This window comes from Amycolatopsis saalfeldensis, from assembly GCF_900110575.1.
Lineage (GTDB): Bacteria > Actinomycetota > Actinomycetes > Mycobacteriales > Pseudonocardiaceae > Amycolatopsis > Amycolatopsis saalfeldensis.
In genome coordinates, this window is the sequence record NZ_FOEF01000005.1 from 227,079 (window position 1) to 282,435 (window position 55,357).

Here is a 55,357-nt window from a genome sequence, read left to right on the forward strand (position 1 = left end):
ACTGCAGGGCTCGGCGGTCCGCCGCTAGGCGGGCCGGGAACTTCAGGAGCAGACCGTGGACGACGGGCGCTTGAGGGGCGATGGCCGGCTCGGTGACGACTTCACCGGCGGGTGGGGCGAGCGGGACGACGGGCGGGAGGACTGGAAGTCCTTCCGCGACCGGGTCGACCGCGAATGGCGCGCCCGCCGCGTCCAGGGGTCGGACTCGGATCCGGTGCGGGAGCCGCCGAACTGGCTGACCGACAGCAATGCCGGTCAGGGACCGGACGTCACGGGCGTGCCCGGCTACCGCGACCGCCTGCTCGGCGGGCCGGGGGCCGAGCTGTTCGGCGGGGCCAGCGGGCCGCTGTACGACTCCGCCGAGTTCGCGGCGTTCAGCGCGGAGCAGGACGGCTCGCCCGGACCGTCGTCGAACGAGCTGGCGGCGGCGCTGCCGATGCAGGCGTCGGCCGAGCCGCCGGTCACCGAGGTGGAGACCTCCGGTCTGGTCCGGCCCTACTTCCGCACCCGCGGCCGGACGAAGCCGACGTACGACCTCGCGATCGAGGCGCTGATCTCGACCAGCGAGCAGGGGCGCGTGCTCGACCGCGTGCGCGTGCCCGAGCACCGGTCGATCTGCGATCTGTGCCTGGACACCCGCTCCGTGGCCGAGGTGGCGGCGCTGCTGCGGCTGCCGCTCGGCGTAGTGCGAGTTCTGATTGGTGACGTGGCCGGCCTCGGCCTGGTGCTGGTGCACTCGACCAGCGACACGGCAGTGGGCGACCGCCCGAGTATCGAGTTCATGGAAAGGGTGCTCAGTGGGCTTCGGAGAATTTGACTCCGACGCGAACGCGCCGCAGGTGACCGGTCCGACCTCGTCGGCCAAGATCGTGGTCGCCGGCGGGTTCGGTTCGGGCAAGACGACGATGGTCGGGGCGATCTCGGAGATCGACCCGCTGACCACCGAGGCCATGATGACCGAGGCGAGTGTCGGCCACGACGACACCACCGCCACGCCGAACAAGACGACCACCACGGTCGCCATGGACTTCGGCCGGATCTCGCTCGACTCGGACCTCGTCCTGTACGTGTTCGGGACGCCGGGCCAGCACCGGTTCTGGTTCATGTGGGACGACCTCGCGGTCGGCGCGATCGGGGCGGTGGTCCTGGTGGACACGCGGCGGCTGGCCGACGCGTTCCCCTCGATCGACTTCTTCGAGAACCGGAAGCTGCCCTACGTCGTCGCGATCAACTGTTTCGACCGGTTGCTGCACCACCAGATCGAAGACGTGCGGCACGCGCTGACGATCTCGCCGTCGGTGCCGATCATGGCGTGCGACGCGCGGGAGCGGGATTCCGCCAAGCAGGTGCTGATCTCCGTCGTGCAGCACGCCATCGCGCACGACTCGGCTCTGCGGGCGGGTTAGGACCGAAATACCCCCGCCAGTCGGATGCGGCCGTTGGAGTGAACTCGACGGGCTTCACCCGCTTCGGGGAGTGGTGTATCCGGCCGGAGCCGGGTCGACTGGACCCGGCTCGCCACGGCCGGGGGCCGACCAAGCCGGACCGGCCGGTCGGCACGTCGATGACCTGCGCGGACACCCCTCCGCGACGGGTTGCCGATGCCACCACCGGGTGACCCACGAAGGCGTGGTCCGGATGGGGTCCGCGCGGTGCGCACTCGCCTGAGTACGTACGGTGCGCACCACTTCGACCAGTGGGACTCGACACCGTCGGCCAGGTGAATACGCTGGGAACGGCATCTTCACGGGGCGGCCGTGATCATGGCGAGCGGTGAGTTTCGGGATCGGCAGCTGCGGCAGCGAGGAGGGACAGTGACCGTGTCCGGCCAGGAAGAGGGCCAGCGCACGTTCGGTTGGCTGATCACGGACTTCGTGCGCCGGGTGCCCGGTGCCGCGCACGGGGTGCTGGTGTCGGCCGACGGTCTGCTGCTCGCGCCTTCCGAGGGGCTGCCGCAGGAACGGGCCGAGCAGCTCTCGGCGGTCGCCTCGGGCCTGATCAGCCTCACCCACGGAGCCGCCCGCTGTTTCGAGGCGGGCGGGGTGAACCAGACCGTGGTCGAGATGGAGCGCGGGTACCTGTTCCTCATGTCGGTCTCCGACGGCTCGTCGCTGGCGGTGCTGGCCGCGCCGACCTGCGACATCGGCACGGTCGCGTACGAGATGACGCTGCTCGTGGAGCGCGTCGGCCAGCAGCTCACGCCGGAACTGCGCGCCCAGCTCCAGGGCGGGGTGCGTGGTTAGTAGATGAAGATCTCCGGATTCGGCGAGAGCGACACAGGGGCCTGGGACGCGCTCCACCGCGGCACCGACCGGGAGTCGTTCGACTCGCCCAGCCACTACGAGCTGAGCACCTTGAAGACGATGCTGCCGCACCGCCGCCCGAGCACCCCGCCGCCGCCGGCCGCGCCTCAGGAAGCACCGGAATCCGACGAGTGGGCCGGCGCTTCGGACTACTACGACGACGAAGGCCGCACCTGGCAGGACGACGGGGAATCCGGCCACTGGGCCGAGGACGCCGGTCCGGCGGCGCAGGAAACCGGTTACTACGGCGCGGATTACTACGACGCCGAGCCTTCCGGTCAGGCCGCGCCCGCTGGTTACCGTTCGGCCGCTTACGACACCGGGTACGAGCGCTCCCCGTACGACTCGGGTCACCGGCAGACCGCGGCCGAGACGGACTACCACTCGGCCCCGCTCGACTCGGCGTACCGGCCCGCGCCGGCCTACGAGCCCTACACCGCGGAACCCGAGCCCGGCCGTTACGCCCAGCATCGCTTGGCGGAGCCCGAATACGCCGAGCCCGAATACGCCGAGCCCGGACGGTCCGAAGCCGCCGCGGCCCACGACTGGTCCGAGACCGAAGCCGCCGACTACGACTGGCAGCAGCCGGAGCCGGCCCGCCGGAGCACGCACGCGGCCGACGACCGGCAGTCCCGCGGCGGCCGGCATTCGTACGCCGCCGACGAGCCCGAGTGGCAGTCCGAACCGGACCCCGTGCAGCCGGAATACCTTGCCGCGCAACAGGATTGGGCACCGGAGCCGACCGGGCGCACCAGTCACGCCGCCGAACAGGATTGGGCCCGCGAGCCCGCGTACGCGCCGGCCGCGGAACCTCTTTTCGAACCCACCGTCGAACCCACCGTCGAACCGGCCGTCCAACCCGCCGTGGACGCACCGGCCAAGCCGGCCCGCTCCCGCGTCCGCCCGTACGCCCGCACCGGTGGCCGCACCCGGTCCGACCACAACCTGGCGCTCGAGGCGCTCGTCTCCACCAGCGACGACGGCCGCCGGTACCGGGGCGTCCGGTCGATCGAGCACCGCCGGATCTGCGACCTCTGCCTGGACACCCGTTCGGTCGCCGAGATCGCCGCGCACCTGCGCCTGCCGCTGGGCGTGGTGAAGGTGCTGGTCGGCGACATGGCCGACCTCGGCCTCGTGCTGATCCACCAGACGGAGCTGATCCTCGGCGACCGCTCGTCGCGCGAGTTCATGGAACGGGTGCTGCAGGGCCTGCGCGCCCTCTGAAAGAAAGCTCAGTCTTCGACGAGCGCGGCGGAAGTGATGCGGTGCAACGGATACCGCTCGTGGTCCGTGCCCTCCAGCACCCCGCCGCCGACGCGGACCGGGCGCACCACGCGCTGGCTCGCCGTGCCGCGCGAGTCGACGAAACCGATCCACACCTCACGGCGTTCCAGGGTCGCGAGCGAAAGCAGCTCCAGCGTCGCCGAAGTGTCCGCGCCACCACCGGTCGGCGCGCTCACCGAAGAGCCGCGTCGCCGGGCCGAAGCCGCGTCGCCCGCGCGCAGGTTCGAGACGATCCGCGAGGCTTGATCCTCCGACAGCACCGCCTGCTCGCCCGGACGGGCGCGGGCCGCCCGCGCTCGCGCGGGGAGACGGCGGCCGCTCGGGCGGATGTCGACCACCCGGCCGTCCGGGCCCTCCGCGGCCGGCGCGAAACCCGCTGACCGCAACCCTTCCATCACCTCGCCGAGCGGCGCGGAGCTGATCAGGACGGTCGAGGCGATCATCCGCAGGTCGTACTCCGCCGCGACCGGATTGGCGAGCACCTCGGCGAGCAGGGCTTCGTCGTCACAGCGCAGGAAGGAGCCCGCCGTGCCGCCGCGGAGCCGACCGTGGCGGCGGGCGACGTCGTCGATCAGGTAGGTCAGGCCCTGCGGCACGGGGGTCGCGGACTTCGCGCGGAACATCGCGTGCAGCTCGTCGGCCGTGCGGCCGGTGTCGAGCGCCCGGCGCACGGAGGTCTCGGTGACGCGGTAGACCGTGGCGTGCCCGGCCGACTCGACGTCCGCCACCGCCGCCATGTCCGCCGCCAGCTCGGGCTCCAGCGGGCCGGGCGCGACCACCGTCAGGTCCGCCTGCACCAGCACGTGGTCGACCGGCGCGGGCAGCGCGTCGTGCATCGCCTCGACGGCGCCCGGGCGATCGTCTTCCAGCAGCAGCCGGGCGGCCGAGGTCAGCCCGCCCAGCCCGACGAGGCCGAGCGCCGTCGCCTCGGCCATCGTCCAGCGCACGGTCTCGTCGCGCAGCCGTCCGCCCCTCCGCGGCGCGCGCCACGCGAGCACGGCCACCAGCTCGTCCACGCTCTTCACCCCGGCGCCGGACGGCAACTGCGCGAGCGCCGTCAGCACCCGTCGCCGGGCCACCGGCGCCAGCGGCCTTCGCGGCTCCTCGGACAGCGGCGCGATCGGCTTGTCCTTCGCGTCCCGGCCGCCGGCGAGCCCGGGCAGCCGCGGCAGTTCGAGCCAGGCCTGGGCCAGCGTCATCCAGCGTTGCACGGTCGGCGACGCGAGCCAGGAATCGGTGAGCGTGGTCGGCACCCACTCCGGCCCCGTCGTCTCGCTGTCGGCGACCAGCCCGGCGCCGACGGCCAGCTCGGCCACCAGCATCGCGCGCGCCTCGTCGACGTCCAGGTCCTTGGCCAGCTTCCGCAGCTCACGCACGCCGAGGCCGCCGGCCTTCAGCACCGGAGCGGGCACCGCCGACCACGAGCGCAGCAGCGCCTCGGTCTGGCGCAGGAACTCCATCGCCTCGCCGGCCGCGGTCTCGTCCACAGTGGCCGTCCGGTGTGGATGGACGGGCAGCTCGGGCTCGGTCAGCGTCGCGGGGTCGAACGCGACGCCGCCCCGCAGCCGCAGCCCCAGCTCGCGCGGCAGCTCCACCGTCTGGTCGTCGCGGCGCAGCAGGAGACCGCGGGCCAGCAGCTTCTGCACGGGGGTGGAGGCCTCGCCGAGGGAGACGTCGAAACTCGCGTCGCGGGTGCGGCCGATGGGCGGTCCCGCCGCCAGCTTGGCCAGCACGGCCCGCTCGTCGTCGCCGACCTCGGCCAGCCGCGCGGCGAGGTCCGTGGCGGCCAGCACGGGCGACGGCGCGCCCAGCCCGGCCGGGAACGGCCCCAGCGCGTCCCGCGCCGAGGGCGGCACGCGCAGCTCGTCGTCCCCGCCCCACACCAGCGCGCGGGCACGCAGCCGCGTCAGCTCGTCCGAGACGTCGGCGCCGACCAGCGCGCGCACCTCGGCCAGCGGCGCGGGCACCACGTCGGCCCCGGCCACCAGCAGCGCGTCGAGCACCGCGAGCGTGCGGGTGTCCAGGTCTTCGCAGGCACGCGCGACGGAACCCGGCGTGCCGGCGCGGGTGGCCAGCACGGTGCTGTCGGACGGCGGCGGGGTCGACAGGTCGCGACGGGTGCGCAGGAGCTCGGCCAGTGCGTCGTCGGATTCCGCACGCAGCCAGTCCGCCAATGAGGTCGCGGGCATAGACGTCCAGGGTACCGGGCGGGTGCGCGGGCCCCGGGGGTGTTCGGGCACACTGTGTGCGAATCGGTTGGACCGGCCAGTGGAGGGTGTTGTGGCGAAGGCCGAGAACGGCAAGAAGAAGGGTGTCGACCCCACCTGGCCCGCGGAGGACGGTGAGCACCCTGTGTCGGAGCTCGCGTCCGACCGCCAGGGCGCGCTGTCGCCGTTCGGCGACCTGACGTTCCCGCTCGACACCGTGCCGTACGTGCACCCGGAGACCGAAATCAACCGCTGACTCCCCCTCCGCGGGGAACTCCTGAAGTTACCGGTGGGTCACCCGACTGGGGTCGGGTGGCGACGGTCACGGGGCTAGGGTTCGGAACGTCCCAGTCACAGGTTTTCCAGCGGGGAGTTAGTGCCATGCCGGTTCCCGGTCCCGGGTATTCCATCACTGTCCGGGTCGAGGCCCCGGCTTCGTCCTCGGCCGCCGGTGACCTCACCACCGCGGTCGGCCGGGTGGGCGGGGTGCTCACGGCGTTCGACGTCGTCGAATCGCACCCCGAGTCCATCGTCGTCGACATCAGCGCGAACGCGTTGTCGGAGAACCACGCGCAGGACATCACCCAGACGCTGGACTCGCTGCCGGGGGTGAAGGTCCGCAAGGTCTCCGACCGGACGTTCCTGATCCACCTCGGCGGCAAGATCGAGGTCACCCCCAAGGTCGCGCTCCGCAACCGTGACGACCTCTCCCGCGCGTACACGCCGGGCGTGGCCCGCGTCTGCCAGGCGATCGCGGCGAACCCCGACGACGCGCGCCGGCTGACCATCAAGCGCAACACCGTCGCCGTGGTCACCGACGGCTCCGCCGTGCTGGGGCTGGGCAACATCGGCCCGGCCGCCGCGCTGCCCGTGATGGAGGGCAAGGCGGCGCTGTTCAAGAAGTTCGCCGGCGTCGACGCCTGGCCGGTGTGCCTGGACACCCAGGACACCGAGGAGATCATCAAGATCGTCAAGGCGATCGCGCCGGTGTACGCGGGCATCAACCTCGAGGACATCGCCGCGCCGCGCTGCTTCGAGATCGAGGCGCGGCTGCGCGAGCAGCTCGACATCCCGGTGTTCCACGACGACCAGCACGGCACGGCGATCGTGGTCGTCGCGGCGCTGCGCAACGCCCTGCGGGTGGTCGGCAAGAACATCGAGGACTGCAAGATCGTGGTCAGCGGCGTCGGCGCGGCCGGCTCGGCGATCATCCGGCTGCTGCTGCGCAAGAACCCGCGTGACATCGTGGCCGCCGACATCGACGGCATCGTCCACCCGGACCGCGGCAACCTCGACGACAACCTGGCCTGGATCGCGGGCCACACCAACCGCGAGAAGCAGGCGGGCACGCTGCACGAGGCGCTCGTGGGCGCGGACGTGTTCATCGGCGTCTCGGCCCCGAACCTGTTCGGCGCCGAGCAGGTCGCCACCATGGCGGACGACGCGGTGGTGTTCGCGCTGGCCAACCCGGACCCGGAGATCGACCCGCTGGAGGCGCAGCAGCACGCCGCCGTGGTCGCCACCGGCCGCAGCGACTTCCCGAACCAGATCAACAACGTGCTCGCGTTCCCCGGCGTCTTCCGCGGCCTGCTCGACGCCGCCGCGCGCAACATCGACGACAACATGCTGCTCGCCGCCGCCGACGCGATCGCGGACGTGGTGGACAACGGCAAGCTGAACGCCTCGTTCATCGTCCCGAGCGTGTTCGACACGGCGGTCGCCCCGGCGGTCGCGGAGGCCGTCCGCGCCACCGCCCGCGCCGAGGCCCGCTGAAGCGAAGCGGCGCAGTAGCCTCCTGAAGGTGAGTGAACTCAGCCACGTCGATTCCGCCGGCGCCGCGCGGATGGTCGACGTCTCCGCGAAGATGGCGACCGCCCGCACCGCGCTCGCCGGCGGGACCGTGCACACCACCGCGGAGGTCGTCGGCCTGCTTTCGGCCAACGGCCTGCCCAAGGGCGACGCGCTGGCGACCGCCCGGATCGCCGGGATCATGGGCGCCAAGCGGGTGCCGGAGCTGATCCCGTTGTGCCACCAGATCGCGCTGTCCGGCGTGAAGGTGGAGTTCGAGCTCGATGCAGCCGCCGTGCACATCAGCGCGACCGCCAAGACCACCGACGTCACGGGCGTCGAGATGGAGGCGCTCACGGCCGTCGCAGTCGCCGGGCTGACGCTGCACGACATGATCAAGGCCGTGGACCCCGCCGCGACCCTCGACAACGTCCGGCTCATCCGCAAGGACGGCGGCAAGACCGGCACCTGGGAGCGGCAGTCATGAAGAGGGCACGCGTGATCGTGGCGTCCAACCGCGCCGCGAAAGGCGTTTACGAGGACAAGACCGGGCCGGTGCTCGTCGCCTGGCTGGCCGAGCACGGCTACGACGTGCCCGCGCCGGTGGTCGTCGAGGACGGCGAGCCGGTCGGGAAAGCCTTGCGCACAGCCGTTTCCGACGGTGTCGCGGTGGTTTTGACCACCGGCGGCACGGGGATCTCGCCCACGGACCGTACCCCGGACGTGACCGGCGAGGTCCTCGACTACGAGCTGCCGGGCGTCGCGGACGCGATCCGCGCCGCGGGCCTGCCGAAGGTCCCGACGGCCGTGCTGTCCCGCGGGGTCGCGGGCGTCGCGGGGCGGACCCTGGTGGTGAACCTGCCCGGCTCGAGCGGCGGGGTGAAGGACGGCCTCGGGGTGCTCGGGCCGATCCTGGACCACGCCGTCGACCAGCTCGCCGGCGGTGACCACCCCCGCCCGGCCGCGCCCGCCGAGCCTGCGGCGACGGTCCGGGTCCTGCGGGCGGAAGTCAGTGAACAGCTGCTGTCCGTCGAAGAGCACGCGCGCCTGGTGGAGGACGACGCGGCGGGAGCTGTGGTGACGTTCGCCGGAGTGGTGCGGGACCACGACGGCGGCAAGGGCGTCCGCGATCTCACCTACGAGGGCCACCCGACCGCGAGCGACGTGCTCGCCCAGGTCGTGGCGGACCTTTCGGCGCGCTGGACGGGGGTGCGCGCCGTGGCGGTGAGCCACCGCGTGGGCGCGCTGACGATCGGTGACGTGGCGCTGGCCTGCGCGGTCGCCGCCGAACACCGTGGCCAGGCCTTCGCGGCCTGCGCCGAACTCGTCGACGAGGTGAAGGCCCGGCTCCCGATCTGGAAGCACCAGCACTTCACCGACGGCAGCGACGAATGGGTCAACTCGCCCTGACCGAGCCCGTTCCACCCGCCTGAGCGCGCCGCTGACGGCACCGGGGTGGTCCAGACCGCCCGGAACCCGTATGGGCGCCGCTCAGCGCGTTTGCGCCGGCCTGAGCCGGGTCGAACGGTCCAGTGACCACGAAGGGCCCCACCGCCGGGGGAAAGTCGCGGTGGGGCCCTGTCGGGTCACAGTCGAAGCTGCGCCAGGTGCCGCAGAGCCCTCAACGGGCCTGGATCACTTGGTGGCGAGCTTCTGGCCGACGACGATGAAGTCGGCGTTCGGCACGTACTGCTTGTTCAGGTCCTGCAGCTTCTGGAAGCCGCCCTGGACGTTGAACTGCTTGGCGATCTTGGACAGCGTGTCACCCGCGACGACGGTGTAGTCACCGTTCGGGTTGGAGCTCGCAACACTCGCCGCCGGGGCCGGGGTGGCCTTCTTCGGGGTGCTCTGCTTCGGGGTGACCTTCTTGCTGCTCTTGGCAGTCGACTGGTGCGACGACGACGCGGTCGAACCGCTGCCGCCCTTCTTGCCGCACACCGGCCAGGCGCCGATGCCCTGGCCCTGCATGACCCGCTCGGCCACCGCGATCTGCTGCTCACGCGACGCGCCCTGCGGGCTGCCGGTGCCGCCGTAGGCCTTCCAGGTGCTCTGGGTGAACTGCAGGCCGCCGTAGTAACCGTTGCCGGTCGACGTGCCCCAGTTGCCGCCGCTCTCGCACTGCGCGATGGCGTCCCAGTTGGTCGCCGACGCGGGGGTCGCGGCGATTGCGAGGGGCGCGCCGACCGCGATGCCAGCGACAGCGACGCGGGCGATCGTGCGGGTGGCAGCGGACATCTTGCGGTGCTTGCCTCGGTAAGACATTTGAATGCTTCTCGGCTTCCTGCGCCTACGAGCCCGAAGGCTGAGGGCCGGGTTGGGAGCCCGTCCGCCCGTTGCCGGGCGGCAGACGCGGATGACGCTCAGTGCGTCGTCTTCGTCCCCTCGTCCCTGTCCTGGAATGCTTTCGCTCGGGGTATGGGTCCGGGGATCCGGTGGACAGGGCTAGGCGCTACGGATTCCCGGTCTTGCTCGGTTGGTTCGGGGCCAACCGAAAAGCGACGGTACGTAACGACGGCCGTGATCGGAAATCAATCGGCATGTGACCTACGTCACAGTAACGGCAAACAACCTGTCGCGACAGGGATGTTTCAGCAGGTCAGAGCGCCGTTATCTGTCCGTTTTCTGGCCGAGATATTTCACGGATCGTGAGGCTTGGGTCACGTCTATAAGGCGTCAGCGGGCCTTTCGTACCGTCATTGAGGCGGCACCCTAAACCACCATCGGCAAAGTCCGCCAGTGCACTTGGAGTGGTTCTGTGTAGCCACTTGAATACGCCGTGAGCGAACCACTTCGGAGGGTGGTTATAAACAAAGAAAGCCACTCAAAGCGCAGGAGTGGCCGCTGAGCGTGGTATGGACTTACCGCCCGAAGGGGAGGTTTCCGGCGCCTGGCGGGCCGCTGAGCTGGGCAGACGTGCCCCGGGCGGTCGCGCGCCGAGCGGCGGGCTCACCGGCCGCATACACGGATCGGGCCGCTCCGCGCGGGGACGGCCCGGAATGGATCGGGGGACTTGATTCAGCCGCCGGCGAACGGCGGGAGCACGTCGAGTTGCGCGCCGTCACTCAGGGCGCGAGTCTGATCACGGACGGCAACCTCGTTCAGCAGGAAGCTCGCCGCGTCGAGGATGCGGGGCAGCTTTTCGGGATGCAGCTCGCGCAACACGCGGGCTGCGTCCGCGACAGTCGCACCCTCGGGCAGCTTCACCTTCTCCTCTTCTACGCCGGCCGCGGCGCGCGCGGCGGCGAAGTAGCGGACGAGCAGGGTCATCGGTTCCAGTGACTGGGGTGCCATCTCGTCATCCGCCGATCGCGCTCATGGGCCGGATCGGCTGCGCGAACCCGGCTTCGTTGATCTCGTGGCCCGCGAGCTTGCCCCACATGGTCGCCCGCCAGGCGTCCGCCACCTCTTCATCACGCGCGCCCGCGCGCACGAGGGCGCGCAGGTCCGTTTCGTCGTTGGAGAACAGGCAGGAGCGGACGGCGCCGTCGGCGGTCAGCCGGGTGCGCTCGCAGGAAGAGCAGAACGGCCGGGTCACCGACGCGATCACGCCGACGTCGCCGGGTCCGCCGTCGACCAGCCAGCGCTCCGCGGGCGCGCCGCCGCGGGCCACCGGGAACGGCGAAAGCTCGAACTCCTCGCCCAGCATGGTGAGGATCTCCGCCGCGGTGATCATGTCGCCGCGGTTCCAGCCGTGCTGCGCGTCCAGCGGCATCTGCTCGATGAACCGCAGGTGGTAGCCCTCGGCGAGGCAGAACCGCAGCAGCGGCAGGGCGTCGCGCTCGTTCAGCCCGCGCATCAGCACCGAGTTGATCTTCACCGGGTTCAGCCCGGCGTCGCGGGCGGCGGCGAGGCCGGCCAGCACGTGCGGCAGCCGGTCGCGCCGGGTGATCTCCTCGAACCGCGCGCGGTCGACGGTGTCGAGGGACACGTTGATCCGGTCCAGCCCGGCCGCGGCCAGCCCGGTCGCGCGCTTGGCGAGCCCGATCCCGTTGGTGGTCATGGAAATCCGCGGCCGCGGGGTGAGGGACTTGACCCGCCCGACGATGTCTTCGAGGCCGGCCCGCAGCAGCGGCTCGCCGCCGGTCAGCCGGATGTCGGTGACGCCGAGCAGCTCGACGGCGATGCGCATGAGCCGCACCAGCTCGTCGTCGGTCAGCACCTGCTCGCCCGGCAGCCAGTCGAGGCCTTCGGCCGGCATGCAGTAGGTGCACCGGAGGTTGCACCGGTCGGTCAGCGACACCCGCAGGTCGGTCGCGACGCGGCCGAAGGTGTCGATCAGCCCGGGGTGGTCCGGGCGGGGCGCCGAGGGCGTGCTTGACGAACCTCGTGTACCGGGGACGCGAGGAAACCCGAGATCTACTGCCTTCATTACCGTCAGGGTAACCCCGGGCGGGTCCGCGCCGTCGGTCGCGGAACCGAATAACGGGCTCGCTAAAGTCCTTGACGCAGCGAGCCGCTCAGCGGCCGAAAGATCTCGGCGACGTCCGTGGAGGCCCTCGTGAGTACCGCGGAGACGACCTACCCGCTGCCGGCCGAGGAGCTCGCGCGCTTCGCCCGGCTCGGCCGCGAGACGAGCACGATGACCGTGCTGCGGCACGCCAGGATCGCCGAGCGGATGGGCCTGTCCGGAAGCGATCACAAGGCCCTGGACCTGGTCGGACAATCCGGCGGACCCCTTACCGCAGGCCGGATCGCCGAGCTGACCGGACTGTCCACAGGAGCGGTGACGGGGGTCATAGACCGGCTCGAGAAGGCCGGTCTGGTGCGCCGCGTGCGTGATCTCGAGGACCGGCGCAAGGTGCTCGTGGAGGTCGTCCCCGGCGGCACGGACCGGTTCGCCGGGCTCTTCGAGTCGGCCTTCGACGGGATGAAGGGGATCCTGGAGCAGTTCTCGCCCACTGAGCGGAAAGTTCTCGAGCGTTATCAGAATGCAATACTCGGTGAGTTACGCGATGAGATCCTCGACAATTCCCGTTTGACATAGCTTTTCCTCAACTGCGGAGATAATCTTCCCGCCATGCCGCAATTTCGGTTGTCCGAGGCCGCTCGGCTCCTCGGCGTCAGTGACGACACCGTCCGGCGCTGGGTCCGGGCCGGTCAGCTGACCGCGACCGACGACGCCGCCGGCCGGAAGGTCGTGGACGGCGCCCAGCTCGCCGGGTTCGCCCGGGCGCAGGCCGTCGGCCTCGAGGACCCGTCGGCGGTCGGGCGCTCCGCCCGCAACCGGTTCGTGGGGCTCGTCACAGAGGTCATCGCCGACAAAGTGATGGCGCAGGTCGAGCTGCAGTGCGGGGCGCACCGAGTGGTGTCATTGATGAGTACGGAAGCCGTCCGCGAGCTCGGGTTGCGCCCGGGTGTCCTCGCGGTCGCCGTTGTGAAGGCGACCACCGTCGTGGTGGAGACCCCGGAAGGAAACAGATGAAGAAGCTCGCCATCGCCGTGGCGGCAGTCGCGTTGTTCGCCGGCGCGTGCAGCTCCAACGACCAGGCCAGCACCAACCCCAACGCGAGCAGCGCGCCCGCGCCGGCTCCCGGGGGCAGCGGCGGGGGCACCCTCACCGTGTACGCGGCGGCGTCGCTGACCGAATCGTTCAACGCGCTCGGCAAGCAGTTCGAAAGCGCGCACCCGGGCGTCACGGTGAAGTTCGACTACGAGGGCTCGTCCGCGCTCGTGCAGAAGCTCGACAACGGCGCGAAGGCGGACGTCTTCGCTTCGGCGGACCAGGCCAACATGGACAAGGCCGTGCAGGGCGGCGTGATCGACGGCCAGCCCACGGTCTTCGCCACGAACAAGCTGACCATCGCCGTCGCCAAGGGCAACCCCAAGGGCATCAAGTCGTTCTCCGACCTGACCAAGAGCGGGCTGACCGTGGTCGTCTGCGCGCAGCAGGTGCCGTGCGGCTCGGCGACGCAGAAGGTGGAGAAGAACACCGGCGTCACGCTCAAGCCGGCGAGCGAGGAGCAGGACGTCAAGCAGGTGCTCGCCAAGGTGCAGTCCGGTGACGCCGACGCCGGCCTGGTCTACGTGACCGACGCGACGTCGGCCGCGGGCAAGGTCGACAAGGTGGACTTCCCGGACGCCGCGGGCGCGATCAACAACTACCCGATCGCCGTCGTGAAGGACGCTCCGCAGGCCGCGCTGGCCAAGGAGTTCACCGACTTCGTGCTCGGCGCGCAGGGCAAGGCCGAGCTGACCCAGATCGGGTTTGGCCCAGCCCAGTAAGGGACGGCGACGTGCGGCGGCCGCCGATCAGCGGCCGCCGCACGCGCGTGTCCCCCTCGTGCTCTGGCTGCCGGCCATCGTCGCGCTGGCGCTGGTCGTGCTGCCCGTCATCGGGCTGCTGGTGCGCTCGGACGTCACCCGGTTCCCCTCGCTCCTGGTCACCTCGTCGTCGCTGAACGCGCTGAAGCTGTCGGTGGTGACGGCGGCGCTGTCCACAGTGGCCTGTGTGATCCTCGGCGTGCCGCTGGCCGTGGTGCTGGCGCGCTCGCGGGTGCCCGGCGTCCGCCTGCTGCGCTCGATCGTGCTGCTGCCACTGGTGCTGCCGCCGGTGGTCGGCGGTCTCGCGCTGCTGTACCTGTTGGGCCGCAAGGGTTTTCTCGGCATGCTGATCATGACGCTGACCGGGCAGCAGGTGCCGTTCACCACCGCGGCCGTGGTGATCGCGCAGACCTTCGTGGCCATGCCGTTCCTGGTGGTCAGCCTGGAGGGCGCGCTGCGCGGCTCCGGCGACCGTTACGAGCAGGTGGCCTCGACACTCGGCGCGCGCCCGTGGACGGTGTTCCGCCGCGTGACGCTGCCGCTGCTGCTGCCGTCGCTGGGCTCCGGCGTCGTGCTGAGTTTCGCCCGCGCGCTGGGGGAGTTCGGCGCGACGATCACCTTCGCCGGCAGCCTGGAGGGCGTCACCCGCACGCTGCCGCTGGAGGTCTACACCCAGGCCGAAGTGGACATCGACAGCGCCGTCGCGCTCGCGCTGCTGCTCATCGTGGTCGCGATCGTGGTGATCGCGGTGGCCCGGCCGCGGTCGTGGGAAGGCAGGCTCCGATGACGCTCTCGGTGCGGCTCTCGCTGTCCCGCGGCTCGTTCGACCTCGACGTGGACTTCACCGTGCCCGACGGCAGCGTGCTCGCCCTGCTCGGGCCGAACGGCTCGGGCAAGTCGACCGTGCTCGGCTGCCTGGCCGGGCTGGTGCAGGCGGGCACCGCCGACATCAGGCTCGACGGCCGGATGCTGGCTGGCGACGGCGTCGACCTGCCGCCGCACGCCCGGGGCATCGGCCTGCTCTCGCAGGACGCGCTGCTGTTCCCGCATCTGTCCGCTTTGGACAATGTCGCCTTCGCGCCGCGCTCAGCCGGATCCGGGCGCGCGCGGTCGCGAGAGGTGGCCACGCGGTGGCTGGCGGAGGTGGACGCGGCGGAGTTCGCCGGCCGCCGCCCCGGCCGGCTCTCCGGTGGCCAGCAGCAACGGGTGGCGATCGCGCGGGCGCTGGCCGCCTCGCCGTCGCTGCTGCTGCTGGACGAGCCGTTCGCCGCACTGGACGTGGACTCGGCCCCGGCCATCCGCGGCCTGCTGCGGCGGGTGCTGCGCACCGGCCCGACCACGGTGCTGGTCACCCACGACCCGCTGGACGCGCTCGCGCTGGCCGACCACGTCGCCGTGCTGGCCGAGGGCCGGATCGTCGAGCGCGGGCCGACCCGCGAGGTGCTGGCCGCGCCGCGGACGCCGTTCACCGCCCGGATCGCCGGGCTGAACCTGGTGGCCGGCACGGCGTCGGCGGACGGCATCCGGACCGCCGGCGGTGCCCTCGTCGCGGGCCTGCTCTCGCCGGACGCGGTGGTGGGCGAGCCGGCCGTGGCCGTGTTCGAACCCAGCTCGGTGGCCATCCTCCCGTCCGGCGACGAGCACCGGGGGAGCCCGCGCAACACCGCCGAAGCCGTGGTCGCCACCCTCGAACCGCACGGCCCGGTCATCCGGGTCCGGCTGGCCGGCGCGGGCTGGGCCGGCGGCCTCTCCGCCGACCTGACCCCCGCGGCGGTCGCGGAGCTGGCCCTGGAGCCGGAGACTCCGGTGACGCTGTCGGTGAAGGCCGCGGCGGTGGCCGTGCACCCCGCGGCGCCGGGCTGAAGCAGCGGTCGGCGCGGTTTTCGGTGATACGGTTCGGTTGCTCTGACCTGTGATCAAGAAACGAGGACGGGTGACGGTGACCGAAGGCCGCTGGACCTACCTGAGCGACATGGACGGCGTCCTGGTTCGCGAGGAGCACCTCGTGCCCAGGGCGGACGAGTTCCTCGCCGAGCTGCGGGACAACGGGATCAAGTTCCTGGTGCTGACCAACAATTCGATCTACACCCCGCGGGACCTGCGGGCGCGGCTCGAACGCACCGGGCTGGACATCCCCGAGGAGTCGATCTGGACCTCGGCGCTGGCCACCGCGAAGTTCCTGGACTCGCAGCGGCCGGGCGGCTCGGCGTTCGTGATCGGCGAGGCCGGCCTGACCACGGCGTTGCACGAGGTCGGTTACGTGCTGACCGACCGCGACCCGGACTACGTGGTGCTGGGCGAGACCCGCACGTACAGCTTCAGCGCGATCACCCGCGCCATCCGGCTGATCGAGGGCGGCGCGAAGTTCATCGCCACCAACCCGGACGCGACCGGCCCGAGCGTCGACGGCTCGATGCCCGCCACCGGCTCCGTCGCGGCGCTGATCGAGAAGGCCACCGGGCGTTCGCCGTACTACGTCGGCAAGCCGAACCCGTTGATGATGCGTTCGGCGCTGCGGCGCCTCGGCGCGCACTCGGAGTCGACGCTGATGATCGGCGACCGGATGGACACGGACGTCCACTCGGGCATCGAGGCGGGGCTGCAGACGATCCTGGTGCTCACCGGCATCTCCACTCCGGAGTCGGCCGAGCGCTATCCGTACCGGCCCACGATGGTGATCGACTCGGTGGCCGACCTGATCGGGCGAACCATGGACCCGTTCGGCGAAGGCTGACCGACACCGGCCCGGGAGCGGGGCATATCGTCGAACGATGAGCGTGTATGTGGTGGGCGACGTCCACGGGCACCGTGATGCCCTGGCCGACGCGCTCCGCGCCGAGGGCCTCGTCGACGACGAGGGCAACTGGGCCGGTGCGGAGGACCAGCTGTGGTTCCTGGGGGACTTCGTGGACCGCGGCCCCGACGGCGTCGGCGTGATCGACCTCGTCCGCGAGCTGCACGGGCAGGCGCCCGAGGCGGGCGGCTCGGTGCAGATGCTGCTGGGCAACCACGAAATCCTGCTGCTGGGCATGTACCACTTCGGCGACCGGCAGGTGCCGTCCGACTTCGGGCCGCGCAGTTTCGCGCGCAGCTGGGAGATCAACGGCGGCCTGCTGTCCGATCAGGACCGGCTGACCCCGGAGCACATCGAGTGGCTGAGCGAGCGCCCGCTCGTCGCGCTCGCCGACGAACACCTGCTGCTGCACTCGGACACCCTCGAATACCTCGACTGGGGCGAGGACATCGAGGCGATCAACACCTCCGCGCAGGAGATCCTGTCCGGCAGCGACATCGAGTCCTGGTGGGAGGTGTGGCGCCGGATGACCACGCGCTACGCCTTCCGCGGCCCGGCCGGCGAGGAGAACGCGCAGAAGCTGCTGGACGCACTGGGCGGCGAGCGGATCGTGCACGGGCACAGCGTGATCGCCGACCAGCTGGGCATCCACCCGGCGCAGATCGAGCGCCCGTACCTCTACGCCGGCGGCAAAGCGCTCGGCATCGACGGCGGCCTGTTCGTCGGCGGCCCGTGCCTGGTGGTGAAGCTGCCGTTCGAGCCGGAGGACTAGGGCAGGTCCACGATCTCCTTGCCCAGCGGCATGAGCGAGACCGGGACGAGCTTGAAGTTCGCCAGGCCCAGCGGGATGCCGATGATGGTGACGCACAGCGCCACCCCGGTCAGGATGTGCCCGATCGCGAGCCACAGCCCGGCGAAGATGAACCAGATGACGTTGCCGAGGGCTGAGCCGACCCCGGCGTCGCGCCGGTCGACCACCGTCCGCCCGAACGGCCACAGCGCGTAGTTCGCGATCCGGAACGACGCGAGGCCGAACGGGATCGTGATGATCAGAATGCAGCAGACGACGCCCGCGAGCAGATAGCCCAGCGCCATCCAGAAGCCGCAGAGCACGAGCCAGATGATGTTCAGCAGCAGACGCATCAGACGTGCAGCTCCCCGCTCACGATGGTGACGGCCTGACCGCGCAGGACCACGCGGTCGCCCTTCAGCTCGGTTCTGACGATCCCGCCCCGCGCCGAGGCCTGCTCGCCGATGAGTTCGGTACGTCCGGTCCGCCCGGCCCAGTACGGCGCGAGCGTGCAGTGCGCGGACCCGGTGACGGGATCCTCGTCCACCCCGACGCCGGGCCCGAAGAACCGGCTGACGAAGTCGGTGCGGTCGCCCTCGGCGGTGATCACGAGCCGGCCCTTCCAAAGGGCGCGCAGGGCGTTGAGGTCGGGTTCGGCGTTCCGCACGGCGTCGGCGTCTTCCAGCACGGCGAACAGGTTCTCGTGCCCGCGCCCGGTGAAGGTGATCTTGGTGCCGGGCAAGATGTTCTGGAGGTCGTCGCCGGTTTCCCGGGGCGGATCGGCGGGGAAGTCCAGCTCGACCCAGCCGTCCCGGCCCTCGCAGGTGAGGATGCCGCTGCGAGTGTCGAACCGTTGAACGCCGCCGAGCACATGGGTGGTGGCAACGGTGGCATGCCCACAGAGGTCGACCTCCGCCGTGGGCGTGAACCACCGGAGCGACTTGGGCTCACCCCGCCCCACCACGAACGCCGTTTCGGAATGCTTCATCTCAGCGGCCACGGCCTGCATCCACCGCGCATCGGCAGGCTCGTCGAGGACGACGACCCCAGCCGGATTCCCGGCGAAGGCCCGATCAGTGAAGGCGTCGACGAGATAGAAACGCATACCGCCAAGCATGCCGGACGAATGCCGGCCGCCACATCGGGGAAGGCCCCTGATGTTCGGGTCAGGGGTTGCTTGGTGTCGCCTTGTTGGGTTGCGGTTGCGCTGGTGCCGGGTGTGCTGCCTTGTCGGGTGCTGGGCTTGCGGTGGTGCTTCGCGGTGTCGGGTCGTTCAGTCTTGTCGGCTGCTGTGGTGGTGCTTCCGCCGTCGGGCCGCTGCCTTGTTCGGGTCGGACGTCCCCGGCGCTGGGTTGTCGGCTTGTCGACTTGTTGGGGCGGGGCTGGCGCGGTACTTCCCGGTGCAGGGCCGCGCCGCCTCGTCGATTGCTGAGGGCCGAGGGGCGCGGTGATGCTGCCTGGTTTTGCGCTTGTACTGCCCGTGTCGGCTGCTGGGGTCCGGGCCGCGGTGGTGTTTGAGGGTGTTGGGCCGTGCCGCGATGTCGGTTGCTCGGGCCGGGGCTGCGGTGGGTGCTTCACGGTGGCGGGCTGTGTTGCTCGGGTCGGTTGCTGGGGTCGCGGTGGTGCTTGACGGTGTCGGGCTGTGTTGCTCGTGTTGGTTGCTCGTGTCGGTTGCTGGGGTCGCGGTGGTGCTTAACGGTGTTGGGCCGTGCTGCCCGTGTTGGTTGCTCGGGTCGGGGCTGCGGTGGTGCTTGAGGATGTTGGGTTGTGCTGCCCGTGTCGGCTGCTGGGGTCGGGGCTGCGGTGGGTGCTTGACGGTGGCGGGCTGCGCTGCCGTGTCGGCCGCTGGGGTCAGACTGCTCCGGTACTTCCCGCTTTGCTGCCTGGTCCACCTGGGGCCTGGCGCCGGGCCGCGCCGCCTCGTTGATTGTCAGGGCCTGGCTGCCCTGTTGCCGGGCCGTGCGCCTGGCCTGGCAACAGGGCTGCCGTTGCGATTCCCGCGGCCTGGCCGTTCTGCTGTGTCGACCGATGTCTGCCAGCTGGCTTGGGTTCGCCGTCCCGCGAAGCTCCCCGAGCGCTGGCTCACCCACCAGCTGTCCCGGCCTCGGAACAGCTGGTGGCCCGTCTCTTCCGCGCTGTCAGCCGCCGATCACCGGTGGGGTGATCTTCTCGCCGTCTGGGCCGCGTTCGGGTCGGACTTCGAAGACCTCGTCGGGGTCGACCTGGGTCGGGATCTTGTTCTTGTGTTCCTTGTCCTCTTCCTTCTTCTTGCCGGCGGCGTTGCCCGCGGCTCCGCCCGCGCCCGCTTTGCCGGCCTTGCCCGCGTTCGCCGCCGCAGTGCCCCCGCGTTCGAGCCGCTCGGCGGCGCCCTTGCCCGCACCGGCGCCCTTGCCGGGCTCTTCGACTTCGCCGGGCTTGTAACCGCCGCCGGACACGCGGCTGCCCGCGAACCCGCCACCGGACCGCCCGGTCCCGATCCCCGGCCGGCTGCGGGTGATGTCCCCGCCTCCGCTGCCGCCGCCCCCGGTCGGACCGCCCATCGCCAACGCGTCGGGGGTGACCCGGCCGAAGCCGCCGCCACCGCCGGGGCCGCGGAACCCGCCGCCACCCCCGGGCGGGCCACCCACGTTGCCTGCCCCGGTACTGGCACCGGACCCAGGCGTGTACGACGACCCAGCTCCGGTACCCACTCCGGGCTGCCCGCCACCCGGCTGCCCGCCCGCCGGGTTGTAACTGCTGCCCCCGGGCGCCCCGACACCGGAGCCGTGCGTGCCGATCCCGCCGCCGGGCTGGGCACTGCTGATGTGCGTGCTGCTGTCCGGCGCCCCCGGCTGCGGGGGCGGCGCGTAGGTCGGCTGGGTGGTCGCGGTCCCGTGATAGGTGCTGTCCAGCCCCTGCATGACCTGCACGGCATGCTGATGCGCGGCGTCCGCCTGCTGCTGCTTGTCCGCGACGTTGTTCATGGTGAGCGCGCTGGCGACGGGATCGCCGTTGTTGAGCTGCGCGGTCGCTTTACTGATCTCGGCTTGCTGGTTGAAGCCAGTCGGCTCGGGCATGTTCTTCTGCGCGTAGTCCGCGGCCGCCGACTGCTGCGAGTACCGGTTCGACACGAGTTGCATCGCGTTGCCGGTCTGCTCGGTGTGGCTGGCGGTGCTCTGGAAGAACGAGTTGGCCTGCGAGGCCGCCCCTCCCTGCCAGGACGCGCCGGCCGTGTTCGCGGCGTCGCGGAAGGCGTTGGAGGCGTCGGCGAGCCAGTTGCCGTAAACGTTGGTGACCCGGCTGCGCTCGTTGATCTCTTGGAGGTTCAGGCCGTCGTGGACCATGTTGTAGAGATCCTCGTGCGGCTTGGCCGCGTAGTTCTCGTCCGGCGCGGGGGCGTCTCCGCGGGTGTTCTGACCCTGGAGCAGCTGGTTGCCCTGAGTGACCGAGTAGGCGGAAGCCTCTTTCTGGGTCTCGCCGGTGATGCCCTTTTCGGCACTGGGCCGATCCTCCGAGCCGAAGCGCGCGGCGTTCTGCTGCAACCGCTGCTGCGTCTGCGCGTAGTAGTCCCCGGCGGACTGCTGATGCTCTGCCCGGTGTGAGTCACTCATGGCGTGGACCCCCTCAGGTGTTCTTCGGAAGCAGCGGTTCGAGTTTTTCGGCCAGGCTTTCGGCCGTTTTGCAGGCCTTGTCGGTGTCTGAGTTGACACTGACCGAAATCAGCGCGCGTGAGTTCGGCTTCACCTCGATGGCGATCGAACACTGGCCCTTGGCGCCGACGGGTTCGCGCTCTTCGACGGCGGCGCGAGGCCCGACTGTGCCCGGGCTGGCTTGACTGGGATTGCTGATGTTGTCCTTGTAGCTTTGCCCGTCCTGCAGCGAGAGCCCGACGTCGAGGCTGTCCTCCGGTCCGGTCGGGGGCTTGGCGGAGTGGCAGCTTCGTTGTGGATCGGCGACAGTTGGAGCGGCCGGCTGCATCCCCTGACCGGCGAGCGCTTCATCGAGGGTCTTGCACGGATTCAGCGCGCCGAGGGGCGCGCCGGGATCGGCCGAGGATGCTGGTGTCAGCGGAGCGGAAGTGATGCTCGACGTCTGAGTCTGACCGCCGACACCGGTGTCGCATGCCGTCGGGAACGCTGCCGATCCCGTAACGGCGGCCATGATTCCGAGACGTCCGATGATCCTTGTCCGCCGATTGGATTGACGGAAGTAACTCGGTTCTCGCCCGTCGGGCCGTTGCTGCTCGAGCAGGCTGGAGGTAGGGCATTCGCTGGCGTCATTGCCTGGAGCTCTAGGTGTCGGCGGACCCAGAGTGACAGAGTGCGAGCCTGACACGATGCCCTCCTGTGCGGCCAATGACCACCCAACGTGGTCTCTTGGCACTGTACTAGTGACGATCGGTGCATGTCAGCGGTTCGCCTGGTCTCACCTATATGTCGAGCGGACGGCCGCGAGGCCCCACGTGGTACGGGTCACGGCCAAACCCTTCGGGGGAAGCTGATCTCGTCGGCCTTGTTGGTGTGGCTCAGCCGTTTGGGAGCAGGGGTCCGACCTTGTCGGCGTACTTCTCCGCGAGGTTGCACGCGTTTGCGGTGTCTGAGCCTGAGCCGACGATCAGCAGGGCTCGTGATGAGGGTTTCACTTCGATATGCACCTCGCACTGGCCATCTGACCCGAGCGGGGTCGGTACCTCTATCGCTGCGCGCTTCTGTACGTGGCCGGTCTTGGCTTGGGCGGGATTGTCGACGTTCTCGTCGTAGCGTTGCCCTGCTTGCAGCGACAAGGCCACGTCGACGGCTGTCGGGTTGCCGGGTATGACATTCTGCGAACGGCAGCTGTGCTGCGCGTCGGCTACTGTCGGGGTTGCGGCAGGAAACCCCTCTCCATTCAAAGTCTGGTCCAGAATGGTGCACGGATTCACGCCGTCGAAAGGATTTGCGGAGGACGAGCTCGGAGTCGTGGACGCCGCCGGGGGAGTACTGACGGGGCTCGCACCACCGTTGACTCCGGTATCGCAGGCTGCGGTCAGGATTCCCGCCATTGCCACAACGGCCAAGGCTGTCGACGTGCGATAATTCACGAGTTCTCGATTTTCCTGTTCATTTCAGCAAATGAGATACTGTGGCTGTCGTCGGCCTGCTTGTAGTTTTTCAAGGCGATGTCCAACGCTTCGCGTGCCTGCTCGATCCCTTTGCGCATAAGGTCGATGTTCGGAAGCATCGATTCGGGATCGCCGTTAGCCACCTTGACGTTGAACTCCGCGACGCTATGGGCATACGTGCTTGACCCCATGGCTGCTTTGGAGGCAAGAATTCGCAGATCATCCGCCATTCGGGTGTAGCCTTGGAGAAAGAAGTCGCAGGCCTTTGCATAAGCCTGGTGGCCCTCTTCGTTGATGGCGAACCCTTGTCCTTCCGCGAGGGCCTTCAGATGGGCACCCTCGGTCTGCACCTGCTTCGCGGCAGCTGAGTCTGTCGGGCCGGCGAGTACGCCTGACAGGAAGTCCGAACCTGCCTCTCCCGGCACGGTCGGCGGCGTCGCACTCGACGGCGGCGGACCGAACTCCGTATCAGCCAAAGTGCCCTCCCACGCGCACACGGCGACCACCGAGTGTGGCCACTTCGCACTGTACTAGTGACGCCCTGGGGGTGTCACCGGTTTGCCGCGGGCGCTCCAGCACAGCTACCTGTGGTCGTCGTGACCGACACGATCGGTGGCAAACTCGGCCGGTGTTGCTGGCGGCGAGAGTCGCAAAGCTGCAGGTCACAGCTCATGCGCGACGGTGAAGTGGATGCCCGTGCAGCAGAGCCTCACCGCCCGCCTTCCTCAATCGTCTCCAGTAGCCAGCGCCGCAGGTGAGACCCGTCAGACGGGGTGAACCGCAGTCGGACATCGCCGTCCGGCAGGGTGTTCATGAAGGTCAGATATCGCCCGCCGTCCGTGTCGACGAAAGTCGTCGTGCCGGCTGGGCGGAGGGTGCCTTGGCCGTGGCGCAGGGAGAGTTCCACGGTGCCGTGGCGGTGCAGGGGCCAGTTCGAGTACGGGGCCAGCGCGTCGCGGTCGCGGCGGCTGGGGCCGGGGGCGTCGGTCGTGAAGTCGCGGTCCGAGTTGTCGGAGTTGTCCGGGAGGTCCGATCGGCGACGGGTGGGGGCCTTGTGCTGCGTGATCGTCACCGGGGCGACCGGCAGGGGGACATACGGCGGGAACATGCTCAGCACCGTCTCCACCAGCCGTTCGGGGCGGAGTTGCAGGAAGCGGATGCCGTCGGGCAGGGCCTCCGAGAAGACGCCGAGGCCGTCGCCCGCGCAGGCGCGGTACAGCACCGTACCGCCGGCCAGCTCGGCGGCGCGGACGATGATCAGGACCTCCGGGCGCGTCCAGGCCCGCAGGGTGGCCGCGACCTCGTGGTCCAGCTTGTCCGCGTCGGCGAGGCCGCGGGCGCGCATGGCGTCCCAGGCGGCGTTCGACAGGCGCTCGTGCTCGTCGAGCGTGTAGCCCGCGCTGCGGATCTCGAAGGGGTGCCACGAAGCGGGCAGCCCCGTGCGCCGCACCGCGACGTCGACCTCGGTCCAGCCCAGGGAGAATTCCTCCGGCACGTCACTGATCCCCTCGTGAACGACGAACCCGGAACCGAGGGTAGCGGAACCGGCGCCCCCGCCCGCTGGTCGTGTGGCCCGCGGCTTCCTAGACTCGGCACGTCGACGAAGACCCGCCACCGGAGGCACCCATGCCCGACGCGCCCGCCCTGCCCAGCTACGCCTCCGGGACCTCCGAAGTCCCGCTCCTCGGCGACACCATCGGCGACAACTTCGACCGCACCGTCGCCGCCTTCGGTGACCGTGACGCGCTCGTGGACCGCGCGGCCGGCCTGCGCTGGACGTACCGCGAGCTGGCCGACGACGTCAACACGCTCGCCCACGGCCTGGTCGCCACCGGCATCGGCAAGGGCGACCGCGTCGGCATCTGGTCGCCGAACCGCGCGGAGTGGACGCTGCTGCAGTACGCGACCGCCAAGGTCGGCGCCGTCCTGGTCAACATCAACCCCGCCTACCGCTCGCACGAGCTGGCGTACGTGCTGAAGCAGGCGGGCGTCCGGATGCTGGTCGCCGCCGAGGCGTTCAAGACCTCCGACTACGCCGGCATGATCGAGCAGGTCCGCCCGGAGTGCCCGGGCCTGGAGCACGTCGTGCTGCTCGGCACGGACTCCTGGACCTCGCTGCTGGACGCCGGCCGCGGCGGCGACCCGGCCGTGCTGGCGAAGCTGCAGGCCGCGCAGTCGGCCGACGACCCGATCAACATCCAGTACACCTCCGGCACCACGGGCTTTCCCAAGGGCGCCACGCTGTCGCACCACAACATCCTCAACAACGGCTACTTCGTCGGCGAACTGGTCGGCTACACCGAGCAGGACAAGGTGTGCATCCCGGTGCCCTTCTACCACTGCTTCGGCATGGTGATGGGCAACCTCGCGTGCACCAGCCACGGCGCGTGCATGGTGATCCCGGCGCCGGCGTTCGAACCGAGGGCGACGCTCGAAGCGGTCGCCGCCGAGCAGTGCACCTCGCTCTACGGCGTGCCCACGATGTTCATCGCCGAGCTGAACGACCCGAGCTTCGCCGAGCACGACCTGTCCTCCCTGCGCACCGGCATCATGGCCGGCTCGCCCTGCCCGGTCGAGGTGATGAAGCAGGTCATCGACCGGATGGGCATGACCGAGGTGTCCATCTGCTACGGCATGACCGAGACGTCCCCGGTGTCCACGCAGACCCGGGTGGACGACTCGGTGGAGCGCCGCGTCTCCACCGTCGGCCGCGTCGGTCCGCACCTGGAGTCCAAAGTGGTCGATCCGGAAACCGGCCTGACGCTGCCCCGCGGCGAGCCCGGCGAACTCTGCACGCGCGGCTACTCGGTGATGCTCGGCTACTGGGAGCAGCCCGACAAGACGGCCGAGGCCATCGACGCCGCGCGCTGGATGCACACCGGCGACCTGGCCGTGATGGACGACGAGGGCTACCTCAACATCACCGGCCGCATCAAGGACATGGTCATCCGCGGCGGCGAAAACGTGTACCCGCGCGAGATCGAGGAGTTCCTCTACACCCACCCGGACGTCCTCGACGCGCAGGTGATCGGCGTCCCGGACGAGAAGTACGGCGAGGAGCTGATGGCCTGGATCCGCGTGCGCGAAGGCGCCGAGGCGCTCACTGCGGAGTCCGTGCGCGAGTTCTGCACCGGCAAGCTCGCGCGCTACAAGATCCCGCGTTACGTGCACATCGTCGACGAGTTCCCGATGACGGTGACGGGCAAGGTGCGCAAGGTCGAGATGCGCGAGCAGTCCGTCACCCTGCTCGGCCTGGAGGCGGCCGCGGCGCAGAAGCACGCCTGACGGCGCGGCCCGGCCCCCGCCCACTGTCCGCTCAGTGGACGGGGCCGTCCCTCCTCGTCAGGAAGCGGTGGCGGCCGCGGCGGCCTCGGCCAGCGCCTTCTCGTCTTCCTCGCCGAAGGTGTCCTCGAGGCGTTCCGGCGAGTAGTCCAGGTCGATCTGCTCGACGGGGGTGCCGCGGGCCGATTCGATGGCGCCCAGCCGGCGCTGCGCGCGGTCGGCGGCGTACGTGATCAGCTCCTGCGGGTCGTTGTCGAACGGCGTCTCGTCGAACTGGTCGGTGACCCACTGGATCATGTTGAGCGCGTGCGGCAGCAGCTCTCCCATGCGCTGCTGGACGGCGTCCCACAGCGAGTCGTCCGCGGCGACGTGGCGGCGGCAGGTGAAGGTGCCCCACGCCATGTGCCGCCGCTCGTCGTCGCCGATGCGGCGGACCAGCTCCTGCATGCCGGGCAGGATCTGGTGCTGCGTGCAGATCAGCTGCCACGAGTAGTAGCCCGTGAGCGCCAGGCTGCCCTCGATCACGTGGTTGTACGTGACACTCGCGCGGATCTGGTTGAGGGGACTGGGATCGTCCTCGAGCGCGCGCAGCGAATTCGGCAGCTCCTCGTAGAAGAGCTTGCGGTAGTGCGGGTTCTCCGCGACGTACGGGTGCAGGTCGGCGTCCAGGCCCACGGCGTCCATCCAGCGCCGGAACACCTCGACGTGCTTGGCCTCCTCGAAGCAGAACTGCGTGAGGTACATCTCGTCGCCGAACCGGCCGGTGGCCGACATCGCCCGCATGAACGGCTGGATGTCCTCGGTGACGGCCTCCTCGCCCGCGATGAACTGCGCCACCAGGTACGTGGTGGACCGGCGCTGCTCCTCGGTGAGGCTCTCCCAGCCTTCGCGCTCCCGGCTGAAGTCGAGGTCGGCCGGGTTCCAGAACTTCTTGTTGCCCTTGACGAACAGGCGCAACGGGAACGAGTCCCAGTTGAGCCCGCCCTCGCGCAGCGAGGAGAACCCCGTGCGGAGCTCGGGCAGTGTCTCGGTCATGACTGGCCCTTTCGTGTCACTCCGTTGTGGACGAATCGGTCGACGGCGGGGGCCAGCACCGCGAGCACGGCGTCGGCGGCCTCCACCGCGGAATGGGTGGGCAGCACCAGGTGGCTCAGCGACAGGCGCACGACCGTCTCCGCCAGCAGCGCGGCGGCTTCGGGCGAGAGCGCGGGCTCGAGTTCGAGGTACTGCTCGGCGGCCAGGTCGGCCGCGGCGGTGAGGATCGGCTCGCCCCGGCTGGTCAGCAGGGGCAACAGGTCTTCCGCCGCGTCGGTGCCGAGCGCGGCGGCGACGAGACGGTTCTCCCGGGCGTGCTCGATGGTGTAGACGACGGCGAAGTGGATGCCGTCCAGCAGGTCGCCGGCGTCGGCGAAGCGCTGCCGGATGCCGTCGAGGAACTCCGACGTCGTGCGCAACGCGACGGCCTGGGTGAGCGCCGCCTTGTTGCCGAACTCGTTGTAGACGGTCTGCCTGCTCACGCCCGCGCGCGCCGCCACGTCGGCCATGCGCAGCGCCGCGTGGCCACGGTCGGGGAGCAGGTCCGCGGCCGCGTCGAGCAAGGCTTCTCGCAAGGAAGCCTTGGTGCGCTCGGTGAAGCTGGTCACATTGTCAGCTTGACATAGAACGTTCTGGTGTCAAGAACCTTTACCGACCACAATCGGATGTACAGCGGTGGTCAAAACCTGTCGGTGGGTCCGGCTACCGTGGCGGGTGTGGGCATCACCGTGGGGTTCGACCTCGACATGACACTGATCGATCCGCGGCCGGGCATGGCCGCGGCGATGAACGCGCTCGGCGCGGAGTCCGGCCTGCCGCTGGACGGCGAGAGCTTCGCCGCCAACCTCGGCCCGCCGCTCGACGACATCCTGCGCGGCTTCGAGGCGCCGGAAGAGCGGATCCCGGGGCTGGTCGACCGGTTCCGCGCGCTGTACCCGGAGATGGTCGTGCCGATCACCGTCGCGCTGCCGGGTGCCGCGGAGGCGCTTCGGGCGGTGCGCGCCGCGGGCGGGCGCACGCTGGTCGTCACGGGCAAGTACGGGCCCAACGCGCAGCTGCACGTCGACGCGCTGGGCTTCGAGGTCGACGACCTCGTGGGCGAGCTGTGGTCCACCCGAAAGGCGGGCGCCCTGCTGGCCCACGGCGCCCAGGCCTACGTCGGCGACCACCTCGGCGACATCCGCGGCGCCCTGGCCGCCGACGCGATCGCGGTGGCGGTGGCGACCGGGCCGTGCACCCGGGAGGAGCTGGCCGCGGAGGGCGCGGCGGTGGTGTTCGAGTCGCTGGAGGAGTTCCCGGACTGGTTCGCGCGGACGTTCGCCGGGAGCGCCGTCTAGCCGGGGCGACGGTGGGGTGCAGGTGCGGGCGTGGACTCGCGGGGGCAGGGCCGCGGCCACGACGCCAGGGGCCGATCGCTGGTGACCAGCCCCTGGCGACGGGCGGGGTCACGGCTGGTTGGTCGCACGGCTGGTTGGTCGCACGGCTGGTTGGTCGCACGGCTGAGCACCGCGCGACACCGCGGTCGACTGGTCAAGTGGCGGAAGTCACCAGGCCGGTGCCGGGTCAGGAACCGGCTGGGTTCCGGGAATCGGCTGGGTTTAGGGGCCGTCTCCAGCCCGGAGCCGGCTTGGTTCCGAAGTCGTGCGGGTGCTCGCGGGGCGGTTAGCCGTGTTTGCCGGCGCGGGCCTCGCGGACCAGGGCGATCAGGCCGAGCAGCAGGCCGAGCGGGGTGAGCACCCCGGCGACCGCGCTCAGCCACACCGGGAGGTTCTCCAGGCCGGCGGCGAACATCACGAACACCGCCAGCACCGCGAGCATGCCGATGGCGAAGAGGCCGATGCCGATCCGCATCAGGATCGGTTTGCCGGTAGCAGCCACGGCGGTCTCCTTCGTAACGCTGTCCATGGCGCTGAGGGTATCCGCCGTATCCGCTTCTCCCCAGCGCATGTGGCGAGATACGCTAGGCGGACGCGCGCCCTGGGTACGCCCGGGGCGCGTTCGTCGTGAGCAGGACAGCAGAAGGACTGGTGAGGGAAGTGCCGACCGGCAAGGTCAAGTGGTACGACGCGGAGAAGGGGTTCGGGTTCGTCACGCAGGACGGCGGGGCCGACGTCTACATCCGCAAGGCCGCGCTGCCGCAGGGCGTCGAGGGACTGAAAGCCGGGCAGCGGCTGGAGTTCGGCGTCGCCGACGGCCGTCGTGGGCCGCAGGCGCTTTCCGTCCGGCTGCTGGACCCGCCGCCGTCGGTGGCTGAGGCGCGCCGCCGTCCCGCCGAGGAGCTGCACGGGCTCATCGAGGACATGATCAAGCTGCTCGAGCTGAAGGTGCAGCCGGACCTGCGGCGCAACCGCTACCCGGATCGCAAGCACACCAAGCAGATCGGCGAGATCATGCGCGCGGTCGCCCGGGACATCGATCCCTAAACCCCCACACAGAACGGAAACGGGCCCGTTTGCTCAGCGAAGGGGCCCGTTTTCCCGCGCTCAGGCGGGGCGCACCTGCAACGACCACAGCGCGGTCGTGATCGGCTCCGCGTCGTTCGGGTCGCCGGTGCGGCTGATGACCGTGGCCTGCGCGATCTCGACCACCACGATCTGGTCGTCCTTGGTCGGGGGCGTCGCTGTGTACGCGTAGCGGTCGCGGGAGGTGATGATGTCCTCCTTCAACGGCTGGGGCTGCCCCTTGCCGTTGACGTACTGCACGGTGATCTTCCACGGCGTCTCGGCGACCTCCTTGGGCACCGAGACCTGGACCGAACGGCCCGGCCGCACCTTCAGCGTGCCCGCGGCGCCGGGGTCGGCCGCGCAGACGCCGGTGGTGATGTCGCAATTGCCGATCGGGCCGACGCGGATCGTGTGCCCGTCAGCGTAGAAGGTCACCTCGGCCGGTCCGGGCGCGGAGCAGCCGGCCACGGCGAGACCACCGGCCGCGAGCACGGCCACCACACGGGAACGTCGCATGGTCGCCAAGATTACCGGCGGGTCCCCGGCACACCCTGCGCGGGGAAGCTGCCGGTCGGCTCGGGGCGCAGCGGCCGGTCGCCGCCGAGGCCCGGGATCAGGGAGCCGCCGCGGCGCACCAGGTAGGTCTGGACCAGCCCGACCGCCAGCACGATGGTGACCACCATGAAGCCGATCCAGTACGTCGGGGGCAGCAGCAGCCCGACCGCGCCGCCGAAGCACCACGCCAGCTGCAGCACGGTTTCCGACCGGCCGAACGCCGACGCGCGGGACTGCTCCGGCAGGTCCTCCTGGATCACGGCGTCGAGGCTGATCTTCGCCAGCGCGCTCGCCGTCGAGCCGACCAGGCCGACGATGGCCGCCGTCGCGAGCCCGGGCAGCAGGGTCGCCACGAGCGTGGTGACCACACAGGCCGCCACGCAGAGCACGACCACCTGGTCCGGCGAGCCGAAGTGCAGGCGCGAGCCCAGCGCGTTGCCGATGAAGCCACCGGCTCCGGCGGCGGCGCCGATGATGCCGAGCAGGAGCAGCTGCATGAACGGGCTGTGGCCGGTGCCCTCGGTCTGCTGCTTGACCGCGAACGCGGCGAACATCATCAGGAAGCCGGTCAGCACGCGCACGGAACCGTTGGCCCACAAGGCAACCACGATGTGCCGGCCCATCGGCTGGCGCTGTTTGCGCGCCTTCGGCTCCGGCCTCGCGGACAGCGACGTGGGCACCTCGCCCTCGGTCACCTCGACCCACGACGGGATCCGCATCGACTGGACCGCCGCGGCCACGCAGATCATCGCCGTGAACCACAGCGCGCCCGAGGCACCCCAGAGGCCGTTGACGCCGCTGGCCAGCGCGCCGAACACACCCGCGGCGACCAGGCCGAACACGGTGATCCGGGCGTTGGTCTTCGACAGGGTGATCTCCGGCGGCACCACCCGCGGGGTGATCGCGGCCTTGAGCACGGTGAACGACTTGGACAGCACCATCATGCCGAGCGCGGCCGGGTAGAGCAGCCAGTCGTCGAAGTGCAGCGCCATCACCACGGCCATCAGGCCCTGGCCGATCGACGCCACGCACATGGCGAGCCGGCGGCCGTGCTGGATCTTGTCCAGGGCCGGCCCGATCACGGGCGCCACGAGCGCGAACGGCGCGATGGTGATCAGCAGGTAGAGCGCCACCTTGCCCTTGCTCTCGCCGCTGGTGGCGGCGAAGAACAGCGTGTTCGCCAGCGCGATGGCCATGGCGGCGTCGCTGGCGTAGTTCAGCATCACCGCGTACATCAGCGACGTCAGGCCGGACTTGTCCGCGCCGTCGGCCTTGGTGGCGCGCTGGAACATGCCGATGGCCTGGCCGCTCAGCTGACGGCTGCGCAGCGCGGCGACCCGCGTGACGGTCAGCTTCTTCGGCAGCCTCGGGATCGAGCCCGCGCCGGGCGCCGCCGTGGTGCGAAGGTCCTCTTCGCGATCGGCGTCCGGGTCGACGCGGGGCTCGCCCGCGTAACCGCCGGTGTCGTAGTGCTCGTACTCGCCGCTGCCGGGACGGTCGTCGTAGTGGCCACGCGGGCGCACGGGCTCGGTGCGGTGATCCTGCGGCGGGAACGGCCGCGCCCCCCGCGGTGGCGGTGGCCGCCGGCCGCCGGGGACGGCGGTGGTCGGCGGCCCGTCCGCGGGGTGGGGCGCGGCGTCGTCGTAGAACCGGCTGCCACGGGGCGGGCTCGGCGGGTACGCGGCGTCCCCGGCGGAGGGCCGGGCGCGCGGAGCGTCCGGTGAGGCGTGCCCAGTGCGCGCCTGCGGGCCGTCGGCGCCGAAGCGATCCGGTCGCGGCGCGTCGGCCGGGAAGTGCGGGGCGCGGGCCCGGGTCGGGTCGGCGGCGAGGGGATCCGGTCGCACTCGGGCCGGGTCCGCGGCGAACGGATCCTGTCGCGCCCGGGTCGGGTCGGCGGGGATGTGGTCCGGCCGTGCGCGCGGCGGGTCTGCGGGGATGTGGTCTGGCCGTGCGCGCGGCGGATCCGCGGGAATGCGTTCCGGTCGTGCTCGGGGGGCGTCGCCGGGGCGGGGGGCGTCCGGTGGGAGGTGCTCGGTGCGCGGGGCGGCGGGGACGTGCTCGGGCCGCGCGCGCGGCGGCTCGACCGGGTACTCGACCCTCGTGGCCTGCAGCTTCGGGGCCGGCTGGTCCGGCGGCGGGGGCTCCCGCCATGAGCGGGCCTGCGCGGCGCCGGGCTCCGGCGTCCACCGGCGCTTGGACTTCCGGCCGCGGCCCTGACCCGGCCGGCCGGAGCGCGTGCCGTCGGGTTCGGAGCGGGAACCGAAGAGTGCCACCTGTCAATCCTGCCTCATCCGGGCGGCGTTCCGCCCGATCACGGGCCTTTTGGCGCGGATTCGGGGACGAACCTCACCCGGAACATCGTCGGCCACAGCTTCCCCGTCACCAGGAATTCGTCGGTGCCGGGGATCGCGGCGATGCCGTTCAGCACGTCCTCGCCCGGCTCGACCGGGGTGCGCAGGCCGCCGGCGTCGATGCTGCCGGTGACGTGGCCGGTCTTCGCGTCGATGCGGAGGATGGTGCCGGTTTTCCACACGTTCGCGTACACCGTGTCGCCGACGCACTCGAGTTCGTTCAGCTGGTCCACGCCGACGTCGACACTGCCGGTGACCGCAAACGTCTGCGGGTCACGGAAAGTGAGCGTCGACGAGCCGTTGCTCATCACCAGGCGGCCGTCGGGCTGGTGGCACAGGCCCCAGCCCTCGCCCTCGAACGGCACCCGGCGCAGCTCGGCGAGGGTCTTCGAATCACGCTCGATGGCGAAGCCGTCCTGCCAGGTCAGCTGCCACAGCTTCGGCCCGAGCACGGTGACGCCCTCGCCGAACAGCGGCGACGGCAGCGCCACGCGGGCGGTCGGCGCCTGCCCGGCCGGGCCCGCGGTCAGCGCCGACTGCCCGTCGAGGCCGCGGCTCTCGTACAGCGTGGTGCCGGAGAATTCGAGCCCTTCGGTGAACGCGGACGTGTCGTGGGGCAGCGTCCCCAGCACTTGGACGGTCAGCCGCTCGGGCTGCGCGGCCGGCGCCGCCTGGGTGCCCGCGCAGCCGCCGACGAGGGCGAGCGCCAGCAGCGGCCAGATGATCGGGTTTCGCACTAGAACAGCCTGGCACGGGCGGCGCGGATGCGTGCGGCACAATTGGGGGCATGACGCTGCTGTTGACCCTGGACGACGGCTCGATCCACCGCAAACTCGCCGACGCCGTCGACGTGGCGCGCGCCGCCGTGCTGGCGGACGCCCCGGCCGACCAGGTCGGCGAGCACGCCGGCGTCGAACGGGAGGACGCCGTCTCGGCGAGTCACCTGTTCGAGGCCTCGGTGCCCGGCTACCTCGGCTGGCACTGGTCGGTGACGGTCGCGCTGGCCGGCCCCGACGAGCCGGTCACGGTCAGCGAGCTCGCGCTCGTCCCCGGCCCGGCGGCGCTGGTGGCGCCGACCTGGGTGCCGTGGGAGCGGCGGGTCCGCGCGGGCGACCTCGGCGTCGGCGACATCTTCCCGGTGGACAAGGACGACGCGCGCCTGGTGCCGGCGTACCTGCAGTCCGACGACCCGGCCGTCGAGGAGGTCGCGCACGAGGCCGGCCTCGGCCGCGTCCACGTGCTTTCGCGCTTCGGCCGGCAGGACGCCGCGACCCGCTGGCACGACGGCGAGTTCGGCCCCCGCTCGGACATGGCCCGCAGCGCCCCCGGGACCTGCGGCGCGTGCGGGTTCTTCGTGCCGCTCGCGGGCTCCCTGCGCGGCTCCTTCGGCGCCTGCACCAACGACATCTCCCCGGCCGACGGCCACATCGTCGACGTCGAGTACGGCTGCGGCGCGCACTCCGAGGTGGAGGTCGAGATCACCTCCTCGATCCCCGTCGCGGAACTCGTGTACGACGACTCGCTCCTGGACTTCGCGCCGGCCCCGGCGGCCGCCGCCGCGGACCCGGTGGAGGCCCCGGCCGAGACGGTCGCGGAGGCCGAGGAAGCGGTGGCGGAGGAGACAGTCGCCGCCGAGACGGTCGAACCGGAAGCCGCCGCGGCCGTCGCCGTGGAGGAAGCCGTCGAGGAGCCGGTTGCCGAGGTCGAACCGGACCAGCACGTCGAGAGTTCCGAAAACGCCGGTGACGAGCGCGGCTGAGCGGGATCCGTTCGGGACTGAGCGGTTGCGCGCGGCGATGCTGCGCGCGTGGCAGGACTCCCCGACACGGCTCACCGAGGACACCAACGCCGAGCGGGACCTGCGGGTCGGCGCCTATCGGGATCGGCTGTTCGTCGAGCTGGCGCAGAACGCGGCCGACGCGGCTTTCGCGGCCAAGACGCCCGGGCGCGTTCGAGTGTCCGTTGTGGACGGTGAGCTGCGGGTGGCGAACACCGGTGCGCCGTTGGACACACGCGGGGTCGAGTCGCTGGCTTCGTTGCGGGCATCGGCGAAAGAGCAGCAGGAGACGGTCGGACGGTTCGGCGTCGGGTTCGCGGCTGTGCTGACCGTGACCGACGAGCCGCGGGTGGTTTCGACCACCGGCGGGGTCGTCTTCTCCGCCGGCCGGACCCGGCAGGAAGCACAGCGGGACGGCGAAGTCCCGGTGCTGCGCCTGCTCTGGCCGACCGACGAGCAGCCGCCCACCGGGTACGACACCGAGGTCCGGCTGCCGCTGCGCGAGCCGGAATCAGGCAAGGCCCTGCTCGACGGCCTCGCCACCGAGATCCCGGACCTGCTGCTGGCACTGCCGTGGCTGGCGGAGGTGGACGTCGACGGCCGGGTCTGGACGCGCAGTGGCGACCAGCTCGTCGAGATCCACGGCCCGGGCGGGGACCGTCGCTGGCTGACGCACGAGGGCTGGGCCATCCCGGTCGACCCGGACGGCGTCCCGCTGCCGCTGGAGGAGGACGTCCTCCACGCCCCGACCCCCACCGACGACGCGCTTTCGCTGCCCGCGCGGCTCATCGCGCCGGTGCCTGTCGAACCGTCAAGGCGACGCGTGCTGCCCGGTGCGGCCCTGACCGCGGCGCTGGAGGCGGCCGCGAAGGACTACGTCGGCCTCGTCCGCGAGATCCCGGCGGAGCACCGCTTCTCACTCGTCCCCGCGGCCGGTTTCCCTCGATCCACAGTGGACGCACAGATGCGCGACCTCGTTTTCGCCGTGCTGGAAGAAGAACCCTGGTTGTCCACTCAGGACGGCGCGGAGATCAGCGGGCGCCGGGCGCGAGTGCTCGACGTGGACGTGCCCGGGCTGCCGCCGCTGCTGGCCGACCTCGTGCCCGGGCTGGTGCCCGCCCCGCCGGGCGCGGCCCGCGTGCTCAAGCCGGTCTCGGCCCAGCCGCTCACCATCGAGGACGTGCTGGACCTGCTGACCGGGATCGGCCGTGAACCCGAGTGGTGGCACCGGCTCTACGCGGCGCTGGCCGTCGCGGTCGACACGCACGACGTCTCGCCGGCGCAGCTCGACGGCCTGCCCGTCCCGCTCTCCGACGGCCGCACGCTGCCCGGCGCCCGGGGCGCACTGCTCGTGGACGGCTCGAACGAGCTGCTCGCCCTGTTGTCCGATGTGGACGTTCCGGGCTTGCGCCTGGTGCACCCCGCGGCCGCGCACCCGTTGCTGGAACGCCTCGGTGCCAAGCACGCCGACGCCCACCAGCTGCTCGAAGCCGACCAGGTGCAGTTCGCCGTGGAGCGCAGTGTCGAGGACGTCCGGTCCGGAATGGACGGGATGAACCTGGCCGGCGCCGTGCTCCGGCTGATCGCCGAGTGCGGTGACCAGGCCCCGGAGTGGGCGGGCGCGCTCGCGCTGCCCGCCGAGGACGGCTGGCGGCGCGCCGACGAACTCGTGCTCCCCGAATCGCCGCTGCTGGACGTCTTCGATCCGGAGGTGTTCGAGGAAGACGGCGCGATGTCCGTCCTCGACGACGAGTTCGCCGAGGACTGGCCGCAGTCCACTTTGGTCGCCACCGGGGTGCTGGACTCGTTCGCCGTGGTCCGCGACGAGGAGCCGCACGAGCCGGACCACGGCCTGCCCGACGAGGAGTCCTGGTGGGACTCGCTGGACCGGCCGCCGCTGACCGTCGCGGCGGTCCGCGACCTCGACCTCGTCGCCGACGACGCGTGGCCCGCCGCGCTCCGGCTGCTGGCCGCCCGGCCCGAGACCTGGCAGGCGCTGCACACCCCCGACGGGCACGCCCGCTGGTGGCTCGCCCGGTACGCGCTGCTGGCCGGTGAGGCACCGGGCTCGTGGCGGCTGCCCGGGGCCGCCGAGCTGACCGGGCTGTACGACGAGGTGCCCGATCTCGGCCTCAGCGAAGACCTCCTGCTCGCCGCCGGGGTCCGGACCGGGCTGGGTCTGTCCACTGTGGAGGACGCGGCCGATCTGCTCGACCGGCTCGGTGACGCCGGCCGCACGCTTTCGCCGGGGCTCGCCGCGAGGGCGCACCGCGCACTCGTGGAGTCCGATGTGGACGTCGAGGAGCTGGGCGCGCCCGCCCGGGTCCGCGTCGCCGACGGGTCCGTGGCCGAGGCCGAGCACGCCGTGGTCCTCGACGTGCCCTGGCCGGCCGCGGCGCTGGACGCCGCCCGGATCGTCGCCGCGACGGAGGATCCCGAGCGGCTCGCCGAGCTGCTCGACCTGCCGCTGGCCTCCAGCCTGACGGCCGAGGTCACCAGCACCGGCGAGTACGTCCCGTGGGCCGGCCTGCCCGCGCTGCGGCTGGTCGCCGACCAGCTCGGCCTGGTGCTGCCGGACGGCGGCCCGCTGCTGCACGACTCGCTGACCGTCACGCTGGACGGTGCGGAGCACGACGTTCCCTGGTGGACGGACGGGCGGCTGCACGCGGCCGACACCTCGGAGGGTTTGGCGCGGGCGTTCGCCTGGGCCGCCGGGCACTGGGCGGAGCGCTACCGCATCACCGCCCTGCTCGACGACCCATCGCCGCGCACGCTGCTGAACTAGACCGCCGAGGCCGTGTTCAGGGCTGCCAGCTCGGCGTCTGAGAGCTGCACCTCGTCCATCGCGAACAGCGCCGGCAGCTGCTCGACGGTGCGGGCGGACGCGATCGGCGAGGTGACCGTCGGCTGCCGCGCGAGCCAGGCCATGGCCACCGTGGCCATCTCCACGCCGTGCGCCGTCGCGACGTTTTCCAAGGCCTCGAGCACCTTCACGCCGCGCTCGGTGTCGGCGTAGCCGCCGGCCATGCCCGGGATCGCCCGCACGTTCTCGACCGTCTTGCCGGGACGGTACTTGCCGGTGAGGAACCCGGAGGCGAGCGCGAAGTACGGGACGCAGGCCAGCCCTTCACGCTGCACGATGTCCCGCTTCGGGCCTTCGTAGGTGTCACGCGAGACGAGGTTGTACTGCGGCTGCAGCGCCACGTATCGGGCCAGGCCCTCGCGGTCGGAGAAGGCCAGCGATTCGGCGAGCCGTTCGGGGCTGATGTTGGACGCCGCGATGGCGCGCACCTTGCCGGCCTGCACGAGCTCGTCGAGCGCGGTGATGATGTCGCCGACCGGGATGGACTCGTCCCGGTCGAAGTGGGTGTAGTAGAGGTCGATGTGGTCGGTGCGCAGACGCCGCAGGGACTCCTCGGCGGCGGCCTTGATGGTGGCGGGCTCCAGGCCCAGGTACTCCGGGTGGTCGCCGACCTTGGTCGCCACGACCACGCTGTCGCGGTCACGGCGGGCGAGCCAGTCGCCGATGATGGTCTCGGACTGGCCCGGCTGGTTGCCCTGCTCGAGGAAGTAGTTCATGTACGAGTCGGACGTGTCGACGAAGTTGCCGCCCGACTCCGTGTAGGCGTCCAGCACCGCGGCCGACTGTTTCTCGTCGGCGGTCCAGCCGAAGACGTTGCCGCCGAGGCAGAAGGACGAAACACGGAGTGAGGACGAGCCGAGGGCGCGAAGATCAGTCATACCGCGATGATACGAAGATCAGCCTGCGCCGGGCACGGGGAACTTCCGCCGGGCCGTCAGACCCGCTGGGCCGACTTCGAACCCCGCTTGGCGGCCGCGCGCTGCCAGAAGATGATGCCGAAGCCGATGAAGCCGAGCACGATCCCCGAGAACGCGGTCCACACCCACACGCCCTGGGCCACGAAGAACAGGACCACCAGCGCGACGACCCAGGTCGAGGTGCCTACGATCACGACCGGCGTCAGGTCGGTCAGCCGCTTCGGCAGGTCCGGCGTGTGCCGCAACGAGCCCGTAACCTCCGGGGAATTGATCGGTTCATCCACATGGTGAAGGGTACCCCCGGGGCCACGCCCGGGAAGCCTCTCCCGCGGTGGCGGGCCGGGCACACAGCACAGAGATAGGCAGGCGGATGTCGGAGCAGTCGCAGCGGCCGGAAGAGCGCGGCGTGTCCACTCTGGACCGGTTCTTCAAGATCAGCGAACGGGGCTCGAGCGCGGGCCGGGAGATCCGCGGCGGCGTCGTCACGTTCGTGACCATGGCCTACATCGTGGTGCTGAACCCGTTGATCATCGGCAGTTTCTCGGCCGGCACCCCGTCCGCGCACAAGGACGTGCTCGGCAACATCCTGCCGGTGCCGCAGGTCGCGGCCGTCACGGCGCTGGTCGCGGGCGTGCTGACGATCCTGATGGGCCTGGTCGCGAACTACCCGTTCGCCATCGCCACCGGCCTGGGCATCAACAGCCTGCTCGCCGTCACCATCGCGCCGCAGATGACCTGGCCCGAGGCCATGGGGCTGGTGGTGATCGAGGGCGTGATCATCGTGCTGCTCGTGCTCACCGGCTTCCGGACGGCGGTGTTCCGCGCGGTGCCGCCGGCGCTGAAGTCGGCGATCGCGGTGGGCATCGGCCTGTTCATCTGCCTGATCGGCCTGGTCGACGCCGGGTTCGTGCGCCGGCTGCCGGACGACGCGCACACCACGGTCCCGGTCGGCCTCGGCATCAACGGCTCCATCGCGTCCTGGCCGACGGCCGTGTTCGTGGTCGGCCTGCTGCTCACCGCCATCCTCGTGGCCAAGAAGGTCAAGGGCGCGATCCTGATCGGCGTCCTCACCTCGACGGTGCTGGCGATCGTCGTCGAAGCGATCGTGAAGGCCGGGCCGTCGAACGGCACCGACCCGAAGGGCTGGAACCTCGGCTACCCGGCGCTGCCGGACCAGGTGGTCGGCCTGCCGAACCTGTCGCTGGTCGGCGACGTCTCGTTCGGCGCCTGGAGCCGGCTGCCGATCATCACCGTGGTGCTGCTCGTGTTCACGCTGGTGCTCGCCGACTTCTTCGACGCCATGGGCACGATGACCGGGCTGGGCAAGGAAGCCGGCCTGATCGGCAAGGACGGCCAGCTGCCGAACGTCGGCAAGGCGCTGTTCGTCGAGGGCCTCGCGGGCGCGGCCGGCGGCTTCGGCTCGGCCAGCTCGAACACGGTGTTCGTGGAGTCCGCGTCCGGCATCGCGGAGGGCGCGCGCACGGGACTGGCGAACGTCGTCACGGGGGTACTGTTCCTCGCCGCGATGTTCCTGACGCCGCTCTACCAGGTGGTGCCGGTGGAGGCCGCCGCGCCGGCGCTGGTGGTCGTGGGCGCGCTGATGATGACGCAGGTCAAGGAAATCGACTTCACCGACTTCTCGATCGCGCTGCCGGCGTTCCTGACGATCGTGGTCATGCCGTTCACCTACTCGATCGCCAACGGCATCGGCGCCGGTTTCGTGAGCTACGTGGTGATCCGCGCGGCGACGGGCAAGGCCCGCCAGGTCCACCCGCTGATGTGGATCATCGCGGTGGCCTTCGTCGCCTACTTCGCCGTCGGGCCGATCCAGGCGGTGTTGAGCTGACCGTGATCACGCGGGGTGGCGGGGTTCACCCCGGGGTGACAGTTTCGTAAGGTATGCTAACTATATGTCCGGCGACATGCACGAGCGCTCCCTCGCGAGCCGCCTGCGTCTCGCGGTGGTCCGGCTCAACCGCCGGCTCCGGGCACAGCGGGTGGGCGACGACGTCACGTTGACGCAGGTCGCCGCGCTGTCCACCTTGCACAAGTGCGGTGCGCTGACCCCGGGCCAGCTCGCCGCGAAGGAAGGCGTCCAGCCGCCCTCGATGACGAGGGTGATCGCCGCGCTCGAGGAGATGGGGTTCGTCGAGCGGCGCCCGCACCCGACCGATGGCAGGCAGGCCATCGTCGAGCTGTCCGAGGACGGGCTCGCGTACGTGCGCAAAGCCATCTCGGTGCGGGAGGCGTGGCTGGACCGGCAATTGGCCGAACTCGGCGAGGAAGAGCTGGAAGTGCTCTCCCGCGCCGCTGAGATCATCGACAGGATGGCGGGGAACTAACACCGGTGACCACCACGGGTAGCGAAACAGACAGTACGGCCGATACCACTGCTACCCGGGAAACGGCACCGGCGCCGTCGAGCCCGCCGACATCCGCTCCACCCGGCGACACCGGGACGCCCGCAGGGTCGTCGAAACCCTCGGCGGGCAAGCGCGGCATGTTCTCGTCGCTGGGAGTGCGCAACTACCGGCTGTTCTTCAGCGGCCAGGTGATCTCCAACATCGGCACCTGGATGCAACGCATCGCGCAGGACTGGCTGGTGTTCACCCTCAGCGGCAACAACCCGCTCGCGCTCGGCATCGCGGTCGCGCTGCAGTTCACCCCGACGCTGCTGCTCTCGCTGTGGGCCGGCGTGCTCGCCGACCGCGTCGACAAGCGGCGGATGCTGATCGTCATCCAGGTCGTGAACACCGTGCTGGCCGGGTCGCTCGGCCTGCTGGACCTGACCGGCGTGGTCGCGCTCTGGCACGTCTACCTGCTGTGCGTGCTGCTCGGCGTGACCTCCGCGCTCGAGGTGCCGACCCGCCAGTCGTTCGTCGCCGAGATGGTGGGCCGCGACCAGGTGACCAACGCCGTCGCGCTGAACTCCTCGATCTTCAACATGGCGCGCATCGTGGGCCCGGCGATCGCCGGCTTCGCGATCACCTGGGTGGGCACCGGCTGGCTGTTCGTCGCGAACGCGGTGAGCACCGTCGCGGTGGTCGTCGGGCTGGCCATGATGAACCCGGCCAAGCTGTTCCGCGGCCCGGCGATCCCGCGGGCCAAGGGCCAGCTGGTGGAGGGCCTGCGCTACGTGCGCCGTCGCTCCGACCTGGTGACGGTGATGGTGCTGATGTTCTTCGTCAGCACGTTCGGCATCACCTACTTCACGTCGTTGCCGATCGTGGCGGCGAACGTCTTCCACACCCAGGCCGATGGCTACGGGCTGCTGTCCACGCTCGTCGCGGTGGGGACCTTCACGGGCGCGCTGGCGTCCGCGCGGCGCGGGATCAAGAGCCGGCCGCGGGTGCGGCTGATGCTGGTCTCCGGCGCGCTGCTGGGCCTGTTCGAGCTGATCACGGCGTTCATGCCGACGTACCTGGCGTTCGGGCTGGGCCTGATCCCGCTCGGCTTCGCCACGATCACCTTCCTGAACACCGCGAACGCACTGGTGCAGACGTCGGTCTCGCCGGAGATGCGCGGCCGCGTGATGGGCATCTACGTCCTGGTCCTGATCGGCGGCAACCCCATCGGCGGCCCCATGACGGGCTGGATGGCCGACGCCTTCGGCGGCCGCTCGCCGTTCTACATCGGCGGCGCGGTTTCTCTGGTGGCCGCGGTGGTGTGCGCGTTGGTACTCATCCGGCGCGGGGGCGTGAGTCTGCCGGTCCGGCGGTTCGGCAACGGGCTGCGGGTGCTGAAACGCGAACGCGTCTGAGAGCTGCTCGAACGAGTGAGACCCGCGTCTCCGGCAGCACGGGCTTGCGGAGCCTGCTGAGGTTAGGCTAACCTCATATACGTCCGCTTCGTGGTGGGAGCGGCAGTCAGTTCGGGAACGGACGGAGCCTCACACCCGGGAACCCCGGGGGCGGGGCTCCGTTCATTTACGGCAACGGAAACCAGCTCCCCCAAGGGCTCCTCAAGTCCGGTTCATGGTCGGGTCCGGGGTGGGCGTCGTCAAGGGGTGCTCACCCGGTCGCAGCGGCAGCCGCGGGAGGGGCAGGCCGAAGTACACGCGGTAGGCCATCCGCACGGCGGACTCCGAGGGCAGCAGGACCTCGTGGCGACCGCCGTCCACCGTTTCGATCAGGCGGTCGCCCGAGAGGGTCACGCGGCCCTGGGAGGTGGGGCGCGAGCAGGTCAGGTTCTGGGTGAAGTGCGAGGTCGGCGAGGTCGAGTGCCACCACGCCATCGGGACGAAGTCGGGCAGCGTCCGGGGGCGGCGTTCCAGGCGGTAGACCGGTTCGCCGTCGCGCAGGACGTCGATGTCGCCGTGTGGGGCGTCGAGCATCAGGAACTCGCCTTCCGCGTCCGATTGCGGCGCGACGGCCGTGAGGGCCAGCGGGGCCTGGCTGAAGCTGCCGAAGCCGACGTCCACCAGCCACGGCTCGTCCAGTTCCACGATGATCGCGGCGTGGTCCAGTGGGGCGCCGGGAGTGCCGTCGGCGTGGAAGACCTGGGAGCCGTGCAAGGTGGCGGCGAAGCCGAGTTCGCGCAGCAGGGCGGCGAAGAGGCCGTTCAGCTCGTAGCAGAAGCCGCCGCGGCGACGACGCACGATCTTGTCGAACAGCGCGTCTTCGGTGAGCTCGATCGGCTCACCGAGGTGCACGCTCAGGTTCTCGAACGGCACCCGCTCGAGGTGGCGCGCTTGCAGTACCCGCAGGGCGGCCAGATCCGCGGCCACCGGCAGGGCGAGATCGAGGCGGGCAAGGTAGGCGTCGACGTCCATGCGCTTACTCTCACACCTCCAGTGCACTCCAGGTCAAGCGAAAACCGGGGCCCTCCCACTGAAGGGAGGACCCCGGTTCGCTTCGGTTGTGAGAACTCAGCCGAGCAGCAGGCCGTTGCCGCCGGCGACGGCGTTGTCGAAGCGCTTGCTGATCTCGGCCCAGTTGAAGATGTTCCACAGGGCCTTGACGTAGTCCGGCTTCACGTTCTTGTAGTCCAGGTAGAACGCGTGCTCCCACACGTCGACCAGCAGGATCGGCGTGGTCGGCAGGATCAGGTTGTTGTGGTGGTCGCGCAGCTGCTGGGTGATCAGCGTCTTGCCGATCGGGTCCCAGGACAGCGCGCCCCAGCCGTTGCCCTGGATCGTGGTCGAGACCGCGGTGAACTGGGCCTTGAACTTGTCGAAGGACCCGAACGCCTCGTCGATCGCGGCGGCCAGCTCGCCGGTCGGCTTGTCGCCGCCTTCGGGCGAGAGGATCTTCCACCACACGACGTGGTTGGCGTGGCCGGCCAGGTTGAAGGCCAGCGTGGTCTCCAGCCCGACGATGTTGCCGAAGTCGCCGGCTTCACGGGCTTCGGCGATCTTGTCCAGCGTGTCGTTCGCGCCCTTGACGTAGGTCGCGTGGTGCTTGCTGTGGTGCAGCTCGTTGATCTCGCCCGAGATGTGCGGCGCGAGCGCGCTGTAGTCGTAGTCGAGATCGGGCAGCTCGTACCGGGCCATTGGCCCTCCTTCTGTCTTCGACACAAGTTTCTGATACCGAACCTAGTAGCACACCCACCTCCCCGGCGAGCGGGGGCGGCGTCGTCACCACAGGGTGGGACCACTCGTTCGTCAGGGGCCTACCCGGGGGCCTCCCCTGCGAAACCAAGCCTTGTACCTCGACCAAACTGGAGGTCAACCGGCTGTGACCGGACTCATTCAGGCGACCCGGTAACGGTCGAGGTCCCGCGCCAGCTCGTCGAAAACGGCGACGTTGCACTCGAACGCCACCGCCGTCTCGTTGATCACCCGCGCGCGCTCGGCTTCGCCCCACGGGGCGGTGTCGAGCTTCGCGCGGTAGCGGTCGCGGAACGCGGGCGCGCTGCCGATCGCGTCGAAGTGGTAGAACGTCGTCCCCGCTTGGTCGAGGCCGAACTTCTGCTCCAGCAGACGGCGGATGACCTGGCCGCCGGCGATGTCGCCGAGGTAGCGCGTGTAGTGGTGCGCGACGTAGCCGCCGGCCCACGAAGCCGCTTCGCCGATGCGCGCCGCGTACGCCTCCGTGCTCGCGAGCGGCCGGATCTCGGTCCGCCAGCCCGGGCCGACGAGGTGGGCGAGGTCGGCCTCCAGCGCGGGCAGCCGGCGCAGCTCGTCGAACACGAACCCGCCGCCGACGGTGTCACCGGCCATCTGGTCGCTGACGCGCTCGATCGCCTGGTAGATGAAGTAGTACTGGATCGCCAGCCGGGTGTAGCCGGCCAAGGACAGCTCGCCGCCCAGCAGCGCGTTCATGTACTCGGAGTGGTTGGCCCGGTCGTGCAGCACCCTGGTCGAGGCGCGCAGCGTCGCGGAGAACGGGCGGGTGTCGAGGTCCGTGGTCACCGGCATGAGGACGCCTCCAGCGATCGATCTGACAGCCTGTCAGAAAGATCGTAGGGCACGATGACGACTTAGGCTACCCTAAATCGGACGTGGATCCGGGACTTCACCCGTCCCCAGCGCCCGCAGGACGAAGCCGACGGCGGCCTCGATCGCGGCGTCGAGCCGATCGGCAGGCACGTCGATCACCTGACGGCTGCCCAGCGCGGCGGTCACCATCGGGACGACGACGTCCACGTCCTGGGCCGGCCAGCACCCGGCGTCGACGCCCGCGAGCAGCACCGCGCGCAGCTGCCCGGTGATCGGGTCGGCGTGCGCGCTGATGCGCCGGTACGCCGAGGGCGCGAGCGCCGACTCCAGCGCCCCGCCCGGCGGCAGGTGGTACTCGGCGAGCACACGCAGCTGCAGCCGGACGAACGTGGCGAGCTGCCGGACCGGATCGGCCTCCGCCTCGACGGCTTCGCGCAGCCGCGTGACGTAGCGCGCGGCCTCGTCCTCCACGAAGGCGACTAGCAGGCTTTCCTTGTCCGGGAAGTGGTTGTACAGCGCGGTGCGGCCGAGCCCGGCTTCCGCCGCGATGCCGGACAGGGTGATCGCGTCGAACCCGCGCTCGTAGAGCTGCGCGCGCAGCACGTCGAACACCCGGGCACGGACCTCGCGCCGGTGCGCTTCGATCGAGCCGCCGAGCACCTTCGGCATCCGTCTCACCCCCCGCCGGTCGCTGTCACCTTGATTTCTTACCAGAGCGACCGCCCACGAGACGCTAATTTGGGAGCTCCCCGAAGCAGAGGAGAGCCCCGTGGGCAAGGTGGTCATGTACAGCTCGGTGTCGGTGGACGGCTTCGTCGCGGACGGGAACGACCAGCCCGGGCCGCTGTTCGACTGGTTGTCCAACGGCGACGTCCCGTTGGACGAGAGCGGTGTGGTGAGGGTGTCGCAGACCTCCCACGACTACACCCGGTCGTACTGGGACCAGATCGGGGTGACCCTCGTCGGCCGCCACGTCTTCGACATCACGGACGGCTGGGACGGGAAGCCGCCGGGCGGGATCGACCACGTGGTCGTCGTGACGCACCGGCCGGCGCCCGAGGGCTGGGACCCGGAGGCGCCGTTTCACTTCGTCGCCGGCGTCGCGGCAGCCGTGGCCAAGGCACAGGAGCTGGCCGGTGACCGCATCGTCGAGGTCGCCGCCGGCGACGTCGGCGGCCAGGTGCTGGCCGCGGGCCTGGTCGACGAGGTGCGCATGGACGTCGTGCCCGTCGTGTTCGGGTCCGGCAAGCGCTACTTCGGATCGGTCGACGCGCAGCACCTGCTGGCGGATCCCGACGTGGTGATTCAAGGCGACCGGGTGCTTCACCTGCACTATCGGGTGCGCCGTTGACCGATCCGGGCAGGCACGCGAAGCCCGCTCAGCCGGTGAGCGGCCAGGTGTGCACGGGCTCGCCCTCCGCGGACAGCTCCAGGTAGCGGCCCAGCATGCGGTTCAGCGCCGTCTCGCGGTCGTCGCCGCGGTTCTGGGCGCGCTGCACGTAATCACGTTGCCAGGTCGAGCCGCTGCGCCGCGCCAGGCACCGGCGCTCGATGATGCCGAGGTACTTCACCCGTGCCTCGTCGGAGACCTCGGAGCGGCGCAGGCCCTCGTGCGCCAGCGGCAGCAGCACGCGCAACGCCAGCTCGTCCGGCGGGATCCAGCCGATGCCCGGCCAGTACAGCTGCGCGTCGAAGCTCTTGCGCGCGCCCGCGTACAGGTTTTCCTCCGCGGCCTGGAACGACATCTGCGTCCACACCGGCCGCTCCTGCTCGGCCAGCGCCCGTTGCGCGCCGTAGAAAAACGCCGCATTGGCAACGATGTCGACCACAGTCGGCCCGGCCGGCAGCACGCGGTTCTCGACGCGGAGGTGGGGCAGGCCGTCGACGACGTCGTACACCGGGCGGTTCCAGCGCCAGATGGTGCCGTTGTGCATCCGCAGTTCGGTGAGCTTCGGGGCCTGGCCCGCCTCCAGCGTTTCGATCGGGTCTTCGACGTCGGTCTCGGGCAGCAGCCCGGGGAAGTACCGGACATTTTCCTCGAACAGATCGAAGATCGACGTGATCCACCGCTCGCCGAACCACACGCGCGGGCGCACGCCCTGGTTCTTCAGCTCCTCCGGCCGGGTGTCGGTGGCCTGCTGGAACAGCGGGATGCGCGTCTCGTGCCAGAGCGCCTTGCCCAGCAGGAACGGCGAATTCGCGGCGAGCGCGATCTGCACGCCGGCCAGGCACTGCGCGGCGTTCCAGTGCGCCGCGAATTCCTCGGGCGCGACCTGGAGGTGCAGCTGAACCGAGGTGCACGCGGCTTCCGGAAGAATGGATTCCGAATAGCTGCGGAGTCTTTCCGGCTGCGCGCCGGGAAGCGCCGCGCCCTCCATGGAAAGCGAGATCCGCTCGCCGCGCGCGGCGAAGATCTGGTCGTTGAGTGACGAGTAACGCGTTTTGTTGGTGAGCCATTTTTGATCGAAGTGCTCTTGGCGCAGGGTGGGCAGGATGCCGATCATGGCCAGCGTCGAGCCGGTGTCCGTGGCCTTCGACGCCGCCTTGCCGAGGTACGCCTGAAGGTCGTCTTCCAGCTGTAGAGCCGAATCCCCGGCCAGCGGCCGCGGCGGCACGTTCAGCTCGAGGTTGTGCTGGCCCAGCTCGGTGGTGAACGACGGATCGTCGATCGCCTCCAGCACCGCGGTGTTCGTCATCGAGGGGCGCAGCCTGCCGTCGACCAGGTTCAACTCCACTTCAAGCCCGATGTTCTTGCGGGGAAAGGAAAAACTTCCATCCGTGAGCATGCGGGCCAACGTGTCGAGACAACGCTGGACCTTACGGCGATACCGTCCGCGGTCGAGCTGAGCCGACGGTTCGGCCGAGAGATCCGTACCCATGTGTGACGCGCTCCTTGGCTGCGATCCGCGGGTGTCCGGGCGGGGACTGCCAGGGCGCCCACCGTTGCACAGTGCGACACGGCGGGCTAGCGGCCAAACTGGTGCTCTCTGTCACGGCGGGTTGACTCACCGCAAAAAGGGCCCGTTCGTACCAGGGAATGCCAGTCGTTCGGACCAGCCGGGCGGGCCGCGGGCGGATGTCACACTGTGCGGGTGGCCGAACTGATCTTCACCGAGGACCGGGCGAATCCGGGGCTCGACGATTTCCGCGACCTGTCCACAGCGGACCGGCGCCCGGACCGTCCCGGTGGACGGGGACTGGTGATCGCCGAGGGGACCGTGGTGGTCGGGCGGATGCTCGCTTCGCCTTATCCGGTGCGCGCATTGCTCGGCGTGGAACGGCGATTCCGCGAATTGGCGGACGAGCTCGATGGGGTCGACGCGCCGGCGTACGTGACGTCCGCCGAGACGATGGCCGAGGTCGTCGGCTTCCACCTCAACCGCGGGGTGCTGGCCGTCGCCGACCGCCCGGCGCCGCCGACGGTGGCCGAGGTGGTCGCGGGCGCGCGTGTGCTCGCCGTGCTGGAGGGGGTCGGCGACCACGAGAACCTCGGCGCGCTGTTCCGCAACGCCGCCGCGCTCGGTGTCGACGGGGTGCTGCTGGCGCCCGGCTGCTCGGATCCGCTGTACCGGCGAAGCGTCCGCGTTTCGATGGGCCACGTGCTGCGTGTCCCGTTCGCGACGTTCGACGACTGGCCCGGCGGGCTGGATCTGCTGCGGGTAAACGGTTTCCGGGTCGCGGCGCTCACCCCGCGGGCCGATTCGGTGCCGTTGCGAGGTTTGCGCGCGCAGGTGCCGGGCCGCATCGCGCTGCTGCTCGGCGCCGAGGGGCCGGGCCTTTCGGCGGAGGCCATCGCGGCCGCCGACCTGGCCGTGCGGATCGAGATGGTGCCGGGCGTCGACTCGCTGAACGTCGCCACCGCGGCCGCCGTCGCGTTCCACGAGGTGGCCGCCACCGGTTGACGAGGTGCGACGCCGCGGGGGCGCCCACTACTAAGGTGACACACGCTGATGGTGATTCACCGGCGTGGAAGGACACTATGGAGCTGCGGATCCGCGGCGAGCGCGCGGTGCTCGCCGGTCCGGGCGGCGAGCACGCGCGCGAAGTCGACCCGCGCCGGCTCGCGATCGGTGCCGACCTGGCGCAGGCGCTGCACGAATGGGCGCGCGTCGCTTCGGCGGTGTCGCGCACCGGGCCGGACACCGAAGTCGCGGGCTCGGTGGTTTCGCAGCGCGGCCGCCAGCTCGCCGGGCGGCTGGCCGCGGTGATGGGGACCCCGGTGCGGTTCGTCGACCCGGTGTCGGGCGTGGAGACGGTGGTGGAGCCCCCGCCGCCGGCGCCCGGTGAACGCGAGCCGCGGCGCGCCCGTCACCGCCGTGAGCCGGTGCCGTGGTTCACGGGGCTGACGGTGTCCGCGTTCGCCACCGTGCTCGTGGTGGTCGCGATGCTCGCGCTGGCCGGCACGCTGGCCCGCGAGACCAGTGGATGGCTCGCCGTGCTGGCGGCGCTGGTGGTGACCGGCGGTATCGCGCCTTCGCTCTGGCTGGGCCGGAACCTGCCGATCCTGCGCTGGGCGGTGCTCGGCGCCGGGGTCGGCCTCGTGGCGGCGTGGGTCGGCGTGCTGGTGATCGTCTTCTGAGTGGTGGCCAACCTCCGCGGCCCGGCCGATACTGGCGCGATGGCCCCTGTGGACGAACTCCGGAAACGCTGCCTGGCCCTGCCCGAGTCCTCCGAGCGGCTGAGCCACGGGGAGCCGACGTGGTTCGTCCGGGAGAAGAAGGCGTTCGTCCGGTTCGCCGACAACCACCACGGGGACGGGCGGCTCGCGTTCTGGTGCCCGGCGCCGCCCGGTGCGCAGGAGGAACTCGTGCGCACCGAGCCGGGCCGGTTCTTCCGGCCGCCGTACGTGGGGCATCACGGCTGGCTCGGGGTGCGGCTGGACGTGGACGTCGACTGGGCCGAAGTGGACCGCATCGTCCGCGATGCCTACCGGCTGGCCGCGCCGAAGGCCCTGGCCGCGCTCGTCGAGCGGGACTAACCGCGCTGCGAGCGGACGCCCAGCAGGACGTCCTCCCACGACGGCACGATCGGGTGGTTCTTCTTGGCCTTCGTGCGCTGGCCCTCGTCGGACTCGGCGCCGCTGTCGTCTTCGTCGTTGTCGGACGGCGGAACGCGCGGGATCTCCCGCGTGTCGTCGTCCTCGCCCTCGTCCGGCCGGGTGGGGGCCTCGATGACGCGCACCTCGTCGGTGACGGCCCGCTCTTCATCAGCGGAGTCGAGCGTCGGCTGGACCGCGGTGTCGCGGGCCGGCTCCAGCGCGCGGACCGTGCGCGGGGCGCGGTAGGCGTTGGGGTTGAGCAGGACTTCGGCGTTCTCGTCCAGCGCCTGCACGGTGCCGCCGTGTGCGCCGGGGGAGAACGACCAGTGCGCGCGGTTGTCCGAGCGGCCGGCCTTCCACCGCAGCACGACCACCCACTTGCCGTCGTCGCCGCGCCAGGAGTCCCACTTGGCCTGGGTGTAGTCGTGGCCGCGGACGCCGAACGCGTACGCGATCACCTCGCCCAGCGTCTGCACGTCGGGGCCGTCCTCGCGGACGGGGTGCGCGCTCTGCGCCAGCTCCGCGGTGCGGGAGCGCTCGAGCAGCACGGGGTAGGCGAAGCGCTCGACGCGCTGCGCCGAAACGCCGGAACCGCCCGCCACCTGCTCGACGGACTCTCCCGCGCGGATTCGCGCCTGGATCTCGCGTGGCCGCATCTGGCTCTCCAACTCGATTTCGATCTGGCCCAGCCGGGCGATGTCACCCCTCGCCGCCGCGCGCAGTCTCTCATCGGCCGGGAGCAGGAAGCGCGTACGGCTCGCCGGGTCTTCGAGCACGATGGACTTGCCGTCCTCGTGCAGCCCGATCACCCGTAGCGCCCGCATTTCTCGCCTCCCCGATCTTCACCTTTGTGGGTGCTTACGTTAGTTCGGCGCGTCGACTTGACGTGCGAGGCGCGCCGATGCTTCACCCGCTTGCTGTCTTTTCGATTTGATCTTCGACATCCTCTCAGGCCGGCCCGGTCAGTGGATCGCGTGACACGCCGACCACGTTCTGTCACGAATGAGTGGAATAACCGCTGGGCGGCAACCGGATCTCGACCACGAGCCCGCCCCGCGGCCCCGGCCTCGCCGCCGCCTCGCCGTCGTGGGCCAGGGCGACCGACCGCACGATCGACAGGCCGAGTCCGGCGTTGCGCGAGTTGCCGGTCCGCTCGGTGGAGAGCCGCCGGAACGGCTCGAAGACCGTGGCCGCCGCGTCCGCGGGCACCACTGGGCCCGAGTTCCGGACGGTCAGCGCCGGGTCGCCGCTGATCTCGACGTGCACCCAGCCGCCTCGGGTGTTGTACGTGATCGCGTTGACCACGAGGTTGGTCACCAGGCGTTCGAGCAGCACCGGGTCGCCGGCGACGGTCCGCGCGCGCAGGTTCGGCTCGACGACGATCCCGGCCTCCTCGGCCTGGGCGGCGGTCGCGGTGAGCACGGTGCGGACCACCTTGTCCAGGCGCACCGGCGAGCGCGAGGGCAGCCCGCGGTCGCTGCGCGCCAGCACCAGCAGGCCCTCGATCATGCGCTCGCTGCGCTCGTTGGTCAGCAGCAGGTGCTCGCCGAGCTTGCGCAGCCCGGGCCCGGCCTCCGGGTCCGCCAGCGCCACCTCGATCAGCGTCCGCTGCACGGCGAGCGGGGTCCGCAGCTCGTGGGAAGCGTTGGCGACAAAGCGTTTCTGGCTGTCGAAGGACTCGCCGAGCCGGTCGAGCATGCCGTCGAAGGTGTCGGCCAGCTCCTTCAGCTCGTCTTCGGGACCGTCGAGGTTGATCCGCCGGTCGAGCCGCCCGGCTTCGAGCTTGCGGGCAGTCGAGGTGATCGTGTGCAGCGGCCGCAGCGTGCGGCTCGCCATCACCCAGCCGAAGAACACCGCCAGCGCGGCCGCGATCAGCAGGGCGACGGCGGACCCGACGAGCAGGGTGGACAGCGTGGCCGAGCGGTAGTCGGTGAGCGCCGTCTGCGTGGCCGCCACGATCTTGAGGCTCGACGGCGTCCGCTCCACCGGGATGGCCGGCGTGACCGGGTAACTCAGGCCTTCGGCGCGCGTCCCCTGGACCGCCGTCGTGGCGAACTGCGCGGCGTCCGGCAGCGAGCCGTTCACCAGCGCGTAGTTGATCAGCAGCAGCACGAGCCCGGCGAGCAGGAACAGGCCGCCGTACATCGCGGTGAGCCGGTTGCGGACCGACAGCCGGGGGCGCCTCACGCGCCGAACCGGTAGCCGGCCCCGGGCACGGTCTCGATCACCGGCGGCTCGCCGAGCTTGCGGCGCAGCGTCATCACCGCCACCCGCACGGCGTTGGTGAACGGGTCGGCGTGCTCGTCCCACGCCTTCTCCAGCAGGTCCTCGGCGCTCACCACCGTGCCTTCGGCCCGCATCAACACCTCCAGCACGGCGAACTCCTTCGGGGACAGCGGCAGGAACCGCCCTGCGCGGGCGGCCTGGTGCCGGGGCAGGTCGAGCACGACGCCGCCGCGCTCCAGCACCGGCGGCAGCGCGGGGCGCGCGCGGCGGCCCAGCGCCTGGACGCGGGCGACCAGCTCGGCGAACGCGAACGGCTTGGTCAGGTAGTCGTCGGCGCCCAGCCCGAGTCCGGCGACCCGGTCGGTGATGTCGGCGGCGGCGGTCAGCATCAGCACCCGGGCCTCGCCGCCGGTCGCCAGCACCGCCGAGCACACCCGGTCGCCGTGCACCACGGGCAGGTCGCGGTCCAGCACCACCACGTCGTACGAGTGCACGCCGACCCGTTCCAGCGCCTGGCCGCCGTCGTAACAGACGTCGACGGCCATCGAGAACCGCCGCAGTCCCTCGGCGATCGAGTCCGCCAGCAGTTGCTCGTCCTCTACCACCAGTACGCGCACCGGCCCAGTCTGCCCGGCCCGGGGATAAGGGCCGCATAAGCGGTTTCGCTTAGCCCGCCGGAATCACCCGATCCGTAGAACTTCGGGCCGGAGCCGGGACCGGCCGGCAAGAGGAGGAGTCATGCGGAAACGACAGGTGGTCGTGGTGGCGGGGCTGGCGGCGCTGCTGCTGGCGGGCTGCGGCGGCGGGGGCGGCGGGAACGACAAAGTGGCGTCGATCTCGGGCCCGCCGAGCACTTCGGCGGCGAAGGACGTGACGGGCGGCGGCGGGAAAGCCGACCCGGAACAGGAAAAGCAGATGTTGCAATTCGCCAAATGCATGCGGGACAACGGCATCGACATGCCGGACCCGAAGCCGGGCTCGGGCGGGATGTCGATCGCGCTGCCCGCCGGCAAGGCCGGGGACATGGACAAGATGAACAAGGCGCAGGACGCCTGCAAGAAGTTCCTGCCCAACGGCGGCCAGCCGAAGCCGCTCAACCCGCAGCAGCTGGACGAAGCGCGCAAGCGGGCGCAGTGCATGCGTGACCACGGCGTCGACATGCCGGACCCTGACGCGAACCACGCCGGTACGATCAACCTCGGCGGTTCGGGTGACCAGGCCAAGACCGAGGCCGCGATGAAGGCCTGCGGCTTCGGCGACGCCGCCATGCCGGCCGCGCCCGCGGCGGGTTCGAAGTGACCGGACCGGAACGGCCACGCCGTCGTCGCGCCCGCTGGTTCGTCGCGGTCGCCGTGGCCGTGGTCGTGCTGGGCACGACCTCGGTGGTGGTCCTCACGCGCGTCGCCGAAGGCACCTCGGGCCCGGCCGCGGCCCCGCCTCAGGTCGAGACGGCCGAGGTGACCAAAACCGACCTGAGCGACGCGGAGGAGGCCGACGGCACACTCGGCTACGGCGCGGAAACCTCCGTCACCGGCCGGAAACCGGGCACGCTCACGTCGCTGCCGGCGGCGGGCTCGACCATCTCGCAGGGCAAGACGGTCTACAGCGTGGACGCCAAGCCGGTGCCGCTCTTCTACGGCACCCTGCCCTTCTACCGCGACCTGGCCGACGGCGTGGACAAGGGCCCGGACGTCAAGGAGCTGGAGCAGAACCTCCAGGCGCTGGGCTTCGGCGGCTTCGGCGCGCCGGACACGAAGTTCACCTCCGCCACCGCGGCGGCCGTGAAGAAGTGGCAGAAGTCGTTGGGCGTCGAGCAGACCGGCACCTTCGGCCAAGGCGACGTCGTGCTGTCGGCCGGTGAGGTCCGCGTTTCCGCCGTCACCGGTCAGCTCGGCGGGCCGGGCACCGGCGAGGTGCTCAAGACCACCGGCACCGGACGGTCGGTGACCGTCAAGCTCGACGCCGCCAAGCAGGCGCTGGCCCAGGTCGGCGCCAAGGTCGGCCTGACCGTCAACGGCGCCGAGACCACCGGCACCATCACCGATGTCGGGCACACCGCGGAGCAGGGCAAGGACGCCTCGGGCCAGCCCAACGGCACGTTGACGATCACCGTCACGGTGAACCTCGACGACCCGAAGGCGGCCGGCTCGCTCGACTCCTCACCGGTGACCGTCCGGTTCACCAAGGACGTGCACAAGGGTGTTCTCGCGGTCCCGGTCGGCGCGTTGCTGGCGCTCGCCGAGGGCGGTTACGCGGTTGAGGTCGACGACCACGGGAAGCGGCATCTGGTCGCGGTCAAGACCGGGATGTTCAGCGCCAGCTTGGTGGAGGTGTCCGGGGCCGGGCTCGCCCCGGGCGTGCGGGTGGTGACGACCTCGTGACCCCGGTCCTGGCCGCGCGCGGGGTTTCGCGCACCTACCCGGGCGGGGTGGCCGCGCTGCGCGACGTCTCGCTTTCGCTCGAGGAGGGCGAGCTGGCCGCGATCGTCGGCCCGTCCGGTTCGGGGAAGTCGACGCTGCTGCAGCTGATGGGCACGCTCGACCGGCCGACCGCGGGCCGGGTCGAGCTGCGCGGCCACGACGTCGCCACCCTGCCCGACCGGAAGCTCGCCGCGCTGCGCTCGCGCTGGATCGGGTTCGTGTTCCAGCAGTTCTTCCTCGACGACGGGCTCAGCGCGGTCGACAACGTCTGCACCGGGCTGCTCTACGCCGGGGTTTCGCGAAGGGACCGGCGGCGCCGGGCGCTGGCCTCGCTGGAGCGGGTCGGGCTCGGGCACCGCGCGTGGCACCGGCCGGGCGAGCTGTCCGGCGGAGAGCGGCAGCGGGTGGCGATCGCGCGGGCCGTGGTGAACGGGCCGTCGATCCTGCTCGCCGACGAGCCGACCGGGAACCTCGACACCGGCACCGGCGCGGCGGTGCTCAGCCTGCTGGCGGAGCTGAGCGCGGACGGCACGACCATCGTCGTGATCACCCACGATCGCGAGATCGCGGCGGGGCTGCCGCGGCGGATCGAGCTGCTCGACGGCGTCCTGCGCCTCGACACGGGGCTGGTGGTCCGATGATCACCGCCGACGCACTCCCTCCCGCGGAGGGGGCATCGGGCACCGTCGCCCCGCCGCCGGTGCCCGACCCGGCCCGGCTCGGCCCGCGCGACGTGCTGACGCTCGGCGCGCACGGCATGCGGACCCGTCCGGTGCGCGCCGTGCTCTCGGCGCTCGGCATCGCCATCGGCGTCGCCGCGATGGTCGCCGTGCTGGCGATCCCGGCGTCGAGCGCGCAGGCCCTGCACGACCGGCTGGCCGCGCTGGGTACCAACCTGCTGGTCGCGGCCCCGGGCCAGACGCTCTTCGGGAAGCCGGCGAAGCTGCCGGACGAGGCCGTGGCCATGGCGAAGCGGATCGGCCCGGTGACCGCGGCTTCGGCGCTCGGGCTGACGTCGCAGACCGTCCGGCGCAGCGACCGCATCCCGGCCGAGGAGACGTCCGGGCTGTCGGTGTTCGCGGCGACGCCGGACCTGCTCGGCGTGCTGGGCGGGCAGGTCCGCGCCGGCTCGTTCCTCGATGCGGCGAACCAGAAGTTCCCGGTGACGGTGCTCGGCTCGGAAGCCGCCGCGCGCCTCGGGATCGACCACATCGACCCGGCGAAGCCGCCGCAGGTGTGGCTCGGCGGGCGCTGGTTCACCGTGGTCGGCATCCTCGGCCCGATGCCGCTGGCACCGGAAGTGGAGCGTTCCGTGCTGGTCGGCTGGGACGTCGCGAAGGCGTTGCTGGGCTTCGACGGCCACGCCACCACCGTGTACGCCCGCGCCGATGAGTCCCAAGTGGACAGTGTGCGCGGGGTGCTCGGCGCGACGCTCAACCCGGCCTCGCCGGACCAGGTCAACGTCCGCCGTCCGTCGGAAGCGCTCGAGGCGCAGCAGATCACCGACAACAGCTACAGCGCGTTGTTCCTCGGCCTCGGCGGGGTCGCCCTGCTGGTAGGCGG

59 protein-coding genes (2 of these 59 only partly in view) are annotated in these 55,357 nt (G+C 71.0%); 32 read left to right on the top strand and 27 right to left on the bottom strand.

Translation table 11 applies throughout. The features are described from left to right. The 5 genes from BMY97_RS14370 to BMY97_RS49580 form a co-directional block, all read left to right on the top strand. Positions 1–28, top strand: the end of a protein-coding gene (locus BMY97_RS14370; protein ID WP_396286839.1) for a roadblock/LC7 domain-containing protein. The gene continues 449 nt to the left of window position 1, outside the view; 28 of the gene's 477 nt are visible here — the last part of the coding sequence; its start codon lies off the left edge, out of view; its stop codon occupies positions 26–28. Between the two features lie 27 nt (positions 29–55). After that, the gene (locus tag BMY97_RS14375; protein WP_091617304.1) at positions 56–817 is read left to right on the top strand and encodes a DUF742 domain-containing protein; all 762 of its coding nucleotides are present in this window, start codon (positions 56–58) and stop codon (positions 815–817) included. Further along, entirely contained in the window at positions 798–1,406 is a 609-nt protein-coding gene (locus BMY97_RS14380) for a GTP-binding protein (protein WP_091617305.1), read from the top strand. The genes BMY97_RS14375 and BMY97_RS14380 overlap by 20 nt, the downstream gene beginning before the upstream one ends. Positions 1,407–1,814: 408 nt before the next feature. Beyond that, complete coding sequence (locus tag BMY97_RS14385; protein ID WP_091617306.1) at positions 1,815–2,243, top strand: roadblock/LC7 domain-containing protein; 429 nt, start codon at positions 1,815–1,817, stop codon at positions 2,241–2,243. Between the two features lie 3 nt (positions 2,244–2,246). Further along, complete coding sequence (locus tag BMY97_RS49580; RefSeq protein WP_091617307.1) at positions 2,247–3,527, top strand: DUF742 domain-containing protein; 1,281 nt, start codon at positions 2,247–2,249, stop codon at positions 3,525–3,527. Positions 3,528–3,535: 8 nt separating this feature from the next. Here BMY97_RS49580 and BMY97_RS14395 read toward each other — a convergent pair whose 3' ends face one another. Continuing rightward, a complete protein-coding gene (locus tag BMY97_RS14395; protein WP_091617308.1) occupies positions 3,536–5,776 on the bottom strand; it encodes a helicase-associated domain-containing protein in 2,241 nt (746 codons plus the stop codon). 91 nt (positions 5,777–5,867) lie between these two features. On the opposite strand from BMY97_RS14395, the gene BMY97_RS14400 reads away from it, so the two are divergent. From BMY97_RS14400 to BMY97_RS14415, 4 genes are all read left to right on the top strand, one after another. Beyond that, positions 5,868–6,050, top strand: a complete 183-nt coding sequence (locus tag BMY97_RS14400) for a hypothetical protein (RefSeq protein ID WP_091617309.1) — start codon at positions 5,868–5,870, stop codon at positions 6,048–6,050. A 125-nt stretch (positions 6,051–6,175) separates the two neighbouring features. Continuing rightward, on the top strand, positions 6,176–7,567 hold the full coding sequence (locus BMY97_RS14405) for an NAD-dependent malic enzyme (RefSeq protein ID WP_091617310.1): 1,392 nt from the start codon (positions 6,176–6,178) through the stop codon (positions 7,565–7,567). 28 nt (positions 7,568–7,595) lie between these two features. Beyond that, positions 7,596–8,069, top strand: coding sequence for a cyclic pyranopterin monophosphate synthase MoaC (moaC, locus tag BMY97_RS14410; protein ID WP_091617311.1), 474 nt, complete (start codon positions 7,596–7,598; stop codon positions 8,067–8,069). Further along, on the top strand, positions 8,066–8,992 hold the full coding sequence (locus BMY97_RS14415) for a molybdenum cofactor biosynthesis protein MoaE (protein WP_091617312.1): 927 nt from the start codon (positions 8,066–8,068) through the stop codon (positions 8,990–8,992). The genes moaC and BMY97_RS14415 overlap by 4 nt, the downstream gene beginning before the upstream one ends. Before the next feature lie 225 nt (positions 8,993–9,217). On the opposite strand, the gene BMY97_RS14420 is transcribed toward BMY97_RS14415, so the two are convergent. The 3 genes from BMY97_RS14420 to moaA form a co-directional block, all read right to left on the bottom strand. Continuing rightward, positions 9,218–9,844, bottom strand: a complete 627-nt coding sequence (locus BMY97_RS14420; protein ID WP_091617313.1) for a LysM peptidoglycan-binding domain-containing protein — start codon at positions 9,842–9,844, stop codon at positions 9,218–9,220. 753 nt (positions 9,845–10,597) lie between these two features. Continuing rightward, positions 10,598–10,849: a MoaD/ThiS family protein gene (locus BMY97_RS14425; protein ID WP_091617314.1), complete on the bottom strand. Its 252-nt coding sequence runs from the start codon at positions 10,847–10,849 to the stop codon at positions 10,598–10,600. 28 nt (positions 10,850–10,877) lie between these two features. Beyond that, positions 10,878–11,951: a GTP 3',8-cyclase MoaA gene (moaA, locus tag BMY97_RS14430; RefSeq protein ID WP_091617315.1), complete on the bottom strand. Its 1,074-nt coding sequence runs from the start codon at positions 11,949–11,951 to the stop codon at positions 10,878–10,880. A 210-nt stretch (positions 11,952–12,161) separates the two neighbouring features. On the opposite strand from moaA, the gene BMY97_RS14435 reads away from it, so the two are divergent. The 7 genes from BMY97_RS14435 (at position 12,162) to BMY97_RS14465 (ending at position 17,409) form a co-directional block, all read left to right on the top strand. Next, positions 12,162–12,566 (top strand): MarR family winged helix-turn-helix transcriptional regulator, encoded by a 405-nt coding sequence (locus BMY97_RS14435; protein WP_091617519.1) that lies wholly within the window; start codon positions 12,162–12,164, stop codon positions 12,564–12,566. Positions 12,567–12,599: 33 nt separating this feature from the next. Continuing rightward, positions 12,600–13,004, top strand: a complete 405-nt coding sequence (locus BMY97_RS14440; RefSeq protein WP_091617316.1) for a TOBE domain-containing protein — start codon at positions 12,600–12,602, stop codon at positions 13,002–13,004. Next, entirely contained in the window at positions 13,001–13,804 is an 804-nt protein-coding gene (gene modA, locus BMY97_RS14445; protein ID WP_091617317.1) for a molybdate ABC transporter substrate-binding protein, read from the top strand. Before BMY97_RS14440 ends, modA begins: the two co-directional genes overlap by 4 nt. Positions 13,805–13,862: 58 nt before the next feature. Further along, the gene (locus BMY97_RS14450; RefSeq protein WP_091617318.1) at positions 13,863–14,630 is read left to right on the top strand and encodes an ABC transporter permease; all 768 of its coding nucleotides are present in this window, start codon (positions 13,863–13,865) and stop codon (positions 14,628–14,630) included. Beyond that, positions 14,627–15,706 (top strand): sulfate/molybdate ABC transporter ATP-binding protein, encoded by a 1,080-nt coding sequence (locus BMY97_RS14455; protein WP_091617319.1) that lies wholly within the window; start codon positions 14,627–14,629, stop codon positions 15,704–15,706. The genes BMY97_RS14450 and BMY97_RS14455 overlap by 4 nt, the downstream gene beginning before the upstream one ends. A 76-nt stretch (positions 15,707–15,782) precedes the next feature. Further along, positions 15,783–16,577, top strand: a complete 795-nt coding sequence (locus BMY97_RS14460; protein WP_091617520.1) for an HAD-IIA family hydrolase — start codon at positions 15,783–15,785, stop codon at positions 16,575–16,577. A gap of 37 nt (positions 16,578–16,614) precedes the next feature. Continuing rightward, complete coding sequence (locus BMY97_RS14465; RefSeq protein ID WP_091617320.1) at positions 16,615–17,409, top strand: metallophosphoesterase family protein; 795 nt, start codon at positions 16,615–16,617, stop codon at positions 17,407–17,409. On the opposite strand, the gene BMY97_RS14470 is transcribed toward BMY97_RS14465, so the two are convergent. From BMY97_RS14470 to BMY97_RS14495, 7 genes are all read right to left on the bottom strand, one after another. Continuing rightward, entirely contained in the window at positions 17,406–17,780 is a 375-nt protein-coding gene (locus BMY97_RS14470; protein ID WP_091617321.1) for a YccF domain-containing protein, read from the bottom strand. The two genes, BMY97_RS14465 and BMY97_RS14470, sit on opposite strands and share 4 nt — an antisense overlap. Further along, a complete protein-coding gene (locus tag BMY97_RS14475) occupies positions 17,780–18,532 on the bottom strand; it encodes a PhzF family phenazine biosynthesis protein (RefSeq protein ID WP_091617322.1) in 753 nt (250 codons plus the stop codon). The genes BMY97_RS14470 and BMY97_RS14475 overlap by 1 nt, the downstream gene beginning before the upstream one ends. Before the next feature lie 1,033 nt (positions 18,533–19,565). Beyond that, entirely contained in the window at positions 19,566–21,017 is a 1,452-nt protein-coding gene (locus BMY97_RS14480) for a hypothetical protein (protein ID WP_091617323.1), read from the bottom strand. Positions 21,018–21,030: 13 nt separating this feature from the next. Beyond that, complete coding sequence (locus BMY97_RS14485; RefSeq protein ID WP_143086197.1) at positions 21,031–21,567, bottom strand: DUF3558 family protein; 537 nt, start codon at positions 21,565–21,567, stop codon at positions 21,031–21,033. Positions 21,568–21,931: 364 nt separating this feature from the next. Continuing rightward, on the bottom strand, positions 21,932–22,486 hold the full coding sequence (locus BMY97_RS45945) for a DUF3558 family protein (RefSeq protein WP_143086198.1): 555 nt from the start codon (positions 22,484–22,486) through the stop codon (positions 21,932–21,934). Further along, entirely contained in the window at positions 22,483–22,983 is a 501-nt protein-coding gene (locus tag BMY97_RS14490; RefSeq protein WP_091617521.1) for a hypothetical protein, read from the bottom strand. The genes BMY97_RS45945 and BMY97_RS14490 overlap by 4 nt, the downstream gene beginning before the upstream one ends. 233 nt (positions 22,984–23,216) lie before the next feature. Further along, positions 23,217–24,002, bottom strand: a complete 786-nt coding sequence (locus BMY97_RS14495) for an ESX secretion-associated protein EspG (protein WP_091617325.1) — start codon at positions 24,000–24,002, stop codon at positions 23,217–23,219. Between the two features lie 131 nt (positions 24,003–24,133). Between BMY97_RS14495 and BMY97_RS14500 the strand changes: the two genes are divergently transcribed. Next, positions 24,134–25,792, top strand: a complete 1,659-nt coding sequence (locus tag BMY97_RS14500; protein WP_091617326.1) for an AMP-binding protein — start codon at positions 24,134–24,136, stop codon at positions 25,790–25,792. A gap of 57 nt (positions 25,793–25,849) precedes the next feature. Here BMY97_RS14500 and BMY97_RS14505 read toward each other — a convergent pair whose 3' ends face one another. Together BMY97_RS14505 and BMY97_RS14510 are read right to left on the bottom strand one after the other, a co-directional pair. Continuing rightward, complete coding sequence (locus BMY97_RS14505) at positions 25,850–26,824, bottom strand: R2-like ligand-binding oxidase (protein WP_091617327.1); 975 nt, start codon at positions 26,822–26,824, stop codon at positions 25,850–25,852. Beyond that, positions 26,821–27,432: a TetR/AcrR family transcriptional regulator gene (locus BMY97_RS14510; RefSeq protein ID WP_091617328.1), complete on the bottom strand. Its 612-nt coding sequence runs from the start codon at positions 27,430–27,432 to the stop codon at positions 26,821–26,823. Before BMY97_RS14510 ends, BMY97_RS14505 begins: the two co-directional genes overlap by 4 nt. 108 nt (positions 27,433–27,540) lie before the next feature. Between BMY97_RS14510 and BMY97_RS14515 the strand changes: the two genes are divergently transcribed. After that, positions 27,541–28,161: an HAD family hydrolase gene (locus BMY97_RS14515; protein ID WP_091617329.1), complete on the top strand. Its 621-nt coding sequence runs from the start codon at positions 27,541–27,543 to the stop codon at positions 28,159–28,161. Positions 28,162–28,486: 325 nt separating this feature from the next. Here BMY97_RS14515 and BMY97_RS14520 read toward each other — a convergent pair whose 3' ends face one another. Beyond that, positions 28,487–28,729: a hypothetical protein gene (locus tag BMY97_RS14520; protein WP_177231341.1), complete on the bottom strand. Its 243-nt coding sequence runs from the start codon at positions 28,727–28,729 to the stop codon at positions 28,487–28,489. Positions 28,730–28,860: 131 nt separating this feature from the next. Between BMY97_RS14520 and BMY97_RS14525 the strand changes: the two genes are divergently transcribed. Then, positions 28,861–29,247, top strand: a complete 387-nt coding sequence (locus BMY97_RS14525) for a cold-shock protein (protein WP_091617330.1) — start codon at positions 28,861–28,863, stop codon at positions 29,245–29,247. A 60-nt stretch (positions 29,248–29,307) separates the two neighbouring features. On the opposite strand, the gene BMY97_RS14530 is transcribed toward BMY97_RS14525, so the two are convergent. From BMY97_RS14530 to BMY97_RS14540, 3 genes are all read right to left on the bottom strand, one after another. Continuing rightward, positions 29,308–29,784, bottom strand: coding sequence for a DUF2771 family protein (locus BMY97_RS14530; protein WP_177231342.1), 477 nt, complete (start codon positions 29,782–29,784; stop codon positions 29,308–29,310). An 11-nt stretch (positions 29,785–29,795) separates the two neighbouring features. Next, positions 29,796–31,667, bottom strand: a complete 1,872-nt coding sequence (locus BMY97_RS14535; protein ID WP_091617524.1) for an MFS transporter — start codon at positions 31,665–31,667, stop codon at positions 29,796–29,798. A 467-nt stretch (positions 31,668–32,134) separates the two neighbouring features. Then, on the bottom strand, positions 32,135–32,911 hold the full coding sequence (locus tag BMY97_RS14540) for a glutaminyl-peptide cyclotransferase (RefSeq protein WP_091617331.1): 777 nt from the start codon (positions 32,909–32,911) through the stop codon (positions 32,135–32,137). 50 nt (positions 32,912–32,961) lie between these two features. Here BMY97_RS14540 and BMY97_RS14545 point away from each other — a divergent pair, with 50 nt between their 5' ends. Further along, entirely contained in the window at positions 32,962–33,933 is a 972-nt protein-coding gene (locus BMY97_RS14545) for a DUF3027 domain-containing protein (protein ID WP_091617332.1), read from the top strand. 37 nt (positions 33,934–33,970) lie between these two features. Next, positions 33,971–36,736 (top strand): sacsin N-terminal ATP-binding-like domain-containing protein, encoded by a 2,766-nt coding sequence (locus BMY97_RS14550; protein WP_091617525.1) that lies wholly within the window; start codon positions 33,971–33,973, stop codon positions 36,734–36,736. On the opposite strand, the gene BMY97_RS14555 is transcribed toward BMY97_RS14550, so the two are convergent. Then, positions 36,733–37,692, bottom strand: coding sequence for an aldo/keto reductase (locus BMY97_RS14555; protein WP_091617333.1), 960 nt, complete (start codon positions 37,690–37,692; stop codon positions 36,733–36,735). The genes BMY97_RS14550 and BMY97_RS14555 overlap by 4 nt on opposite strands. Before the next feature lie 56 nt (positions 37,693–37,748). Further along, positions 37,749–37,976 (bottom strand): DUF2530 domain-containing protein, encoded by a 228-nt coding sequence (locus BMY97_RS14560; protein ID WP_091617334.1) that lies wholly within the window; start codon positions 37,974–37,976, stop codon positions 37,749–37,751. A 125-nt stretch (positions 37,977–38,101) separates the two neighbouring features. Between BMY97_RS14560 and BMY97_RS14565 the strand changes: the two genes are divergently transcribed. From BMY97_RS14565 to BMY97_RS14575, 3 genes are all read left to right on the top strand, one after another. Then, complete coding sequence (locus BMY97_RS14565; RefSeq protein WP_091617335.1) at positions 38,102–39,577, top strand: NCS2 family permease; 1,476 nt, start codon at positions 38,102–38,104, stop codon at positions 39,575–39,577. 64 nt (positions 39,578–39,641) lie between these two features. After that, a complete protein-coding gene (locus tag BMY97_RS14570; protein WP_091617336.1) occupies positions 39,642–40,073 on the top strand; it encodes a MarR family winged helix-turn-helix transcriptional regulator in 432 nt (143 codons plus the stop codon). A gap of 158 nt (positions 40,074–40,231) precedes the next feature. Next, positions 40,232–41,491, top strand: coding sequence for an MFS transporter (locus BMY97_RS14575; protein ID WP_091617337.1), 1,260 nt, complete (start codon positions 40,232–40,234; stop codon positions 41,489–41,491). Between the two features lie 201 nt (positions 41,492–41,692). Here BMY97_RS14575 and BMY97_RS14580 read toward each other — a convergent pair whose 3' ends face one another. From BMY97_RS14580 to BMY97_RS14595, 4 genes are all read right to left on the bottom strand, one after another. Next, positions 41,693–42,502, bottom strand: a complete 810-nt coding sequence (locus tag BMY97_RS14580; protein WP_091617338.1) for an arylamine N-acetyltransferase family protein — start codon at positions 42,500–42,502, stop codon at positions 41,693–41,695. 96 nt (positions 42,503–42,598) lie between these two features. Beyond that, on the bottom strand, positions 42,599–43,222 hold the full coding sequence (locus tag BMY97_RS14585; protein ID WP_091617339.1) for a superoxide dismutase: 624 nt from the start codon (positions 43,220–43,222) through the stop codon (positions 42,599–42,601). Between the two features lie 198 nt (positions 43,223–43,420). Further along, positions 43,421–44,089 carry a biliverdin-producing heme oxygenase gene (locus BMY97_RS14590; protein ID WP_091617340.1) on the bottom strand — a complete coding sequence of 223 codons (669 nt, stop codon included), beginning with the start codon at positions 44,087–44,089 and terminating at the stop codon, positions 43,421–43,423. 72 nt (positions 44,090–44,161) lie between these two features. Beyond that, on the bottom strand, positions 44,162–44,779 hold the full coding sequence (locus BMY97_RS14595; RefSeq protein WP_091617341.1) for a TetR/AcrR family transcriptional regulator: 618 nt from the start codon (positions 44,777–44,779) through the stop codon (positions 44,162–44,164). 100 nt (positions 44,780–44,879) lie between these two features. On the opposite strand from BMY97_RS14595, the gene BMY97_RS14600 reads away from it, so the two are divergent. Further along, positions 44,880–45,461, top strand: coding sequence for a dihydrofolate reductase family protein (locus BMY97_RS14600; protein ID WP_091617342.1), 582 nt, complete (start codon positions 44,880–44,882; stop codon positions 45,459–45,461). Between the two features lie 28 nt (positions 45,462–45,489). On the opposite strand, the gene BMY97_RS14605 is transcribed toward BMY97_RS14600, so the two are convergent. After that, on the bottom strand, positions 45,490–46,989 hold the full coding sequence (locus tag BMY97_RS14605) for a glutamate-cysteine ligase family protein (protein ID WP_091617343.1): 1,500 nt from the start codon (positions 46,987–46,989) through the stop codon (positions 45,490–45,492). Between the two features lie 213 nt (positions 46,990–47,202). Here BMY97_RS14605 and BMY97_RS14610 point away from each other — a divergent pair, with 213 nt between their 5' ends. From BMY97_RS14610 to BMY97_RS14620, 3 genes are all read left to right on the top strand, one after another. After that, the gene (locus tag BMY97_RS14610) at positions 47,203–48,012 is read left to right on the top strand and encodes a TrmH family RNA methyltransferase (RefSeq protein WP_091617344.1); all 810 of its coding nucleotides are present in this window, start codon (positions 47,203–47,205) and stop codon (positions 48,010–48,012) included. A 77-nt stretch (positions 48,013–48,089) separates the two neighbouring features. Then, positions 48,090–48,689, top strand: coding sequence for a DUF2537 domain-containing protein (locus BMY97_RS14615; protein WP_091617345.1), 600 nt, complete (start codon positions 48,090–48,092; stop codon positions 48,687–48,689). Between the two features lie 39 nt (positions 48,690–48,728). Further along, positions 48,729–49,088, top strand: coding sequence for an MmcQ/YjbR family DNA-binding protein (locus BMY97_RS14620; RefSeq protein ID WP_091617526.1), 360 nt, complete (start codon positions 48,729–48,731; stop codon positions 49,086–49,088). Here the strand turns inward: BMY97_RS14620 and sepH are convergent. From sepH to BMY97_RS14635, 3 genes are all read right to left on the bottom strand, one after another. Beyond that, positions 49,085–49,972, bottom strand: coding sequence for a septation protein SepH (gene sepH, locus BMY97_RS14625; protein WP_091617346.1), 888 nt, complete (start codon positions 49,970–49,972; stop codon positions 49,085–49,087). The two genes, BMY97_RS14620 and sepH, sit on opposite strands and share 4 nt — an antisense overlap. 172 nt (positions 49,973–50,144) lie before the next feature. After that, a complete protein-coding gene (locus BMY97_RS14630; RefSeq protein ID WP_245787314.1) occupies positions 50,145–51,335 on the bottom strand; it encodes a sensor histidine kinase in 1,191 nt (396 codons plus the stop codon). After that, positions 51,332–51,991: a response regulator transcription factor gene (locus tag BMY97_RS14635; protein WP_091617347.1), complete on the bottom strand. Its 660-nt coding sequence runs from the start codon at positions 51,989–51,991 to the stop codon at positions 51,332–51,334. Before BMY97_RS14635 ends, BMY97_RS14630 begins: the two co-directional genes overlap by 4 nt. A 121-nt stretch (positions 51,992–52,112) precedes the next feature. On the opposite strand from BMY97_RS14635, the gene BMY97_RS14640 reads away from it, so the two are divergent. The 4 genes from BMY97_RS14640 to BMY97_RS14655 all read left to right on the top strand — a co-directional run. Continuing rightward, the gene (locus BMY97_RS14640; RefSeq protein ID WP_091617348.1) at positions 52,113–52,673 is read left to right on the top strand and encodes a hypothetical protein; all 561 of its coding nucleotides are present in this window, start codon (positions 52,113–52,115) and stop codon (positions 52,671–52,673) included. Beyond that, entirely contained in the window at positions 52,670–53,755 is a 1,086-nt protein-coding gene (locus tag BMY97_RS14645) for a peptidoglycan-binding protein (protein ID WP_091617349.1), read from the top strand. Before BMY97_RS14640 ends, BMY97_RS14645 begins: the two co-directional genes overlap by 4 nt. Continuing rightward, positions 53,752–54,435 (top strand): ABC transporter ATP-binding protein, encoded by a 684-nt coding sequence (locus BMY97_RS14650; RefSeq protein ID WP_091617350.1) that lies wholly within the window; start codon positions 53,752–53,754, stop codon positions 54,433–54,435. Before BMY97_RS14645 ends, BMY97_RS14650 begins: the two co-directional genes overlap by 4 nt. Positions 54,436–54,551: 116 nt before the next feature. Continuing rightward, positions 54,552–55,357, top strand: partial view of an ABC transporter permease gene (locus BMY97_RS14655; protein WP_245787327.1) — the 5' portion only. It continues 328 nt past the right edge of the window; the window shows 806 of its 1,134 coding nt (coding positions 1–806); it begins with the start codon at positions 54,552–54,554; its stop codon lies beyond the right edge, outside the window.

Coding starts and splice junctions, on each gene's coding strand:
- BMY97_RS49580 (WP_091617307.1), top strand. CDS start 2,247: ATGAAGATCTCCGGATTCGGCGAGAGCGACACAGGGGCCTGGGACGCG.
- BMY97_RS14395 (WP_091617308.1), bottom strand. CDS start 5,776: ATGCCCGCGACCTCATTGGCGGACTGGCTGCGTGCGGAATCCGACGAC.
- BMY97_RS14405 (WP_091617310.1), top strand. CDS start 6,176: ATGCCGGTTCCCGGTCCCGGGTATTCCATCACTGTCCGGGTCGAGGCC.
- BMY97_RS14415 (WP_091617312.1), top strand. CDS start 8,066: ATGAAGAGGGCACGCGTGATCGTGGCGTCCAACCGCGCCGCGAAAGGC.
- BMY97_RS14420 (WP_091617313.1), bottom strand. CDS start 9,844: ATGTCTTACCGAGGCAAGCACCGCAAGATGTCCGCTGCCACCCGCACG.
- BMY97_RS14425 (WP_091617314.1), bottom strand. CDS start 10,849: ATGACCCTGCTCGTCCGCTACTTCGCCGCCGCGCGCGCCGCGGCCGGC.
- moaA (WP_091617315.1), bottom strand. CDS start 11,951: ATGAAGGCAGTAGATCTCGGGTTTCCTCGCGTCCCCGGTACACGAGGT.
- BMY97_RS14435 (WP_091617519.1), top strand. CDS start 12,162: ATGACCGTGCTGCGGCACGCCAGGATCGCCGAGCGGATGGGCCTGTCC.
- BMY97_RS14440 (WP_091617316.1), top strand. CDS start 12,600: ATGCCGCAATTTCGGTTGTCCGAGGCCGCTCGGCTCCTCGGCGTCAGT.
- modA (WP_091617317.1), top strand. CDS start 13,001: ATGAAGAAGCTCGCCATCGCCGTGGCGGCAGTCGCGTTGTTCGCCGGC.
- BMY97_RS14455 (WP_091617319.1), top strand. CDS start 14,627: ATGACGCTCTCGGTGCGGCTCTCGCTGTCCCGCGGCTCGTTCGACCTC.
- BMY97_RS14465 (WP_091617320.1), top strand. CDS start 16,615: ATGAGCGTGTATGTGGTGGGCGACGTCCACGGGCACCGTGATGCCCTG.
- BMY97_RS14470 (WP_091617321.1), bottom strand. CDS start 17,780: ATGCGTCTGCTGCTGAACATCATCTGGCTCGTGCTCTGCGGCTTCTGG.
- BMY97_RS14475 (WP_091617322.1), bottom strand. CDS start 18,532: ATGCGTTTCTATCTCGTCGACGCCTTCACTGATCGGGCCTTCGCCGGG.
- BMY97_RS14480 (WP_091617323.1), bottom strand. CDS start 21,017: ATGAGTGACTCACACCGGGCAGAGCATCAGCAGTCCGCCGGGGACTAC.
- BMY97_RS14485 (WP_143086197.1), bottom strand. CDS start 21,567: ATGGCCGCCGTTACGGGATCGGCAGCGTTCCCGACGGCATGCGACACC.
- BMY97_RS14500 (WP_091617326.1), top strand. CDS start 24,134: ATGCCCGACGCGCCCGCCCTGCCCAGCTACGCCTCCGGGACCTCCGAA.
- BMY97_RS14505 (WP_091617327.1), bottom strand. CDS start 26,824: ATGACCGAGACACTGCCCGAGCTCCGCACGGGGTTCTCCTCGCTGCGC.
- BMY97_RS14520 (WP_177231341.1), bottom strand. CDS start 28,729: ATGGACAGCGTTACGAAGGAGACCGCCGTGGCTGCTACCGGCAAACCG.
- BMY97_RS14530 (WP_177231342.1), bottom strand. CDS start 29,784: ATGCGACGTTCCCGTGTGGTGGCCGTGCTCGCGGCCGGTGGTCTCGCC.
- BMY97_RS14545 (WP_091617332.1), top strand. CDS start 32,962: ATGACGCTGCTGTTGACCCTGGACGACGGCTCGATCCACCGCAAACTC.
- BMY97_RS14550 (WP_091617525.1), top strand. CDS start 33,971: ATGCTGCGCGCGTGGCAGGACTCCCCGACACGGCTCACCGAGGACACC.
- BMY97_RS14555 (WP_091617333.1), bottom strand. CDS start 37,692: ATGACTGATCTTCGCGCCCTCGGCTCGTCCTCACTCCGTGTTTCGTCC.
- BMY97_RS14565 (WP_091617335.1), top strand. CDS start 38,102: ATGTCGGAGCAGTCGCAGCGGCCGGAAGAGCGCGGCGTGTCCACTCTG.
- BMY97_RS14570 (WP_091617336.1), top strand. CDS start 39,642: ATGTCCGGCGACATGCACGAGCGCTCCCTCGCGAGCCGCCTGCGTCTC.
- BMY97_RS14575 (WP_091617337.1), top strand. CDS start 40,232: ATGTTCTCGTCGCTGGGAGTGCGCAACTACCGGCTGTTCTTCAGCGGC.
- BMY97_RS14580 (WP_091617338.1), bottom strand. CDS start 42,502: ATGGACGTCGACGCCTACCTTGCCCGCCTCGATCTCGCCCTGCCGGTG.
- BMY97_RS14585 (WP_091617339.1), bottom strand. CDS start 43,222: ATGGCCCGGTACGAGCTGCCCGATCTCGACTACGACTACAGCGCGCTC.
- BMY97_RS14590 (WP_091617340.1), bottom strand. CDS start 44,089: ATGCCGGTGACCACGGACCTCGACACCCGCCCGTTCTCCGCGACGCTG.
- BMY97_RS14595 (WP_091617341.1), bottom strand. CDS start 44,779: ATGCCGAAGGTGCTCGGCGGCTCGATCGAAGCGCACCGGCGCGAGGTC.
- BMY97_RS14605 (WP_091617343.1), bottom strand. CDS start 46,989: ATGGGTACGGATCTCTCGGCCGAACCGTCGGCTCAGCTCGACCGCGGA.
- BMY97_RS14615 (WP_091617345.1), top strand. CDS start 48,090: ATGGAGCTGCGGATCCGCGGCGAGCGCGCGGTGCTCGCCGGTCCGGGC.
- BMY97_RS14620 (WP_091617526.1), top strand. CDS start 48,729: ATGGCCCCTGTGGACGAACTCCGGAAACGCTGCCTGGCCCTGCCCGAG.
- sepH (WP_091617346.1), bottom strand. CDS start 49,972: ATGCGGGCGCTACGGGTGATCGGGCTGCACGAGGACGGCAAGTCCATC.
- BMY97_RS14640 (WP_091617348.1), top strand. CDS start 52,113: ATGCGGAAACGACAGGTGGTCGTGGTGGCGGGGCTGGCGGCGCTGCTG.